Below are 57,671 nucleotides of genomic sequence, written 5' to 3'. Positions count from 1 at the left end.
CCGCCGGGTACGGCTTGAGCATCCCCTTCACCGCGTTGGCGAAGACCGCGCCGCCCTGCTCGGCCGTGTACTTGACGGTGACGACCACGTCGAACAGCTCGGCCGGCGGCGTCCCGTTGGTTTCGAGCCGCCAGGTGGAGACCGCCCCCGTGCCCTCGAACGGCAGGTATCTCTCGTCGTCGAAGCGCAGCTCGAACAGCCCGTTGTTGTCCCGGCCCTGCTCCACGTCGGACAGCGCGATCTGCTGGCTGGGCCGCCAGTCGGAGCGTACGGTGTCCGGCGCCGAACCCTTGGCCTCCGTCAGGAACCGCACGGCCCGCGGGTCGGCGGACAGCACGGTCTTGTGGCCGAGCTGGGTGAGCGTGGCGTTGACCCCGAGCTGCTCCGTGCCGTCGGTGAAGGTGACCGACAACGTCCTGATCCGGCGCCGGTAGTGGCCGGGGAAGTCGCGGTCGAACAGCGCCTCGGTCAGCGTGAACTCGCAGCGGCCCTCGGACCTGAGCTTGAGCACGGCCAGCGGGTCGAGCTGCAGCAGCGACACCCGCTTGACGATCTCCAGGCCGCGCGCGTCGCCGTCCAGGTAGGCCTTGCCCAGCCGGTCCAGGTCGACGGCCAGCGTCTCGCCGGCCAGCAGGCCCTTGCGCTGGCTCTCCCAGTAGACCGGCTGCAGGATTGTCTCGTTGACGCCGCGTTCGTACTGGTAGGCGCGCTCGGCGGCCTTCGCCGTCTCCAGGGCCAGGTGGTAGCTCTGGAAGTACAGGGCCGCCAGGCGCGAGGACATCCACTGGTAGAGCTGGGCGCTGGTGAACTTCCCTGTGAGGAACGTGACGACCGCCTCCGCGTTGGCGATCTCCTGATTGGTGATCTCCAGCTCGCGCTGGGCGATGGCCAGCTGGAACCCGGCTCCCGCCACCTGGTGGCCGATCTGCACGATGTCGGACTTGGCCGTCATCAGCTGGAAGCGCCAGTCCTCCAACTGGCGCTCCTGCTCGGCCCGTACACCGAGCAGTTCGCCGAACACGCTGAGCGCCTCGCCCATCGTCTCCGCCGTCTCGGCGCCCTTGCCGATCACCTCGCCCAGGTGCAGGCCGCCGTACTTGGTGCCGATGATGAACGGACCGAGGTAGGCATCCGGCACCGCGTACGCGATGGCCGCGGCGATCTTGAGGCCGCCGGAGTAGAAGTGGGCGATGACGGCGCCCGACATCGTGGCGAGCTGCGCTATCTGCAGCGGGCTGAGCCCGGCGGTGATCAGGTGGTTGTACCAGTCGCGGCGCTGGATCGCGGCGGCGAGTGAGGCCTCCGACTCCCGCAGGGTCTCGGTGGCCGACCTGACCTGCGCCTCCTTGATCGCTCGGGTCATGGACAGGATGGCGCTCTCCTGCCGGGACTGCAGCAGCGTGAGCTCCTCGCCGTCCCGCTTCTCCAGCGCGGCCAGCAGGTCGCCGCCGAACTGGCGTACCCGGTCCACCAGCTCCTGAGCCTTGCGGAAGGTGAAGGCGAACCTCTGGTGCGGGACCTGGGCGGCCAGCCCGGTGACCACCTGGTCCGGAGAGAGCCCGGCGGCCGCGCCCCTGACCAGCGCCATCACGTCGACCGGCGGCTCGAACAGCGGCAGCGGGCGGCTGATGCCCATGATGTCGAGCGAGGCCCTGATCTTGCGCAGCCGGTCCTCGACCCGGGTCCAGTAGTCGCCGAGCTGCGAGTTGCCCGGGATGAAGAAGTAGGCGTCGGCGACGCTCTTGTGGGCGACGCCCAGGCCGTCCAGCAGCGTGCCGCCCGCGGTGAGACGCTCGGCGTGCGGATCCCGCGCCGGCTCCAGCGCGCGCAGCTCGTCGTAGGAGTGGGTGGGATCGAGCGTACGGGCGCCGACACCTTCCGGACGGCGGCCCAGCAGGTCGTAGGCGAGGATGTAGAGCATCCGAGCCTCGTCGATGCTCTCCATCGTGTACTGCCCGAAGAGCAGGTCGCCCCAGTCGAGCAGGTTGTCGACGTAGGCCATGACGACCGCCCGGCGATAGGCCGAGGGCCGCAGGTCGGCGATCGCGTGCGGGTCGAAGGGATCGTCCCGGTACGCCTTGAGCAGCGCGCCGTGGTCGCCCATCAGGTCGTACTGGCGGCGCAGCCGGGCGAGCATGCCCACCTTCTCCTGGAGGGGGCGCTCGGCGTCGTCGGTGAGCAGGGCCAGGATGGGCGGCAGCTTGTCCGTGGCCAGCTCGGCCAGCCAGGTGAGCTCTTCCTGGGTGCACTCGCGCGCCTGCTCGAAGGCCGGGATCAGGGTCGTCACCTTGGCCAGGATCAGCCGGAGGTCGGCGTCCACGTCGGCCGGCTTGAGCGCGTCGAGGTCGGCCAGGCAGCCGTCCACCAGCGCCCGGACGTCGATCGCCAGGAACGGCAGGAATCGCCAGTATCGGTCCTCCGTGGGATCGAAGACGTATTCGTACCAGCGCCTGGCGTCCTCGAAGCGCTGGCCGGCGTTGAGCGCCTGCGCGATGAGCAGCGGCGCGTGAAAGAAGATCTCCCAGTAGTAGCGCCCGTTGGCGCTCTGGAAGTCCAGGTGCGAACTGGCCGGGGTGCCCGCGACGTCGGACGTGACCTTGATCGTGGTGGGCCCTGAGGCGATCGTGCTGAACGCCGGCAGCTCGTCGGTCTCCTGGGACTCCGGGGCCAGCAGCCCGGGCACCCCGCCGACCAGCAGCCGCCGGTTCAGCTCGAACGCCGTGCTCGACGTCAGCCGGATGATCTCGTGCGGCAGCGCCGCGAACTCGTACGGCCTGACCAGGAGTGTGCCCTTGCCCTTGGGATAGACGATGTAGTTCGTGCCGAGGAAGAACATCAGGCTGGAGGGCAGGTCCATGGCGCCGGTGAAGTCGTCGAGGAAACCGGGCGGCAGTGAACGCCAGTTGCCCTCGATGCCGCTGAACCCCTCGCGGCGCAGGTCGGCCAGCTCCTTCCCCTTTTCGAGCACGGCGTAGATGCGGTCGCCGAACACGTAGTGGCGCTCGCCGCGCTGGAAGACGGCCCGGACGCGGTAGGGCAGCTTCTTCGGGTAGTTCGCGTCGATGAAGTCGGGGATCACCCCGTTCTCGATCGTGTAGTGGACGTACTCCTCGCCGCTGGTCAGGTAGAGGTCATCGCCGTCCAGGTAGGCGGCGTCGACCTTGCCGGTGCGGGGGATCGCCGTGGGGACCCGCCCGAGGTCGTAGGTCGACGGGTTGTTCCCGATCCGGCCCTGGTTGCCGTAGACGGCGTAGGTGTGGGCGGTGTTGTCGAAGAAGTAGGACTTGTCCGCGTACTGGTAGGCCGCGTCCACCTTCCCCGAGCGAGGCAGGTTGTCGTTGCCGCTGTTGGACAGCTGCTTGGGGGCCTCGTCCGGCTGCTCGGCGCCGTCGGTGTAGCGGGCGTAACGTTCGCCGGCGATGACGAACAGGACGTCCCGGTTCCGGCCGTCCTTGCGCAGCAGCAGCGCGTCGAGTTGCGGAACCTTGGGTGACGTCTGCTTGTCCTTGTCCTTGTCCTTGTCGGGTGACAACCAGCTCAGACTGGCTTTGGGCGACCAGGAGGAGGACAGGCCCTTGAGCACGTTCGAGCTGGTGAAGCCGTGCTCGGTGGAGTAGAAGCACTCGACGCCGTCAGCGGTGTAGGCGGCGTCGATCCGCGACCACTTCGGCAGGGTGTCGTTGTTGCTCGCGATGGGCTTCGGGTAGCCGGGCGCCATCAGCCCGAAGGGCGCGCCCGCGTAGCAGTAGTACTCGGTGCCGGAGAAGACGTAGGTGAGGCCGCCGCGGACCAGCATCGCGTCCACGACGCCCGACTTGGTCAGCGGGCTGCGGGCGTAGCCCCACCGGTCCACGATCTTGTCGTAGGTGGCGCGCAGCGAGCCCGTCTTCTTGACGGGCAGATACTCGTCCTGCTTGAAGAAGTACCGGATGTCGCCCAGCTCGAACGCGGCGTCGATGGCCGTCCAGACGGGCAGCCGGTCGTTGTTGGGGTCCAGCACGCTCGGCTGCGGGTCGCCCTGGGGGTCGGGAACGATCGGCCGGCACAGGAAGCTGCCGCCCTTGTGGTCCGCGCTGAACCACGGGCCGTCCTGCGACCCCGCCGCGTTGCCGAAGCGGATCACGCTGGTCTGGTCGACCGGTGCGGGCTCGTCGAAGATCTTCGACAGCTCCACGATCCTGGCCGGCTCGGCCGGCGTCGTGACCGGCACCGCGTACAACTCGGGGGTGAGCGCGTACGCCATCGACCGCGTCTCCGTCTTGGGCGGTTTGCCGGGCTCGGCGGGCGGCATGGTCACCGTGTACCAGCACGACACGACGATCGAGTCGTGCGCGGCCGGGTCGTCGCCCGGGACGGTGGACGACGCCTGGACGAGCAGGTGGACGTCGCTGATCGGGAACTGCACCGGCAGGCTGAGCGGCAGTACCTGGGCGCTCACCCACTCCTTGTTGAGGTTGCAGAAGGAGTAGGAGATCCGCACCCGGTACTTGGTCGGCGGCGGGTCCACGTTCTGCTTGTTGCCGTCCTGGCGGGTGACGATCGTGGTGACGCCGGAGGTCTCCGGCGCCACGGTCTCCACGACCGGCCAGAACACGAAGACGCGGCCGAACGCGTGCACCGGGTCGACGCGGTCGCTGTCGATCTGGGCCTCGACCTTCAGCCACGGCTCCCAGGTGGCCGACAACCTCTCACCGTCGCGGAACTCGGCCTCGCGGTAGTAGTAGCGGCGCGGCTCGGTCCTGGTCCTGCCGAACAGCACCAGCCGCCGCACCCCCTGCTCCGCCCCGTCCTCCCGGTAGACGTAGGCCCCGGCGATGGACAGCCGGGAGACCTCGGTGTACTCGTCGAGGTAACGCTTGTAGGCGCGCTGCACGTTGTCGGCGCTGATCTCGCTCTGCAGCAGGTCGTTCTCCAGCTCGCGGAACGCCGGCGTCTTGGTGTCGCGCAGCTCGGGCCGGATGTAGTTCTCCGGGTAGAGGAAGACCTTGCGGTTGGCCTCCCAGATCCGGTAGTTCTTCAGCCACGACCACCAGACCCTGACCTTGCGCCGGAGCTCCTCGTCGTCCGGGAGGACCTTCTCCAGGTCGAGCAGGTAGCGGTGCACGTAGAGCTGGACCGCCGCGATCGCCTCGCGCACGCGTGAGGTGGTGCCGACGGCGCCCATCTCGACGTCGACGAGCAGCCGCTCGTAGAGCTCGCGCACGCCGTCGATGTCGGGGTTCACGTGCAGCGCGCCGGGCACGAGCGCGTCCCGCCTGAGCACGTTGAGCTCGTCGTGCACGGTCCGGGAGACGATCTCCCAGTCCTGGTCGCTGAGCTTGCGCCGCAGCATGAGGTCGAGGGCGGGGGCCGGGTCGGGCTTGGTCCAGGCGTCCAGATAGAGCCGCGAGGGCCCGGTGCCGGCCTTGGCGGCCAGCGCGAACACCTGGACCAGCTTGAGGACGAACTCGATCTCGAAGCGCTCCTCCTCGACCGGGAACTCGGTGATCAGCCCGGCGTTGCGCTTGACCCAGCGCAGCTCCTCGACGTCCCAGCCGAACAGGCCGGCCAGCCGCTCGTACGGCTCGGCCGCGCCCGTCCCGAGCAGGTCCGCCAGCCCGGGATGGGCGCGGGCCAGCTCGGTGAAGCGGGTGATGGTGTGCACGTCGGTGAGCCGGTAGTCGGCCGTGTCGGACCACCGGTGCCGGAACGGCTGCGCGAAGGTCCAGTCGGGCAGGTCGTAGCGGTCCGGGTAACGCATGTACTGGTCGTCGTTGATCAGGTACGTGACGTCCTCCAGGACGCACGCGCCGGTGATCCCGTCTTCGAACGTTTCGGGCAGGTCGCCCCAGTCGTCCCTGATCGTCCGGGGGAAGCCCTCGTCCACGACGTCGAGGGTGCCCGAGTAGCGCACGTACTGTTCCGCCCGGAACGCGTACAACTCCCCGGTGGGGGCGACGAGCGCGGCGTCGATGACGGGGCTGACGGCGAACTGGTTGAGGATCTTGCCCCACTGCTCGGTGACCGGCTTGACCACGCCGTCGACCAGGAACCGGGTGCCCTTGAACAGGTAGACGCGGCGGTCGTGGGCGCGGAGGGCGGCGTCCACGCCGTCCTCGAAGTCGGCCGGCAACGGCGGCAGGCCCAGCTCGCCCGCCAGCGAGCCGGCGATCGTGCGCGGGTAGCCCTCGTCGGCGTACTCGTAGTCGCCGCCGGTGTAGCGGACGTACTGGTCACCGGAGAACAGGAACGTCTGCTGGTCGCGGACCAGCGCCGCGTCCACCCGCTTCCGGTCGGCGATGGTGTTGCGGACCCGCCCGAGCAGCCCGATCTCGTACGTGGCGACCGGGGCGCGCGAGACGACGTGCAGGGCGCCATTCACGACGAGGTAGGCATTGCGGCCGTTGGCCACCGCCGCGTCGATCCGCTGCCCCGCGACCGCGTCCTCGAAGGTCTCGGGCAGTCCGGCGAAAGCCGGCTCGGCCCGCAGGTTGACCGCGATGGCCTTCGGGTATCCGGGGTCCACGTAGCGGTACTCGTCGCCGGTGTAGCGGACATATTGGCTGCCGGAGAACAGGAACGTCGTGTCGTCGCCGAACACGATCGCCGCGTCCACGGACCCGCCCGTCTCGGGCACGAACGGATTGGCCGTCTTGCCCCAGCGTTCGCGGATGGCGAGCAGCGGGGAGAAGGCGCGGTCGGCGTAGCGGGTGTACTGCTCGGTGAAGAAGAAGTAGGTCGAGCCGTCGGCGGCGGTGAACGCGGCGCGCAGCAGGTCGCCCGGCTCCACGCCACGCCCGAAACCACGCCAGATGCGCTCGATCGGCCGCGGATAGGACCACTGGCCGGTCTCCTCGTTGAGCTGCACATACCGCTCGCCGGCCAGCAACAGCATGGTGTCGTTCTCGAAGAGCACGGCCTGCGGGATGGGGAAGAGGTCGGGGACCTTCCAGAAGGAGTCGTCGGTCAGCGCCGGATAGCCGGGGTCGGGCTCCCCGTAGGCGCCGCGTTCGCCGGTGTGGACGACGTGGCGCATGGCGCCGGTCTCGTCGGGGTGCTCGAAGAGGTAGGTGACGCCGTGCCGTACGTAGGCCAGGGCGACGCTGGTCAGGCCCCAGTGGTCGGCGATCGGCCTGGGCTCGCCTTCGATCGTGTCGAGGGAGTCGCCGTACACGACGAACTGGTCGCCGCGGAACAGGTACGTCTTGCCGTCCCGGCCAACGAACGCCGCATCCACCCCGTTGTCCTGATAAATCGTGTTACGGGGGCGGCCCCACTCCTCGGCCAGCGGGTAGTCCTTGTTGACCGCCGTGTTGTAGCAGTTGGCGCCCTTGAACAGGTAGGTCGTCTCGTCGCGGCCGGTGAGCACCGCGTCGAGGCCCGTACGGTACTCGGCGGGGACCGAGCGCAGCGCGAGCGGCCTGACCGGGACGGCCGAGTCCGGCCCCTCCAGCGCCGAGTGCCGCCGCCATTCGCCCTCCCGCTCCACCAGGACGGCCCCGTTGTCCACGTACGCGCACGACAGCCCGGTCAGGTGCTGGTCGTCGTACTTCCGGTAGACGGCGTCGGACACCACGTGCCACTCGCCGTCGCGGAACAGGTAGACGTTGCGCCGGTCGGCGAACGCCGCGTCCACGCCGGTCAGCGGCACGTCGAGCGAGCCCAGCCGCGGCTCCTTCGACAGGGACGAGATCGCGCGCGGATACCCGTCCTGGATGGCCGCGTAGTCGTGATCGAGATAGCGGACGTACTGGCCGCCGGAGAACAGGTAGGTGTAGGTACGCGTGACGTCGACGCCGTCGACCTTCTCCACGGCGTCCATGACCAGCGTGGCGTCCACCCGCCCGGTACGCGTGACGTTGTTGACCACATTGCCCCAGAACGCGCTGACGGTCGCCGGGAACCGGTCGTCGATCTGGCTGTAGTCGGAGGTGGAGTAACGCACGTAGTGGCCGCGGTAGAAGACGTAGGTCTTGCCGTCCTTGCCGACGAACGCCGCGTCGACCCCGTCGAACGGCAGGCTGTCCCACCGATCGAGCAGCGTGTAGGGCTCCGACCACCACCGGTGCCGGGCGTCGAAGACGACGAACCGGCCGCGGGAGAACAGGAACGTCTGGTTGTCCCGCCCGGTGAACACGGCGTCGACGCGCGCGAAGCCGGGGTCGGTGGCCAGTGTCGCCGGCAGGTTCCACCAGTTGTCGGCCAGCGGCCGCGGATAGCCCGCGTCCGGGATCGTGTAGTCCCTGGTCGAGTAGCGGACGTAGAAGATCGTGTCGTCGCCGTACACCTTGATCCGGTCGCCGGCCCGGCGGATGGTCAGCTGGATCCCGCCCTCGGCGAGGACCCGCCACTCGGTCGCCGCCGACGAGGCCGTGACCTGCGCGTCGTCGGGCAGGGTGATGTGGTGCTCCTGCAGGCGGCGGCGCAACGCCGGCGAGAGCCGCCCCGAGGCCAGCTCGGCCTCGTAGCCGGCCGGCAGATCGAGGATCTGGCCCACCGAGCCGAACAGGTGGGTCGCGCCGTCCATGACGAACGCCGCGTCCACACGGTCGAGCCCGCCCCAGTCACCGGTGACGGCACGCGGATAGCCGAGGTCGACGACCGAGTAGTCGGCGGTGGAGTAGCGCACGTAGCGGTCGCCGATGAACAGGTACGTCTTGCCGTCCAGGCCGACGAACGCGGCATCCACCTTTCCGTCCGGGCCCTCGCCCGAGCCCGTGCCCTCGCCCAGCAAGGGCCGCATCCGCCCCCAGCTGTCCTTGGTCGGCGTGACCGGGCCGGGGCCCGCCTGGCTCATGGCGACGGTCTTGCCGTCCCTGAACAGGTGGATCGTTCCCGATCCGTCCTGGAAGGCTGCCTCGACCGCGCCCTCGAACTCGACCGGGACGCCCGGGTGCCACGCCTCGATGTGGCGCGGGTAGCCGTCGGCCACGCGTACGCCCTCGTTCTCCAGGCTGTCGGTGTAGCGCACCACCTGGTTGCCGGAGAACAGCAGGCAGCCCTCGCCGTCGGCGTAGGCGGCGTCGATCCGCTCGGCGTCCGCGAACGTGTTCCGCACCCGCCCCCAGCGCTCCCCGAGCGGCGCCTCGGTGACGCCGTCGAACCACCGGTCGCCGCTGAAGACGTGGGTCCGCCCGTCGCGCCCCTGGAAGGCCGCGTCCACGGCGAAGCCGAACGTTTCGGGCAGCGGCGTGTCACGCCCCTCGCCCTCCCACCATTCTCCGATCGAGCGGGGATAGCCCTCGTCGGCGTGGGTGTAGTCGTCCGTGGAGTAACGCACGTACTGGTCGCCGCTGAACACGTATGTCCGGCCGTCGCCGTCGGCGAACACGTTGTCGATGCGCTTGGGGTTGGCGAAGTTGTTCCTGACCTTGCCCCAGACCTGGTCCTTGGGGGCCCAGCGGGTGCCGCCCGGGTCCCGGGTGAAGGCGTGCGAGAGACCGTCGAGGCCGCGGCCGACGATCCATTCGACGCCGTCGGGCCGTACGAAGGCGGCGTCGATCCCGGCCAGCGTGGCGAAGTGCGGGGACAACTCGATCAGCGGCTTGGACCGCGGGTCGGCGAGGGCGTACGTGCTCGCCGAGTAGATCCAGTAGTTCCCGGCCTGGAACAGGTAGATCTTGCCGTCGCCGCCGGTGAGCAGCGCGTCGAAGCGGTCGATGCCGGGCGGCAGGGCCAGCGGCTCGGGGAACTTGCCGGCCAGGTCCTGGTCGTGGAAGGAGACTCCGACCTCGGTGGCGTCCAGGGCGAGCTTGGCGGCCAGCCGGGCGAACCGCCGGATCCTGCGGTAGGTGCGCCGGAAGTACGGGTCGGTGGCGTCGCCGGTCAGCGCGGGCGCGACGAGCACGTCGAACGCGCCAGGGGCGACCGCGTCGCAGATGGCCTCGGCCACCGGTGCGGGCACGCCGAACCCGTCCTGCAACACGGCCAGCAGGGCTTCGTGCTGCGCCATGGCCAGCCCGTCCAGCAGCGTGGCCACCTCGTCGGCGGCTGCCATGAGCTCCGTGGCGACCGCGTGCAGCAGGAAAAAGACGTCCGTGCTGTAGTCCTCGGCGCCGGGCAGCGTGAAGTCCAGCGCGTTGGTGACGGTGCCGAAGTAGGCCAGCCGCTCCCACGGCACGCCCAGCGCGGCGTCGAGGTCCTCGTTGTCGATGAGCAGCTCGACGAGCTGGGCCCGCTCCTCCTCGTCGAAGCCGAGCTCCGCCACGGCCTCCAGGTCGAGCCGGTAGGGCCGCTGCGCCGTCAGGATCGCCGCGATCCGCTGGTAGATCACGCCGCCGTCGGCCGCGGTGTACCCGGGCCCGAGGTCCATCATGCCCTCGGGGTCGTCGAAGAGCCCGCGTACGTCCTCGCGGACGCGTCCATTCACGGTGACCTCGCCGTCGAGCCGGTCGATGACCCGCTGCCCCGTCGCGGACTCGGCGATCGGCGCGAAGTCGTCGGGCGTGAAGGTGTACACCTCGGCCTGGGTGGCGGAGATCTGGTCCCGCATCGCCTCCAGGACGGCACGGCGGATCGGGTAGAACTCCAGCGCGAGGCCGAGGTCGTCGGGGAGCGCCTTGTCGGCATAGGCGTCGTACGCGTCGATGACGCCGTTGAACCGCAGGCTCTCGACCAGCGCGGTCAGCTGCGTCTCGGTCAGCCGGAGGACGGCGAAGACGCCGGGGTCGAGCGTGATCGTGGCCCGGCGGAACAGCTCGATCCGCTCGGCCAGCGCGGCGTAGACCCCGTCGGCCACGTCGCCGAGGTCCGCGGACGCGGTGAACAGCTCGGCGTTCGCCGGGTCGGCGAAGAAGTCCGGGTCGACGACCTGGCCCGCGTCGTCGAGGTAGCCGTTGTAGACGAGGTTGTCGTACAGCTCGGCCTGCTCGCCCTCGGCCAGATCGAACTGCCCGGCCAGGTCGGAGGGGTAGAAGGCGCTGTCCATGCCGGCGATGAGGGCGAACAGGGCCTGCGCCAGGTCGTCGTAGTCGCCGGCCAGGACGGCCTGCGCGGGCAGGTCCTCGGTGGTGAGCAGGCCGTCGGTCCGCAGCAGGCCGGAGAACGTGAGGTTGGCGAAGATCTTCAGGATCATCCGGTCGGCCAGGCCGAGACCCTGGAAGTCCTCCTTGGTCAGCACCGCCACGTCGGTCACCGCGTTGTACGCGGCGGGCAGCACCACGGCCGGGTCGAGACGCAGCAGTCGCGGATCGCGCGGCGAGACCACGCCGTCCACGTACGCGGTGAGCACGTCGTGCACGACCTGGGCGCCGCGCTCGTCGAACCGGTCGGAGACGAACAACCCGGGGCTGAGCGCGACGGTCTCGAACCGGTCGCTGATCGCGGTGAGGATCGCCTGCTGCTCCTCCTCGGACTCCGGCGTGGCCGGCTCGCCCAGCACCTCGGCCAGATCCCGCGCGCCGAACCCCCAGTCGCGCATCCAGGCCGTGACCGCCAGCAGCGTCTGCGTCAGCCAGAGGCTCGACGGCGCGTGCGTGCCCTCAAGGATGCGGTAGCAGTCGGTCGTGCCCGGCTCCAGCACGGGCAGGACGGGGAAGGTGGTGTAGCGGCGCAGCGCGGGATCGGCCTCCAGCGCCGACAGCAGCGTGAACAGCTCATCCACCGACAGGCCGAGCGCCGAGACCAGCCGGGCGACGCGGTGCAGGAGCGACAGCGCGGGCAGTCCGATTCCCCGGTCGAACGGGCCCGCCTCCAGCGGGGTGGCGTAGCGGTCCCTGAACCGCTGGACGACCGTCACGATGTCGGCCTCGGCCAGGTCGATGGAGCGTGCCAAGTGCAGGCGGTAGTCGCGGTTCTGCGGCGCGAGGATGTCGCCGGGAGGCACCGGCACGTCGTCCACGGTCTCCGGCAGCGTGCGGCTCGTCAGCCCCGCGATCACCTCGTACGCGAGGTCGTGCGTGCGGTGAAGGTGCACGGCCGCCGCCAGGGCGCTGAGCGCGGGCAGGTCGATCTTGCCCGCGCAGCACGAGGTCAGCACGACGTCGAGATCGGTGAACGACAGGCCGGTGCGCCGCGAGAGCCGGACGAATCGGGTCACCCGGTCGAGCCAGACGAGGGTGACGCCGCTGAGGCTCTTGTCGTCCGAGGCGACCGTGACGAGACCCCCGTTGCAGGCGGACTTGAGCAGTTCGGCCAGCTCAGCCCCGGTCATCGAGGCGGCGGCCAGGAACACCTCGACGTCGGACAGCCCGGCCGACGGCCTGCCGTACCGCTCGGCCACGCCGGCTTCGTCCGCGCGGACGGTGGTGACGACCTCGACGTCGTCGGTCGACAGGCCGAGGTACTCGCGGGCGACCCGGTCGCGGTCCACCCGCTCGGCGAACAGCCGGTAGAACTCGACCGGATCGATGCCGAGGTGACGCAGATAGACGCGCACCCGGGCGTCCGTGAACGAGAACGGCAGGGCGAAGGGGTGCTTGAGGGTGCGCAGCTTCTCCTGCGGCTTCGGGCCGACCAGCGTTTCCAGCACCTCGTTGACGACGTCGAGGTAGGGCGTGAGCGTGAAGGTGTTCTCCGCGTCGAGCGGGATGCCCCCGATATCCGGCCTGCGCCGCAGAACGGCCGTCTCGTCGAACGACCCCCGCAGCAAATTCAGCAGATCGACCAAATAGGCCGCCGGCGAGTACACCGACCGGGCCTCGTCGCCGTCCCGTAGATCGAGATCGCCGAAAAGCAACTCATAACTGGGTAATGAAGCATCGTTGCGCACGCCGAATTTCCCCTTCGCCTGAATCCCCCGAGTTACGCCCCGTAATCGGGGCGCCTTATGCTCGCCCATCCCGCCGGTCGCGACTACCTACTGGCGAGGTGACACTCTTGTTGTCGCCCCTTGATTATTCGAGGCCGATGAGGCGCGTCTCGCCGAGGAAATAGGCGGCCCGGAATCTGTCCGGTCCGACGATTTCCAGAATTTCGGCGGCCGGGCCGGACGGCCGCGGCTGGGCCGGCGGCTCACTCACGTCGCCGACGAGCGCCTGCCGGACGGCGGGGTCCTTGGCGGCCGCGCCGTACGCGCCGGCCAGGGCCTCGGCAGTGAGCAGTTCGGTGAAGCCCTCGGTGAGGACCAGCGGGCGCGTAACGGCCCTGGCCCGGTCGACGAACGCGGGGTGCGCGAGCTGGTGCAGCAGCTCGTGGATCAGCACGCGGACCAGCCGCCACCGCCACTCCTCGTGTGGCCCGGCGGCTCCCTCGGTCGGCAGGTAGACCTCGTTGAAGCGGTCGCCGCGGAGCATGCGGCGGTAGGCGCTGATCCTTTCCCAGGTGTCGGGCAGGTTGTGCGACGGCGTGCGCTTGATGAGACGGGCGACCTGGGCGGCCGTCTCAGGGTCGCTCTCCAGCCAGTCGCGCAGGCTCTGCCGCAGCTCGTCCGGCTCGCCCGGCCACTCCTGCGCGCGGGCCTCGCCGTAGAGGTAGGCCACCTGGGCGTCCAGGTCGCCGGCCCGCTCCAGCGAGCCGCGCACGTGGTCGGCGTAGCGGAATCCTTCGTTCAGGGGGCCGTCGAACCGCGCGCGGACGTACGGGGAGAAGGTGTCCGCCACGATGGCCTCGACCCGCTCGGCGACGGCGGTGAGCCGCTGGAGGTCGTCGGACTCCAGCAGGTCTCCCGCGGGCGTGGCCGCCCGCTCCGCCACGGTCCGTGCCAGTGAGTCCTTGAGCTGGGAGATCGTCCCGCCGGAAGCCCCGGGTGGGTCGTAGAGGGCACGCAACCGCGCCTGCTCCTCAGGAACAGGGGCGGCCAGCCGTGCTTCGAGCACGGCGCCGGCCCACCCGCAGACCGTCAGCACCTCCCGCTCGAACGAGCCGTCGACGGCGTCGGGATCGCTGTCGTGCCGCTGCGCCCAGTGCGCGAGCCGCGCGAGGGCGCCCATCCGCTGGAAGTCCTCAGGGGCCGTTTCGTCGTTGAGCGTCAGCAGGTGGACCGCACGCAGGAACCAGCGGCGGTCGGCGTCGGCGAGCGCGGCCACATCCGGCCACATCGAGGGGAAACCCTCGGGCTGCGCGCCCAGGCGGGCCTCGGCGTCCTCGAAGAAGTTCTGCTCCCCCTTGCTCAGCCCGGCCTCCAGCCCCTCGTAGTCGGCGACCACGAGATCGGAGACGGGCCCCAGCAGCAGGCCGGAACTGCCGGCATTGATGTCACTGAACCGCTTGGTCTTGGCGAGCCCGCCGTCTGCCGGCTGATTTCCGCCCATGGCGATCACTTCTTGAATCCGAGGAACTTCGTGGCGCCCAGGAAGAACCCCGCGTACGCCCGGTCCTGACCGATCTTCCCGGTGATCTGGTCCGCCCCCTTGCCTGCCTCGGCGTATCCGGTGGTGAGCTGCCTGGCACTCGGCTTGGCCGGCTCCTTGATGCGCAGGAAGCGCTCGGCCATTTCCGGCTTCTTGCCGATCTCGTCGGCGAGCTGCCGGAAGATGATGGCCGTGATCATGTCGACGAACCCTTCATCGATGATCTGTCCATGCCCGATCGTGTCGGCCTTGTCGTTGAAGTCCGGGTGTGAGAGGTGGTGCAGGAACTCGTGAATCAGCGTACGCAACTGGTTCCAGCGCAGCTCGGTCCTGCCGATCGAGGTCTCGGGAGGGATCACCGGGTTCATGCGGATCGTGCCATCGGAGGAATGCGATCCCGTGAGCTGGAGGCAGCGCCCCACCTTGTCGCGCATCCCGGGTTTCCGCAGGAGCTCCCCCATCAGGTCGTACAGCGCGTCCTCGTCGCGTAGGCCGTCGAAGTCGGCCGTGGCGAACGGCTTGCCGTAAGCGGACCCATAGCCCACCACCTGCGCCCGGTTCAGCAGATACCCCAGCAGCCGGCGGTCATTGAGCTGGACGGCTTCGGTGCTCTCCAGATGAGTGGACAACTCATACCCGGTGAGCAGCCCGCTGTCGGGGTTGGCCAGGGGATAGGGCCCGCACTCGAACTTGACGTAGTCCTGTACGTGGGTGGCCTGTTCCTTGAACCAGTCCATCGAGTCCCGCTGCAGTTTCACCCCCTTGCCCGGCTCGAAGTAGGCGATCTGCCCGTCGACGAGCTGCGTGAGACCGCGGAACAGGCCGTTCCGCAGCAGGCCGATCTTGAGCGGGGGAGTCTTCCGCACGGTGCCCGTGCCCGTGGAGACGTAGGCGGGGCTGTAAATGGACTCGAGCTCGGCCACGGTCTTGTCCGTCAGCGGCGCCAGGCCGTTGATGAGCAGCCTCTTCACCAGGCCGCTCGCCGACAGCGCCTCCCGCTCGAACCGCTGGCCGGAGTCGCCGGGCAGCGCCTTCGACAGACGCCCCCACTTGAGGAGCCACTCGATGGCCTGAGCATCGTCCGAACCCGGCACGCGGTTGCTCTCGTAGAGCGCCATCGCGTGGGCCATCCGGAGCTGGCCTTCGTCGTCGAGGGTCGACAGCCGGCGTGAGACGTCCTTGCCCGGGACCAGCTTGAGGCAGGTCTCCTTGACGTAAGTCGAGCTCTGCTCCTTGGACAGGCTGGCGACCGGCGTGAAGTCGACCTTCAGCGAGATGCCCGTCTGGCCGAAGCTGACGTTGGGCTGCGGGCCCACCGGCGTGGAGAGTCGTCGCGGGCGCGCCCTCGCCGTGCTCTGCCGCGACCCGGATCGAACCTCGGACTGAATCGTCGACGTCGAGGCGCGCCTTGTCTTGGTCAAGGGCTTCGTGGCGACGCTCTTGCTCTTCTTCTTTTTGGTCGCGGTGCTCTGGAACTGGATGGACAGGGTGCGCGGGTGCCGGGTGAGTGAACTCCCGGAATCCGTGGAAGTGGCCCAGGTCTTGACCACCTTCGATCCCTTGGTCGCGGAAAGACGTCCGCCGGTGCGTAATAACATCCATCAACCCCCGCTGTAAGCCCCGGCTCATAGTTCCTCATGCATCCCGCGCGCCGGGCTAACCAGAAGGTAACGCTCTGCTATCGCCGGGTTTCGGACGTGCCTTTGACAGCCCTGGTCATCGCATGCCCGTATACGACTGATAGTATACGGGCATGCCCTTGACCGCAGTGGACAACCCACTGACCCTGCGACTGCTCGGCCTCCTGGTGGAGCGGCCGATGCACCAGTACGCGCTGGCGGTCGCGCTCAACGAGCGCTACCCGTACCTGAACGCCAAGAGCGGCTCCGTCTACACGCTCGTCCGGTCGCTGGAGGCGGCCGGATGGGTGGCCCCGACCGGGGTCGAGCAGATGGGCAACCGCCCGTCGCGTACCGTCTACGCCCTGACCGACCAGGGCTGGGAGATCTTCAGGGAACGTGTGCGGCGGCAGATCCGCGAGGCCAAGGTGAGCACCTCGGCGTTCGTGGACGCCCTGGCCTATCTCGGCGCGCTCGACCGGGCCGAGGCCCCGCACGTGCTGCGCGAGCGGCAGGAGTCGCTGCGGGAGCGGATCGCGGAGCTGGAGCAGGTGAGCGACCCCGGCCTGCCGGAGATCACCATGATCGAGGTCGGCTTCGTCCTGCACCAGCTGCGCGCGGAAGCGGAATGGATCAGCGCGCTGATCGTGCGCATCGACGACGGAGAGCTGGCATGGCCGGCGAAGGGATGACCATGAGCGGATTGACGTACGGCATCTACGCGGCAAGTCAGGTGGCCGCCACGGCGGGCCCGCCGGACGACCCCGCGGCCATCGACGACCTGGTCGGCGGGCTGAGCGGCGGGCGGCCCTTCGTCGTCCGCGAATACGTGCATTTTCTGGGCACGCCCGCGGACCCCGAGAAGGCGCGGGTCCTGGCACCCGAGCGGCGGATGCGCGAGCTGACCATGCCCGACCAGTGGTACGGCACCGGAAACCGCCGGCTCGACCTGGTCCTGTGCTACCTGCCCGCCGAGCGCGACCTCGACGGCTGGCTGGCCTTCGTCGAGCAGGCCGTGCACCGGTACGGCGCTGTCGCGCGCCTCCTGCAGATCACCCTGGAGCCGAACTTCAAGCTGCCCTGGATCGACGGCAGTTCCCCCGGCGTCCTCGACGCCCTCACCGCCGGGACGCGCCACGCCCGCCTCCTGCTCGACGCGGCCGGGCACCGTGACGTCCGGCTCGGCTTCTCCGTCGCGGAACCACCCGACTTCCTCGGTGGCGACGAGGAGTTCTGGGCGCACCTGGAGGCGCTCGCACCCGAGGACTTCGCCGACCACGTCGACTACGTGGGCCTGGGGCTCTACCCGGACGCCTTCTCTCCCGTGCCGGAACCCGCTCTGGCCGGGCTCACCGAGCACGCGCTGCGCCAGCTGCGCGAGCAGAGCATGCCCCGCGCCCACCTCGGCCCCCACGTGCCCATTCACGTCGCCGAGAACGGCACCCCCACCGGACCCGACCGCTCTCCCGCCGACCAGGCCGCGCGGCTCGACATCATGATCCGCACGGTGGCCGCCGCCGCCACGCGCCACAACGTCACTCACTACGAGCTGTTCGGTCTGCGTGACGCCGACTCCGCCCGCGCCGAGCCGACCGCCCAGCTCGGGCTGACCACCAGCGGCTACCGGCCCAAGCCCGCCTATGACGTCTACCGCAAGCTGATCGCCGAAGGATCATGATTTATCGCATATAAGGCGTTCAGCGAGCCCTATGATCGTCTGAGCCGCTCTGCGAGGAGAGGGACACCCGTGGCTGAGACGTCGGACAAGTGGGAAAACGCGGTCGACACGACCAGGCCCAGCATCGCCAGGGCCTATGACGTCGTGTTGCGCGGCAAGGACAACTTCGAGGTCGATCGGGCCTTCGTCAGGGAGATCGTCAAGGTCATTCCGGAAATCTACGATGTCGCCACCTATAACCGGCAGATGCTGGGGCGTGGTGTGCGTTTCCTGATCGATCAAGGCATCAGGCAGTTCCTCGACCTCGGCTCCGGGTTGCCCACCGTGGAGAATACGCACCAGGTCGCGCAGCGCGCGAACCCCGAGTCGCGGGTGGTCTACGTCGACAACGACCCCATGGTGCTGGCCCACGGCCGGGCGCTGCTGGCGGCGGACGAGCGCACCGCCGTGGTCACCTCCGACCTGCGTGACCCGGCGGCGATTCTCGGCGACAAGGCCGTCGAGGGGTTCCTCGACCTCGACCAGCCGGTCGGCGTGATGCTGGTCGGCATCCTGCATCATCTGCACGACAGCGAGGACCCGCGGGGGATCGTCGAGGCGTACATGGACGCGGTGCCCTCCGGGAGCTACCTGTTCATCACCCATTTCTGCGCCTCCAGCCAGGAATCGCGCGAGGCGGAGGAGAAGTATCTCGCGCTGCTCGGCACCGGCAGGTTCCGTTCGGTCGCGGAGATCACCGCCTTCTTCGACGGGTTCGAGCTGGTGGATCCGGGTGTCGTGCCGCTGCCCCTCTGGCGTCCCGAGTCGGCGGTCCCCGGGGAGCTGACCGTGGGGCAGCGCCTCATGTTCGGGGGGATCGCCCGCAAAGCGTGACGTGGGTGTTACTGGCCTATGCGTCCGTCGATCCGCTCGCGCAACAGGTCGGCGTGACCCATGTGGCGGGCGTACTCCCAGATCATGCCGACCAGGCTCTCGCGCAGCGACGTCGCGCCTCCACCGGTGCCGTGCAGATTCAAGGGGTCGTCGGCGGTGATGTCGAGACTGGGCGCCTCGGCCACATACCGCGTGGCGAAGTCGACCTCCGCATGCCAGGCCTCCCAGGCCTCCGCGACCACCTGAGGGTCGGGCACGGCGCCGTCGAAGTCACCGTCACGGTCGGTGTCGGAGCAGAACAGCTTGGGCACGTCCTGCCCCGCCATCAGCACCCTGAACGTCGCGCGCTCCACCTCGGCCAGGTGCCGCACCAGCCCCAGGAGCGACATCGTCGACGGCTCGACGGAACGCCGCGCCATGGCCTCCGCGTCCAGCCCTGAGCACTTCATCTCCAAGGTGAGGCGCGCGCAGCGCAGGGATTCGGCCAGCGTCGCGCGCTCGTCGCCCAATGACGGCCCGTTCTCACGCGGGTCGTCGTCAGAGGGCTTGCCGTCCGCGGTGAACATGTCGGCTCGTCGTGTCGTGGCCATGACCGCCATCATCGGTGATCCGCATGGCGGCCGACAAACGATTTACGCCACCGCGATCGGCGTTCAGAACTCGGTGTCGAAGGCCGCGGTCAGGGCGTGGTGCATGAGGGTGGGCAGGTCCTGCCGGCCCTCGCCTTCGGCCCAGCGGATGAGGGCGACGTGGGTGGCGGCCAGGCAGGCGGCGGCCGTGCTGCGGACACGGAATTCGAGGTCGGGGTCGGTGGCGCCGGCGCAGAGGGTGCCGACGATGGCGAGTTCGGTGGCGTACTGGCTGTCCAGATGGCGGGCCTGCAGAGCGGGCGTGGAGATCATCAGATGGAGGCGGGCGAGCAGGAGATCCCGCTCGGCGTTGACTGCCGCGGCGGCGGTCCGCACCAGTGCCCGGCCGATCCGCTGACGCAGCGGCTCCTCCTGCGGCTGGGCCGCCAGCGCCGCCGCGGTCTCCCGGTCGTACTCGTCGTAGAGGACCAGGTCTTCCTTGGTGGTGAAGTGCCGGTACAGGGTCATCACGGACACTCCGGCCGCCTGCGCGACGTCGTTGATGGTCGTCGCGTCGTAGCCCCGCGCCATGAACAGGCGGATCGCGTGCGCCTGCAGCGTGCGCCGCGTCTCCGCCCGGCGCCGCTCGCGAAGGCTTGCCGATTCCCCAATCATCAGGTACAAACTACCACACTGATAGTTATTAACATGTTTGCGAGGTGCGCAATGGGACGGCTGACAGAGAAGACGGCACTGGTGACAGGGGCCTCACGCGGTATCGGGCGGGCGGTCGCCGAACGACTCGCCGCCGACGGGGCCCTGGTCGCCGTCCACTACGGGAAGGACGCGGCAGCGGCGCGGGAGACGGTCGCGCGGATCGAGCGGGCCGGCGGGCGCGCGTTCCCGATCGGCGCGGACCTGGAGAGCGCGGAGGCCGTCGACGCGTTGTTCGCCGAGCTGGCCGCCGGCCTGGCGGGGCGGCGCCTGAACATCCTGGTCAACAACGCCGCGGCCGCCCCGGCCGGACCGATCGAGACCGACACGGCCGAGCAGTTCGACCGGCTCTTCGCGGTGAACGTCAAGGCTCCCTACTTCATCATCCAGCGCGCGCTCCCGCTGCTGGCCGACGGCGGGCGCATCGTGAACCTCTCCTCGGCCGTCACCCGCATCGCCAACCCCGCGCAGACCTCCTTCGCCATGACCAAGGGCGCGGTGGAGACCATGAGCCGCACCCTCGCCCTGGCACTGGGTGAGCGCGGCATCACCGTGAACGTCGTCGCGCCGGGCGCGACCATGACCGAGGCGAACACGTCATTGTTCCCCCCGGAGGCGGCGGCGTTCCTCGCCGGGCAGGCCGCGCTGGGGCGGGTCGGCCGGGCCGAGGACGTCGCCGACGTGGTGGCCCTCCTCGCCTCCGACGACGCCCGCTGGGTGACCGGGCAGGTGCTGGACGCCAGCGGCGGACTCCACCTCGGGGCTCGCGTGGCGCTCGCCGCACGGTCATAGGGCCGGTCAACGCGAAGCGGGCGCGGGGCCGATCAACGCGAAGCGGGCGCGGGACCGGTCGGCCCCGCGCCCGCTGTCCTCGTTCAGATTTTCGGCGCAGGTTCCTCGGCCGGACGGTAGCCGAGGCGGCCACGGGTCGCGGCGATCACGATCAATGCCGCCGTGGCGCCCGCGAGCAGGGTGACCTGGGACGACTGCTGGGCGTTGGCGATCGACGGGAACATGTCCGAGTAGGCGAGCGACATGAAGTTGTTGACGCTGACGTGCAGCAGCATGACCAGCGGCAGGCTCTGGTTGGTGCGGTTGAACACCCAGGTGACGACCACGCTGAAGACGCAGGAGAAGGCGATGAACTCGCCGATCCTCAGCCAGGTGACGTCGGGCCAGCCGCCCCACTCGCTCAGGAACAGCGGCAGGTGCCAGCTGCCCCACAGCGGGCCGAGGATGACGGTGGCGCCCAGCGCGCCGAACCTGCGCTGCAGGCGGGGCAGCGCGAAGTCACGCCAGCCGGGCTCTTCCGCCAGCCCGGTGGTGACCATCTGGAGTATGAGGCCGGGAACGTAGGCCACCAGCACGGCGACGGACGGCATGTGGATCTCTCCGTCGGTCACCGCGATGGCGGCGGCGATGATGGCGGCGGGAACGCCGAGGGCGGTCACGACGTACCAGATCCAGTTGACCCGCCAGTTGGTCATCCGCCGGACCCACCGGCGGACGCCTTCCTTGCCGTCCGCGACCCTGGTCACGATGTAGGCGGCGAAGATGGGGCCGAGATAGGCGCCGGGGAGAACGCCGAAGAACTGCGTCGTGCCGAGCACCGAGGGGAAGGTGAAGTCCAGAACCCCCAGGCCGGTCGCCGACAGGATGTAGGGCAGCCAGGCGGCCCAGCTCATCAGGTTGGCCAGCACGAAGAAGCTGATCAGTGGACGGCGGCGGATGGAACCCCGAAGCCCGGTCTGACTCTGATGCCGCTCGGCATCCGGCCGGCTGTCGACTGCCATGTCGTTTCCCCTTGGAGGAGCGCTTGATTGACAGTGATCAGCACATCAGTCAGGGGTTGTCCCGGTCGTTCCCGCTTACAGCCCAATGGAGGTACAGCTAGGGGTACTCAGCCGCCGGACATGTTTCGTAGGGCTCTCGTTCCGGAAAGAAATATTTCAGCTGATCCGAAACGAAGGGCGGAGGGCTCGAGATCATGGCGACCTCGGAAGGCCCGGGGACCGCCCGCCCACCCCGTACGGACTGGGTGGTGTTCGGGGTGGCCGCCGTGCTGGCCCTCGCCTTCGTCATCTGGGGAGCGATCGGCACCGCCTCGCTGGAGGGCGTGTCGACCGCGCTGCTCAACGGGACGATGCACAATCTGGGCTGGGCCTTCGTGCTCGCCGCCTCGGGTTTCGTGGTGTTCGTGCTGTGGGTGGCGTTCAGCAGGTACGGCAAGATCACCCTGGGTGAGGAGGGCGAGAAGCCGGAGTTCCGTACGGTGTCCTGGGTCGCGATGATGTTCAGCGCGGGCATGGGCATCGGGCTGATGTTCTACGGCGTGAACGAGCCGCTCACGCACTTCGCCCAGCCGCCGCCCGGCACGCACGCGCCCACCGCGCCCGCGCCCGAGCGGATGGAGACCTCGCTGGCCACCACGCTCTTCCACTGGACGTTGCATCCCTGGTCGATCTACGCCGTGGTCGGCCTGGCCATCGCCTACGGCTGCTTCCGCCGCGGCCGGCGGCAGACGATCAGCGCGGCGTTCACCCCGCTGATCGGCGCCAGGCACGCGAACGGGGCACTCGGCAAGGTCATCGACATCCTGGCCATCTTCGCCACCCTGTTCGGCTCGGCCGCCTCGCTGGGTCTCGGCGCGCTGCAGATCGGCAGCGGGGTCAAGGAGGTCGGCTGGATGGCGGAGGTCGGCCAGAGCCTGCTCATCGCGATCATCGTCGTGCTGACGCTGGCGTTCGTGCTGTCGGCGGTGTCCGGGGTGGAGAAGGGCATCCAGTGGCTGTCCAACATCAACATGGTGCTGGCGCTGGCGCTGGTCGTGTTCGTCTTCGTGGTCGGCCCGACCGTGCTGATCCTCAACCTGCTGCCCACCTCCATCGGCTCGTTCATCGGTGACCTGACCCAGATGGCGGCCCGCACCGAGGCCACCGGCGGTGACGAGGTCGCCGACTGGCTGACGGCGTGGTCGGTGTTCTACTGGGCGTGGTGGATCTCCTGGACGCCGTTCGTCGGGATGTTCATCGCCCGGATCAGCAGGGGCCGCACGATCCGGCAGTTCGTCGGCGGCGTGATCCTGGTGCCCAGCGTGGTCAGCCTGATCTGGTTCGCGGTCTTCGGCGGCACCGCGATGCAACTGGAGGCCGGCGGCGCGGGGCTGACCCAGGAGGCCACCGCGGAGGGCCAGCTCTTCGCCCTGCTGAACGAGTACCCCCTCGTGGGCGTCACGACCGTGGTCGTGATGATCCTGGTGGGCATCTTCTTCGTCTCCGGGGCGGACGCCGCCTCGATCGTGATGGGCACGCTCTCGCAGCGCGGCTCCATGGAGCCCACCCGGGTCATGGTGGTCGTCTGGGGCGTGCTGACCGGCGCGGTAGCCGCGATCATGTTGCTGCTCGGCGGCGACTCGGCGCTCACCGGCCTGAAGAACCTCACGATCCTGGTCGCGGTGCCGTTCATGCTGGTGATGGTGGTTCTGTGCGTGGCGCTCACCCGCGACCTGCGGCACGACCCGCTGATCCTGCGCGGGCAGCGCGGCGAGCAGGCCATGGAGACGGCCGTCATCGCCGGTCACGAGCTCTACGGTGGCGACTTCGAGCTCGGGATCGTCCCCGCCGACGGCAACGAGGTCGAGGGGCCCTCACAGCGCACCTTCGAGTGACGCGCGGCAGGACAGCTCACCGCGCACCCGGTATCAGAACCGGTAGCGGAGGATGCGCGCTCCCTGCCGTGACAGGCCCGTGCTGCGGGCGGTGAGCCGGGTGAGCGCACGCAGCGGTTGCGGGAACAGCGCCACTTCGGGTGCGCGGGTCAGGAACTGCTCCTCCACCAGTTCGAGCCCGGCGCCCCAGCTCTCGGGCTCGCGCGGGTCGTCGAAGCCCTGAGCGGCCTTGATGCCGAGCGCCTTGATGGTCGGGTGGTACTTCATGGCCCAGGCGGCGAATCGGGTGTAGCCGTTGAGCGCGAGTTCGCCCGACGGGAAGTGGCCGGCCAGCTCGCGGGTCATGCGCCGGAACGAGTCGCCGGGCATGAACGGGAGCAGCCCCTCGGCGATGATCACCGCTGGGCGGTCGCCGGGGATGTCGTCGAGCAGGCCGGATTCGGTGAGGTCGGCTCCGATCAGATGGGAACGGCTGGGGAGGTGCTCGGATCGGAGTTTCACGACCTCCGGGAAGTCGATGTCGTACCAGCCGACGTTCGGCGGAGGGTCGCAGCGGAACATCCTGGGATCCAGGCCGCATCCCAGGTCGAGCACCACACATTCAGGGTGAACGGCGACAAACGCGCGGACGACGTCGTCGAGCTTCCTGGCACGCAGTGCGGTGGTGGCGACGAGGCTGGGCTTGACCTTGAGCCGGCCGAAGTCGTAGTCGATCGCGCCGGCCAGCTCGGCGGAGAGCGTGTCGCCGAGGATGGGGCTGGGCAGCTTGGCGTCCAGCGCCCTGGCGTGGAGGGTGAGCAGCAGCGTTTCCTGAACCAGCCCCAGCTTGGGTTGCCAGCGAGCCATGAGCGCTTCCTTAACGGCGTGGTGAATGAGGGGCTTCCTTAACGGCGTGGTGAATGAGGGGTTGCCTCAACGGCGTGGTGGATGACGGGCTGCGAGGTCCTGCAGCCAGGTCAGGGAGTCGTGGGCGGCCTGAATGCGCTCGGCGCGGTGTCCTTCGCCGCCCGCGAGGTCGAGCCCTTCGCCGGCGATCTCGCCGAACGCGCTCAGGCTTTCGAGCTTGCGCTGGATGACCTTCTGCCAGGCGTCGTCCTCGATGCGGTAGTAGGCGGTGCGATCGCCCGGCTTGCGCACCTTCTTGACCAGACCGATGGCCGTGAGAAAGCGCATGTTCGAGGTGAGGGACGCGCGGCTGGCCCCGATCGTCTCCGCGATCCCGCCGGCGGACTGCTCGGCCGGATCGCAGATCATCAGCCATCCGAGGATGCGTCCGGTGATGGGGGGCAACCCCCATTCCTCGACGCAGAAGGCGGCGACCCGCTCCACCCACCGAAGCAGTCGTTCCCGCTCATGTTCACCGGCCATGCCACATCCTCATGGTGCTAGTTGTTTCAATCATGACTGAAACAACTAGCACCGTCAAACAGTGACCCTCGCGTCCTGCGGCGCGTTCTCGTGGCGCGGGAGCAGCAACGGGGTGGCCAGGAGAAGGACTCCGGCGACCGCGATCGCGGTGCGGGGGCTGGTGACGGCGGCCAGCAGACCCCAGACGGCGGTCATGGCCGCGATGCTGGCACTGGCGCTGATCGACCACGCGGACAAGGTGCGGGCGACCCGATTCGGGTCGGTCTGGTCGAGCCGATAGGTGGCCAGCACCGGGTTGAACACGCCCAGGCAGGTCACCAGGCCGAACTGGACGGCGATGACGAGCACGATCCCTTGGACACCGGGCTGGACGAACGCCAGCCCGACAGGCCAGCACGCACGCAGCGCCCCGGCGGTGAGCATCACCTTCCGCTGCCCGAACCGCGCCACGAGCGGGCGCGCCAGCCGGGCCCCGATGAGGCCGCCGACACAGGGGAGCGCGAACGCCAGGCCGTACTGCCAGGGTTCGAACCCGAGGCTGCCCAGCAGCAGCACGGCGAGCAGCGGCTCGGGCGCCATGATCAGGCCGTTGACCAGCATCGTGTTGAAGAACAGCCGCCGCAGCGCCCGGTGGGCCAGGATGCCGCGCCACCCTTCGAGCAGGTCGCCGGCGCGCAGTCGCGGCGCGCCGGTTCGCGTGGGACGCGGCTCACTTCCGCCGATCGCGCGGAGACTCAGTGCCGACAGCAGGTAGCTGACGGCGTCGGCCATCACGGTCGCCATCGGGCCGAACATCCCGATCGCGGCCCCGCCGAGCGGCGGTCCGACCACGGTCGCGGACCACGTCGTGGACTCGAACCGGCCGTTCGCGGCGAGCAGGTGCTCGGGCGGCACCAGCCCCTTCAGGTACGCACCGCTGGCCGAGTTGAAGGCGATCTTGGCCGCGGCGACGACGATGGAGACGACGAGGAGCTGGGCGTAGCTGAGCCAGCCGAGCACGAACGCGGCGGGGATGCTCATCAACGCCGCGAACCGGGTCAAATCCATCGCCACCATCACCGGCCGCTTGCGGCGGAACTCCACCCACGGCCCGAGCGGCACCGCGACCACGGCCCCCACCGCCAGCGCCGCGGCGGACAACGCCGACACCTGCGCCGGCCCGGAGTGCAGCACGAGGACCGCGATCAAGGGAAACGCCCCGAAACCGAGACTTGTGCCGTACGAGCTGACCGCGTACGCCGTCCACAACCACCTGAACCGCCGCCCCATGCCCAACCACTCTCGCCAACCCCGGACAACCACATGTTGACCACAGGCATCAAAGCGAGGAGTGGACACCGAGATCAAACAACCAACCCACGGCCAACGCACAACCAGATGTTGTGCACCCTGCCAGTGCCCGTCCGCACATCAGTCGCCATCTAGTCGCTGGAGCTCCGACACCATAGGCACGAGATCCACTTTCGATACACGCCAAAAGGGGCAAGCCTGATAAGCGAGAATACGTTCCGTGATTGTGGATATGGCGATCTACTGCGACGGCGTCCGGGAAACGATCAGCGGCGACATCAGCGACGCCTTCGCCGCCGCCCGGCGTAGTGGTGACTGTTTCACCTGGATCGGCATGCACGAGCCGACCAAGGAGGAGTTCGACCTGGTCACGGACGAGCTGGAGTTACATCCACTGGCGGTGGAGGACGCCGTCCACGCCCACCAGCGACCCAAGCTCGAGCGCTACGACGACACCCTGTTCGTGGTTCTGAAGCCGCTGCTGTACGTGGAGGAGTCGTCGGACATCGAGGCGGGTGAGATCAACCTGTTCCTCGGCGGCGACTTCGTCATCACCGTCCGCCACGGCCAGGCCAACTCCCTCGCCGGAGTACGCCGGCGCGTCGAATCCGATCCCGACCTGCTGGCCGCCGGCCCCGCCGGCGTGCTGTACGCGATCTGCGACGAGGTCGTCGACACCTACGCCCACATCTCCCATGAGATCGAACTCGACATCATCGCCCTGGAACACAGGGTGTTCAGCCGGGAGCAGGCGGATGTCACCGCCGACATCTACGCCCTCAAGCGTGAGGTCCTGGAGTTTCGCAGCGCCCAAGATCCGCTGGTGCCGGTGCTGGAGGAGATCGTCAAGGGTCGGGTGCCGCTGTGCGCGGGCACCACCGATCAGTTTCGTGACGTGCTCGACCACCTGCTGCGGGTCGACTCACAGGTCGACTCCCACAACGAACTGCTCACCAACGCCCTCACCGCTCACCTGGCCCTGGTCGGCAGCGAACAGAACAAGGTCGCCATGCAGCAGAACGCCGACATGCGCAAGATCTCCTCGTGGGCGGCCCTCATCGCCGTGCCCACCATGATCGCCGGGATCTACGGCATGAACTTCGACCACATGCCCGAACTGCACTGGCTCCTGGGCTACCCCCTCAGCCTGATCGCCATGGTCATCGCCGTCGTCATCGTCCATCGGCTGCTGCGCAAGAGCGGGTGGTTGTGAAGATGCGCAAGCTCTCCACCAGCAGGCTCATCCTGGCGGCGGTCAGCCTCTGGATCGTCATCCTGACGATCATCATTCTGCTCGACCCCCAGGGCACCGGCCCCCAGCCCTGACCCCGGCACGGCGCCGTCCGTGATGGAGCCGACTCCACGCATTCAGCGCCCGCGCCGCAGGGCCCGGCCGGGAAGATGCCCGGTGGGTACGCCGTCCGCGAGCGCGGTCCGTCCGTTGACCACCACGTGCCTGACACCGGTGGCGTACTGGTGGGGTTCCTCGTACGTCGCCTGGTCGCCGACCGTGTCCGGGTCGAACACCACGATGTCGGCGTAGTTGCCGGGGGCGAGCAGACCGCGGTCCCGCAGCCCGAGGTTGCCCGCCGGCAGGCTCGTCATCCGGCGCACGGCCTCGCCGAGGGTGAGCAGGGACTGCTCGCGGACGTACCTGCCGAGGATGCGGGCGAACGTCCCATAGGCCCGCGGATGGGTGGGACCGTCGGCGTACGGCGCCTCGGTGGCGAAGGTCGGCGCGTCGGAGCCGACGGAGACCCACGGGTTGCGCAGCGCGGTGCGCAGGACCTCCTCGTCCATCATGAAGTACATGGAGTTCAGCGCCGGCTCCTGCTCGACCAGCTCCAGCAACATCTCCACCGGGTCGGTGCCGTTCCCGTCGGCCGCCTGCCGGAGGCTGAGGCCGCGGTATTTGGCCGCCGGCCCGTTCGGGTCGGGGAGCAGCATGACGCCGCTCGCGCCGCCCGCGGCGAGGTAGAGGTTCTCCCAGCGCTCCGAGGGGGTCGTCACGGCTTCGCGGATGCGGGCCCGTTCGGCCGGGTCGGCCAGCCGGGCAGCGAGAGCCTGGTGGCCGCCTTCGTGGAAGTCCGGCGGGATCGAGGCGCCGAGCTGGGTCTGTCCGGCGAGATAGGGGTAGACGTCGGCGGTCACCGGCTGGCCCGCGGACCGGGCGGCCTCAACGCGTTCGACAGCCTGGGCCATCTTCGGCCAGTTGTGCCGTCCCGCGGCCTTGAGGTGATAGATCTCCGCGTGCACCCCGGCCCGGCGGCCGATCTCGATCAGCTCGTCGACGGCGTCCAGGAAGTGGTCGCCCTCGCTGCGCATGTGCGAGATGTACGTGCCGTCGTGCCGGGCGACGACCTCGCAGAGCGCGACCAGCTCATCCGTGGAGGCGAAGCAGCCCGGCGGGTAGATGAGCGCCGACCCCAGCCCGAGGGCTCCGTCGGTCATTTCCTCGTCGAGTACGCCGCGGACGCGGGAGAGCTCGGGCGCGGTCATCGGCCGGTCGTCCGAGCCCGCCCCGATCATGCGCAGGTTGTGCGCGCCGACGAAGCTCGCGACGTTCTGCACGACTCCCTTGCCTTCGAGGTGGGCGAGGAACTCCGACAGCCGTTCCCACACCAGCGGCGGGCCGCCGGGTTCGAGCTCCGCCCGCACCTCCGGGGTGAAGGGGCCGATCGAGGTGCCCTCGCCGAAGACCTGCGTGGTGACGCCCTGGTACAGGTCGGACAGGCCGCGGCCGTCCTTCTCCAGGGTGAAGTACGCGTGGCTCAGCACGTTCACGAAGCCCGGCGCGACCACCAGCCCGGTCGCGTCGAGCACAGGCACGTCGTGCGCGTCCACACCGGGGCTCACGGCGGTGATCCGGTCACCGTCGACGAGGACGTCGGCCACGCGCCCGGGGCCGCCGCTGCCGTCATGAACCGTGCCACCGCGAATCACCAGAGTCGTCGTCATGTCGCCATCCTGCGTCGACGGCACCGCCCAGCAGTTCATTCGATCCGATGAACTCGCCACCGACCTTGGTGGCCACCGACGAAGTGCCCCCGGACGGAACGCTTGCCGGAGAGGGCGCCGGCCGGCACATGACGGAGAAACGCGCAGTAACGGCGGGCACGGTCGGGTCGCCAGAGTTCACTGTCCGCGCCGACAGCGGACTACTGCTGGCCGTGGAACGGGTGCCACCCCTACTTTCATCTGGGGGTCCGGGCACAAACGCGAGGGGAACTCATGATCACCGTACAGGGTAAGGACTTCAAGGACGTCCAGGAGCTCGTCACCGAGCTCGTGCTCTCACATCCGAACATCGTCTGGCGCAACACCTACGCCGCGGCGTTGCACAGACTGGACGCGGCCAACACCGTCCTCATCGACTACGACGAACTGATGACGCGCCTCAACGCCTTCTCCGACGCCGCACCGGCGAACGAGGTCTACGAAGTCACGTTCGAGGTGCTGGACCTCTTCACCAAGGCCGCCGCCCCGTTCGAGCGGAACGCGGCGAAAGGCTTCAAGGCGAAGGCGCAGGCGTTGAGCGCCCTGGAGCCGCGGCGGATCGCCCTCCGCAACCTCGCCGACGAACTCGAAGCCGCCAACAAGGTCGACGGGCAGGTCCTGCACTTCGGGGCGCTGCGCAGGGAGAACGTCCAGCACGTCGCCGTACTGAACAAGATCAACAACGTCACTGTTAGGATCATGCAGATCGCCGTCTTCAACTGGAACGACGACACCACAGGAGGCTCCAACCTCATGGGGGCGCTCTGCGAGGTCGGGTTCGTGCACGTGCTATACGAATGGGTGACCGGGCAGATCAACTGCAACATGCAGGCGGGGTCGAAACTCCGCAACGCCTGCGACAAGGTCTCGTGCACCATGAAGGGCTAGGGATCACACCAGGCCACCCAGCCACGCCGCGTCCGGGCTGAACAGGGCGAGCCGGCCGGGTTCGCCCGACCAGGCGGCCCGGACCACGCGACCCTCAGCCGGTTCGCCACACCCGGACCGAGCGTTCCAGGGTGGCGATGGCGGCGGGCAGGTCTCCCCCGATCGCATCGGCGTCGAACGCGCCTCGCCCATGATCCTTGAGGTTCACCAGCCGGATTTGATCGTGTCCGCTATATGCGCGCGATCGGCCTCGGAAAGCCACCAGCCGACGGGGATGTGGACGATGCGCTCGTGTACGGCGTCCAGGCCGGGCAGCGCAGAATCCGCGACCTGCCGCACGGCGCCGTGCGTGTCGTTGCGCCGGACCAGCATGCTCACCATGATCCCCGCGTCGTTCATCTTCCGCATGAACGAGGGCCGGTCCTCGGCCTTGACCGGGTACAGCCAGCAGGACGACTCCCGGTCCGGCTCCCGCGCGGTCAGTTCCAGTCCCGGTACGCCGGCCAGCTCCGCGTCGTAGAACGCGGCGTTCCTGCGGTGCTGTTCCACCCGCTCGTCGACTGTCTCCAGGTTCGCCAGCCCGATGGAGGCGCTGATCTGGTCCAGGTAGAAGTTGTAGCCCCACTCGGGCACGTCGTAGTTGCCGTTGACCCGGTCGGCCCGCCGGTCGATGCCGAAGAAGCGGAGCCTGCGGGCGCGCTCGTACGACTGCTCGTCGGGCAGGGTGAGCATGCCCCCGCAGCCGGTGCCGAGGTGCTTGGTCGCGTGGAAGCTGAACACGCAGATGTTCTCGCCGTCACCGCCCACCGGACGGCCGCGAAGGGTGCTCCCCCAGGCGTGCGCGCAGTCCTCGACGACCACCGGCCGGTAGCCGTGCGCGGCCTCGGCCGCGTCGAGGATCTCCCGCAGCCGGTCCAGGTCCACCGGATACCCGGCCCAGTGGACGATGACGATGGCGCGGGTGGCGGGTGAGATCTTCTTCGCGAGATCGTCGAGGTCGAGGTTGAGCGTGGCCGGATCCACGTCGACCCAGCGCAGGCGCAGCCCGTTGGCCAGCACGGCCCAGTTGGTGGCCTCGAAGGTCAGCGGCGTGCTCAGCACCTCGTCCCGTCCGTCGCCGGTGCCGGGCGTGCTCGCCAGCCGGAGCGCGAGATGCAGGCCCGAGGTGCCGTTGTTGACCGTGGCCACGTACGGGTTCCCGACGCGCGCGCCCAGCGCCGCCTCGAACTCCTCGACCACCGGCCCGTGCCCGATCATGCCGGTGCTCAGCACGTCGGCGATCCGGTCCAGGGTGTTCGGCCCGATCGCGGCCTTGAGCAGCGGGATCATCGGCAGCGCGCTCCGTCCGGTTCGTTCAGTGCCGGATACCGACGAAGAGCCCACGGCCATCCCCGATGTCCCCGCTCTCGATGTACTCGGCGTCGCAGCCCGCGCGCCGGAACGCGGCCGTGTAGTCGGCGGGCTCGAACAGGGTGAAGATCTGGGCCTGGTCGAAGTGGCGTACACCCGTCGCGTCCACCACGGACCAGTGCGCCTCCTGCAGGACGGTGGAGCCCGTGGCCCGCGCCACCCGCATCACCCGCGTCACCGTGCGGTCCGCGCCGCGTACGAGGTCGCCGGAGATGTGGCCGTCGATGAATTTGGCGGGGAAGTACCACGGCTCGACGATCAGCACCCCGCCGGTCGGCAGATGAGCGGCCATGCTTCCCACCGCCGCCTCCAGCTCCGCCGTGTCGGTCATGTAACCGAGCGTGCCGAAGAGGCTGCACACCGCGTCATAGGTCCGGCCGGTGTCGAACCGCCGGATGTCCCCGTCGTGGATCGTCACGCCGGGCACCTTCCCCCTGGCCGCCGCGCGCATCGTCGGGGACAGCTCGACGCCCTCGACCTCGTCGAACATGAGCCGGAACGTCCGCAGGTGCTCCCCGGTCCCGCAGGCCACGTCCAGCAGCGAGGCCGCCCCGGGGCGGCGGGCGCGTACCAGCTCGGTGATGACGGCGGACTCGTGCGCGTAGTTCTTGCCCCGCCCCTTGTAGACGAGGTCGTAGAACTCACTCACCTCGGCGCTGTAGACGTTGGCCTTCCGGGTGCCCTCGGCGTCCCGGGTGGCGGTGGCCGACATGTCCGTGGTCATCAGCGCCTCCGCAGTGGATTCGATCACCCAGCGAGTCTCACATCCGCCGCATTCGCCGGGCATCTTCCCCATTGCGCAGTTCCGCGCCGCGGAACTGCGCAATCGTCGAGATGTTCCCTGTAAGGGACCGCGGTTAGCCTCGGCTCATGTCGAACGGTAGCTGTAGGATTTGCGGCGGTACGGTGAAAGAAACCGTCAACCTGGGGCGGCAGCCATCGGGTAACGGATTTCCGTTGCCTCGTGATATCGAGCACGAGAAGTCTTTCCCGCTCAGCGCGGGGACCTGCGACTCCTGCACGATGTTCCAGCTGCTCGATGATGTTCCCCAAGAGGCGAAATACCGCGACGAATATCCTTATCACGCGTCGGGTTCCGCGGTGCACCGCGCGCATTTCGAGAGGAATGCCCGCCGTTTCCTGGAGACCGAGCTGACCGGACCGGACTCGTTCATCGTCGAGATCGGCAGCAATGACGGCGTCATGCTCGCCACGATCGCGCAGGCCGGCGTCCGGCACCTGGGCGTCGAGCCCTGCCGGGAGGTCGCCGACGTCGCGCGGGGGCGGGGGATCCGGGTGCTCGGCGAGTTCTTCGACGAGAACACCGCGGCCGCCATCCGCGCGGAGCACGGCCCCGCGGACATGGTGTTCGGGGCCAACTGCATCGCCCACATCGTCTTTCTCCGGCGGCTGCTCAAGGGCATCGACACGCTCCTGACGCCCGACGGGGTGTTCGTCTTCGAGGAGCCCTACCTCGGGTCGGTCATCGCGCAGAACGCCTTCGACATGATCTACGACGAGCACGTCTTCATCTTCTCGGTACGGTCGATCAAGGCCATGGCGGAGCTCGCCGGGTTCGAGCTCGTCAACGCCGAGCCCGTGTCGCTGCACGGCGGCACGATGCGCTACACGATCGCGCGCCCGTCCCGGCGCACCCCGGCTCCCGCGGTGGCGGAGTTCCTGGCCCGGGAGCGCGAGCAGCGGCTGGCGGAGCACGGCACGATCGAGAGGTTCGCCGGCGCGGTCAGGAAGATCCGGGAGGACCTCACCGGGCTGCTGGGCGACCTCCACGCGCAGGGCAAGCGGGTGGTCGGCTACGGCGCGCCCGCCAAGGTCACGACGGTGACGAACTACTGCGGCATCGGGACCGAACTGATCCCGTTCGTGGTCGACTCGACCCCGTCCAAGCAGGGACGGCTGGTCGCGGGCTCGCACATTCCGGTGCTGGAGCCCGGGGCGTTCGCCGCGGACCACCCCGACTACGCGGTGCTGTTCGCGTGGAACCACGCCGAGGAGATCATGGCGAAGGAGCAGGCGTTCCGCGAACGGGGCGGACGCTGGATCCTCTACGTGCCCGACGTGCACATCCTGTGAGACGTCCCGGCCCGCCGCGTGTGATTGCGCAATCATGAAGGTGCCCGGGCGGCATCCAGCGCGGACCATGTGCCCTAGCCACGTGACCAGCGAAGAGGAGAACCGACCTTGACAGCCACCACACCCTTCGTGGACCCCGGTGCCGCGACCGAACGCCGAAGCGATCTCCCGGCGCTGACCGGGATGCGGTTCTTCGCCGCGCTGCTCGTCTTCATGAGCCACGTGGCGTTCCCGCTCTACCCCGGAAACCAGAACCCCGCGCTGCCCTTCTCCGACCAGGGGCTCGCCACCGGCTTCATGACCTTCACCGGGCCGGGCGGGTACATCGGGGTGTCCTTCTTCTTCATCCTCAGCGGGTTCGTCATCACCTGGGCGGCCCGCCCCGGCATGCGGACGAGGGGCTATCTGCGCCGCCGCATCGTGAAGATCTTCCCCAACCACATCGTGACGTGGGCACTGGCCATGGTGCTGTTCGCCGCCGCGTCCACGCCGGCCAACGGGTTGCCGAGCCTCTTCCTGGTGAACACCTGGACGACCGACTCCGGGTACTGGGGCGGCGCCAACATGCCGGCCTGGTCGCTGACCTCGGAGATACTCTTCTACCTCCTGTTCCCGCTGCTGATCATCCCGATCCGGCGGATCGCGGACAACCGGCTGTGGGTGTCGGCGGCGGTCGCGATCGCGGGCATGTACGCGATCTGCCTCGCCACGCTCTACCTGGTGCCGGACACACCCGCGATCCCCGGGGGCGGGCTGTCGTTGACGCAGTTCTGGTTCATCTACGTGTTCCCGCCGGTACGGCTGCTCGAATTCGTCTTCGGCATGATCCTGGCGCGCATCGTGATGCGCGGCCTGTGGCCGAAGCGGATCGGCTACACCCCGGTCGTGATCCTGCTGGCGCTCGCGTACTGGGGGACGCTCGAACTGCCCTCGCCGTACAACATGACGCTGGTCACCGCGATCCCCTTCGGGCTGGCCATCGGCACCTTCGCCGCGGCCAACGTCCGGGGCGAGCGCACCGTGCTGGGCAGCAGGCCGATGGTGTGGCTCGGGAACATCTCGTTCGGCTTCTTCATGACGCAGGCCATCGTGCTCTTCTGGTTGCGCCCGGCGGTGCTGGGCAATGACTCGTACGGCCTCTGGGGCGGCGTCGCGCTCATCGTCGCCCTCACCGCCGCGAACATCCTCGCCGGCTGGCTGCTGTTCAAGTTCGTGGAGCAGCCCGCGATGCGTTACCTGAGCCGGCCCCGCGGGTCGGCGTCCGCGCCACCACGGGTGCGCGAGCCGGTGGGGGCGGCCTCTGCGGCGCCACCGGTCCGCGAGCCGGTGGGGGCGCCCGCCGGCCACACGGCCACCGATCCGAAGGACCCGGATCTGGTGTGACCCCTCATCAGGCGGGGGCCGGTGTCACCGGCCCCCGCCGCACGGTCAGGACTTCCAGTCGTCGGTGAGCCAGGCCAGGTTCGCCACGTGACGCTCACGGGCGAGGCGCTCTCGTTCGAAGAGGTCTTCCGTCTTGGTCAGCACCAGGGTGAACGGGCGGCCCTGCCGTCTGGTCTCGTGACGGACGGGCAGCTCCGCGTCATCGATTCGGGCGTGGACATGCCTGCGCCCGTCCTTCGCGAGCGGCCAGCCGAGAGCACGCCGTTCAGGATGCCGGAGGAACGTGCCGAGCACTTCGCACAGCTCGCACGCGCATCCGGTGGGCAGCTCGATCGACCAGTCGCCCGGCGCGCGTCGTGGCTGCGCCAGTGATGCCCGGATCCGTTCGGCACAGTGGACGGCCAGCTCGCCGAAGCCCGCCTGCCGCGCACCGGCGGCGCGCAGCGTGGCCATCGCCAGCACGTGCGCCCGATCACCGGCTGTCCGCGCGAGCTCGTGGGCGTCCTCCAATACGTCCGTCGATCCCAGCCGGCTCGCGGCCGCGATGATCCCGGAGCATGGCGCCCCCAAGGAGGTCAGCCATGCTTCCTGCCGGGAGACGAGGGGCCCGTCGAGCGCCGGACCGACCTGGCCCGCGAACATCGTCCACGACAGGCCGACGACGCTCCGGGCGGCGGTGATGGATGGGCCCCCCTCCGCCGAGAGCGCGCCACACAGCTGTGGAAGATTTTCGAGCCATTCCAGCGGCGCCTGGGCGAGGCCGTAGGAGCCGGGCCGCCAGCCCTCGGACCAATCGCGCAGCAGGCCGTCGATCCAGGTGCTGCCGTAGTGCGCCGCCAGGCCGGCGAAAGCCGGGCCGTGCTCAGGGACCAGCCGCTCCAACACGAACGGCCGCAGCAGCATGGCGGCGATCTGCGTGTCATCCAGCTCCGTGGCTGCTTCCAGCGCCTTGCCGAGAAGCTCGGTCTGGCCGGCGTAACGGCCTGCGGCGTGCCAGATGGACTCCAGCGATCGCGCCGCCTCACGGGCCCGCGCGATCTCCCCGGCGCGGGCCATCGCGGTGAGTTCGTCCAGCGCCCATCCTGGAGACGCCTCGGCCCGGCTGGCGAAGCCCTGGCCGCGGGGCCAGATGACCAGCGCCGCCCGCCGGTACCAGCGGTCCAGGGTGTTGCCGTAGTTGCCCATGTAGCCCTCGTACTCGGAGGAGTAGGGCGTCATATCGGTCGTTGGGGTCGTCGAGGCCACCTCGGCGTCGCTGAGGTCCAGTGAGATGTCCTCGAGCCGCCCTGTTTCCGGGCCGATCCAGTGGGCGAGCATGGTCGTGGTCTCGATCAGATCCTGAAGGGTGTACCGCCTGTCGTCCGCGCCGCCCGGGTCCTCGTCGTCGTCGGGGGCCTCGTCCTCATGGTCGCCGTACCACCCATCCTCCTCCTCGTCGGGATCGTAGGCGTCCCAGGTCTCCTAGATCTCCGCGAGTGCCAGGGTGATCTCGCAACCCGCCCGCTCCGCCGCGGCCCGCAGCAGGGCGCCCCGCGCGGTGTCGGAGCCCTTCAACCGGGACCAGCTCAGCCCGCGGGCGGTGTACTCGTGGTCGAGCAGGTATGCCAGCCGCGCCGGCGGATCGCCCCTGCGACGGCTGTACGGGAGGACGACCGGGGTGGTGAAGTGCGCGTGAAGGCAGGCCGCGAGATCACCGACCAGCGGATGCTCGGCGGCCGCATCCTGGCCGTCGCCCGTCAGGAGCAGGTTGTAGGTGAGGGTGACGCGGTTGCCCGTTTTCACGGGAACAACCTGGTGACGGCAGTCGGCGTAGAAGGCTACCAACGAGACCGCGGTCTTCAGCCCCCGGTATTTCTTGGTCTGGCCCTGGTGCTCGATGACGAGCTCGCCGCCGGTGTGCGCGGACGGCAGCGTCACCACCAAGGTCGCGACCATGGCGTCGTCCTTTTCTGAATCCTGGTGGGCGACGAAGAACTGTCCGGTCTCGTACAGCAGGATGGAGTGGAGCTCCGGCGTGAGCTCGCAATGAAGCGGGAGCCCCAGTTCCGCGCGCATCCCGTCGAGGACGGCCGCGAACGCCTCTGTCCACTCGACGCGCACCGACTCCTTGGGAATCTCCCAGGTGTCGCGAACCTCCGGGTCGGTCAGGGTCTGCTCACCGCGCCCGAACCGCGCACGGTGGCCGAGCCCGCGCAGCTGGACGGCCTGCTCATCGGAGACGGGGAACCGCAGCGGGCCGGCCCCGTCCACCACCACCGACAGATCGGTCGCGGAAAGCTTTCGATAGACGCTGGACGCGGCCGCCGCTGACACATCGAGTAACTCGGCCAGTCGTTCACGGGCCATGCCGGGCACGGAATCCCTCCTTTGTCGAGGAACCAAAATCACTGCGCGGAGAGCACTCCGGTGGCGCTTTCAGGAATGCCGTCCGCGGATGCCGAAGACCGCGATCGCGACCTCTGCGCGATTCTTACATCGGCCGGCGGGACGCCACCTGATACCCAACTGATCACGGGAGAAGGCCGCGTGCGAGTCGTTCGGCGTTGAGTGCGCGGATGGCGTCGTCAACGGCTTGCCGGTCGGTGAGGTCGACGCCGCTGTCGGCGAGAGCGGCGGCGATCTGCTTGGCGGGACCCCAGGAGACGTCGTCATCGAATGCCTGGCGGAACTCGTGAAGGTGGTCATCGACGGCATCGACGACCGGGGTGATCCATCGGGGATCGATGCCGCGCTGCTCCAGGGCGAAGGCCGACCACTGGCGAAGGACGTCGGGGAGGGCTGTGCGCTGGGCGGCATCGAGGATGGCCTTGCGGGGCAGCCAGTCGGTGAGCAGCAGCATGACCTCGGCAGGGCTCCAGGCCAGCGGGCCGGAGACGATGTAGCCCTCGCCGTAGTCCAGGAACAGCTCGGCCAGTGACCTGCTCACCTCGTCGTCCAGGTTGTTGGCGGCGGTGAACCGCTGGATCAGGCGGTGGCGCTCGGCCTCGGGCAGACTGGCTCGTTCGGGCCACTCGGGCAGGTGGTCGCGGCAGCGGGACCAGGCCAGCGCCCGGTTGTCGATGAAGTCCTCATCGTCGTTGCGCGGCCAGGTGATATCGGTGGTGCGCAGCGCATCGGCCAGGTCGGCGAGCACCTCGGGCGCCGGAGCCTGGCTGATCGGCATAGGAACCTCGTCGGATTCGTGTCGTTGGTCCCACTGCGCGGCAGCGCCGGGTTCCAGGACCGCGATCTTGCCGACCATCAGCCCCCCGGGCTTGAGGACCTGGGCCATCAGCGTGTGGGGATGGGGACCGTCGTAGTCGATGAGCAGCACCTGTTCGCTGTCCCACACGTCCACCGCTCGCCACGCCGATGTCGCGGTCCATGCCGTGTCCGCAGATGCGGCGCTGTACCAGGGCGGCAGCGGTTGGGTCTCTTCCAGGATCTCGATCGTCTCGGCCAGCATGGTGATGTCGGTGGCGGGCGCGACCCGCGCCAGCGCGGCGATCGCGGCCAGGCCGTGCGGTGAGGGCGTGGTGGATGCCCGGCCGGTCACCTCCATGCACAACCGATGCTCGGCCTCGCGTTCGCCCAGCTCCGCGGTCGACCATGCCCCGCCGAGCCAACCGCTGGCCCAGGTTTCGGCCATCAGCGGATCGGCCAGGCCGGTGAGCTGCCGGGCATCGCGCATCAGCAGGTCTGATCGGCGTGGCGGGAGAGGCGAACGACGGACCGATCTGCTGCTGGTGGCCTTGCGGCGGCCGCGGCTCTTGGGCATGTTTCAGTCGACCACATCGGCGACCGGGTCGCATCTTGATCAGCGCGCCGGGGCTTCCAAGCCGCCGGCCATGGGCTTGGAGTGCTTGATCGAGTCGCAGGGGTGGGAGCGCTCACGGTACGGCGTGATATCGGGCGGCGCCCCCGTCTCAGGCTCGTCAGCCCGAGCTGACGACGCGGTTGAGCAGGACCATGAGCTGCCGCAGTTCGTCGCGGTTCAGCACCGCCAGCGGGGTCTTCTCCATCGCCGTACGGACCAGTTCGTCGCGTACCTCGCGGCCCTTGGCGGTCAGGACCAGGACGCGAGAGCGGCGGTCGGCCGGGTCCACGGCGCGCTCCACCAGGCCCCGGTCGGTGAGCTGGTTGGTGATGAAGGTCAGGTTGGGGGCGTTGCAGTACAGGCGCTCGGTCATCACCTTCATCGAGGGTGGCGGCTCGGCCGGGTCGATGGCCCACAGCGCCTGGAACGTCGCCGGTGTCAGGGCGTGCCTGGCCAGCGCCTGCCCGATCAGGTCGTTGGTCCGCATCCAGATGTCGTGGGTCGCGGCGACCACCGCGGTGAGCTCGGGCGTGGTCATGCCGCCATTCTACCGGTGTTTCGAGTTTCGAAGGATCGTGCTAGCGTCAATACTTCGAGACTTGAAGCAATGGAGGTTGTTGTGACCGACGACTATCGCGGCGTCACCGCGCTCGTCACGGGCGCGTCCAAGGGGCTGGGGCGGGCGTACGCGCTGGAGCTGACGCGCCGGGGAGCACGGGTGATCCTGCTGGCCCGTTCGGAGGGGAGCCTGCGGGAGCTCGCCACACACATTCGGGAACAGCACGGCAGGCCGGACGCCGAGGTCATCACCGGCGACCTCGCCGCTCCGGACGGTCCGGACCGGGTCCTGCGGGAGCTGCGTGACCGCGGCCTGACCGTCGACCTGTTGCTCAACAACGCCGGCGCGGGCAGCGCGGGCCCGTTCCTCGGGCGCCCGCTGGAGCCGCAACTGCGCTCCGTCGGGCTCAACGTCGTCGGTCTGATCGCGCTGACCCACGCGATCGGGGCCGAGCTGGTCGCCCGCGGCTCCGGCGGCATCATCAACGTCTCGTCCACCGCCGCCTTCCAGCCCATGCCCTACCAGGCCAGCTATGCCGCGACCAAGGCGTTCGTGCTCTCCTTCACCGAGGCGCTGGCCGAGGAACTGCGCGGCACCGGCGTCCACGTCATGGCCGCGCACCCCGGCGCGATCGCAACCGGCTTCTTCGACGGCACCTCGGCCACGATCGACCCCCGAGTTGCCGACACGCCGGCCACCGTCGCGGCCCGTACGCTGGACGACTACGCCCGGCGGCGCGCGGTGTCCTACCCGGGCCGGGCCGTGAACCGGGCCCTGACCTGGCCCGCGCGCCTGCTGCCGCGCACCGTCGTCGCGCGGATCGCCGGCGCGTTCAACCGCCGGCAGCGCCTGCACGAAGTCGCCGACCTTGCCTAGCGCTCCGGCGACACATCGCGATCATGGTCGGGATCCGCGCTGGTAGTGGTCGTGCTGTTCCTCGGTGGCGACGCCGCCAGTGCCCGCAGTACAGGTCGTTGTCTGCCACGCCGAGACCCGTGTCGTGACCACGCTGAATGCGAACGAGCTCGCCCTGCAGGGCGAGATCTTCGTGGGGCAATCTTGTGTCCTAGACCATTGGACGCACATGGCGCACCACTGCCATTGGCCACATCCGCATGGTCTGACAGCTTTTCACCACGCGCCCGGCCGAGAGTTCGGCCGGGCCTGCTCAATCCAGGTCCACGCGGCCCCGACGCTTGCCCATGACGCCGAGGCCGCCTTCCTGCCGCAAGAAACGAAGGTATAGGAGCACGGCCATCATGGCCGCATCCACTGTGCGTAACCAACCAATTCCGCATGTTGCCTTGCCGGGCAGGCTTCCTTGCCCTACGTCCGGCGCCTCTGCGGAAGGACAGGCGTACTGAACAAGATCAACAACGTCACTGTCAGGATCATGCAGATCGTCGTCTTCAACTGGAACGACGACGCCGCAGGGGGCTCCAACCTCATGGGGGCGCTCGGAGAGGTCGGGTTCGTGCACGTGCTGTACCAATGGGTGACCGGGCAGATCAACTGCAACATGCAGGCGGGCCGCCCGCGGACGTCAAGATCGTGCTGCTGGCGGCGGCTTCCAGCCCGCTGATGGTGGCCGTCGCGCGGTGGGCGGGGTCATGATGGCGGCATGGCGATGGGAAAGAGCCCGTGGGTGTGGATCGTGCTGGTGCTCTCGGGGCTGGTGGCCGGCGTGCTGGGCGTGGTCTTCATTGTGCTGGATCTGGCGCAGGCCGATCAGCTGGCCAGCGTGATCGGAGTGTTCGTCGGCCTGGCCGGGCTCGGGGTGTCGGTGTACGGGGTGGTGCTGGCCCGCCGCGGCGCGGTCCCCTCTCCCACCCCGCCGCAGGCCGCCGCGCGGCCCGCCTCGATCACCGGGGCGGGCGAGACGCGTAACACGATCGAGGGCGGCACCTTCCATGGGACGGTGATCCAGGCCCGCGATATCACCGGCCGCGGTCTTGAGCCGATGAAAAGGCTGCTCGCCTGATGAACCGTGCAGTTGGGCTGCAGGCTTCCTATGACTGACAGGAGCGCAGCGCCAAGTCGGCCAAGATCCACGTATTTCCGTGCAAATACGGAATCTCGGTGCTCTCCTCTTTTGCAAGGCTTTTGCACTCATGTAGAAGATCAGCGATATACCCATGGGCAGTCCTCGTAGACCATGCCAATGCGATCGCCGCTGCCCATCGAATCAGACGGTCCTCGTGTTGGAGTCGATCGGTCAGGACGGAATTGACTTCTGGATCGCTTGACGGCAGCCCAATTAGCCCCGCGGCAATCTGCGCCGTACCGGCCAAGGCGCTCGGTGCGCTAGAAGTGAAAGTGTCCAACAAAAAGGACTTTGCGTATGACTTTTCGCCGGGAAAGTATCCGATTAGAGCGGCCGCCTGAATGCGTTCGGGCAAGGTCCCTGTCTGAAGGTAATCGCAGTAGAGGGGAACCCCTGCTGCAACTTTGTAATAGAGGTCGATACTCAGGCTCTTCTCGTCCCCGTCGTACATGGAAACTTCGAGTGCACTTGGGATTTCCATGTACGTCTCGTGCAGCAGGATTCCTTCGATAAGGTAGTCCGATTCTTCCCTGAAGGTGAGCTCCGCCAGCAATTCGAGAACACTTGCGCTGCGAAGAGTGAGGCCCTCCTGGAGCAGACGGATCAGGAAGGGGATGGCATAAGACGCGGCGTTGAAGCGCATGCCCTCTGACACCAGGAAATTCCGTATATTATCATATGCCTCCGTCTGCTCATTGGCATTGTCGGAAGCCAGTCGAACCAGGGTCTCGGGGATCTCTGATGCATTGCCGTATGCGATCTCTGTGGTCGCCCAGTCTATCGCCTGCAGTTCTGAGAGCCATGGTATATAGATCACTAGATTCTCCAGAACGGGTGAGATTGCATTGCATGGCCCGCGCCAACCTCTGAAAAGGCGCTGGAGGGGCGAACATGAACGGGCAATTCGGGCATGCGCTGCCTATCGGCAGCGACGAGGTCATCTCGCTCGCGATCAACGGCCAGGACCCCGCGGGTACGGCCGGAATAGTTTCCCTGATCGGCGACGGGATCCGTCTTCATCCCCTCGACCGGCCCGACTACGCGAAGAGCCTGTCCGACAACGGTTTACCCGATGCGGCATTCCGGGTGGCGGAGGCGACGCCGGGGTGGTCGTCGGCACGAGACGTGGATTGCCGCACGGCGGCGGAGGTCCTGCTGAAGATCGACCGGCGGCGTGCGGTCGAGATTCTGCGAGCGCAGCTCGAGGACACGATCACCAGTTCCTGGGGAGCGGGCGTGACCCAAGCACTGGATGACGACGGCATGCCGGGCCTCGATGAACTGAGCCTGCGCATCGCCGAGCGTGTGCTTGTCCTTCCCGATGCTGAGGGCTCCCACGTCCAGACCGCTCTCGGTTCGATCTTCAGGTACGGAGGGAGTGGCCGGATGGCCGAGGTCGTCGAGGGGATCTGCCGCCATCCCGCGCTGACATTCTTGCAGCAGTGCCACATGGCGCAGGTCCTCATAGCCAGCGGTGAGGACGACGCCGCCCTGGCTGTCTGGCGGCACCTGCTCAGCGTGCGCGGCCGTGAGTCGGACAGCACTGTGATCAGCCTGCTGGAGGACATCGCCCAGGCCTTGACGTACAAGGGGGCGATGGAACTCGTTCGCGAGGCGCTCGAATCCGGGCCCAAGCAGGCGGCCCAACAGCGCCGCCGACTGGAACGCATGGTGTCCTGGCTGGCTAGTTCGCCCGTACGCGGCTAGTGGGATGCGCCGGAAAATCGGGCTGTAAGTACATATGAGGATTATGTCGCATCGAGGTCCGCGGGCGCTGGAGGCGGCGCTCTCGCAGGACATGTCCCCTGTGTATCCCCATCCCCAAATATCACATTTCCTTCGCCTGACGTACTAAAGCTCGCACCCGGCTGAGCGGTCAGCCGGGCACAGTGGAGGTCTCACCGCTTGGCGGTCACGGGTCGGAGTTCGACTTCGATGTCCGCAGCGTCATCGAAAGTACGGCACGAAGCATTTCGGACGCTTGTTGAACACTCAGTCCGATGCTTCGACCTTATCGACGCCGGCTCGGTCCACCCGCAGGAGTCTGGCGGGCAGTTCGCCGGTTCTCTCGACGAGCCCGTCCAGGACGGCGTTGGCGCACGCCAGAGGCGAGCCCGCTTCATGCGGTTGGTTCCAGAGCCTACTGGGGCGCGGTTCCGGGGTTCTCATAGCCTTCCCGTCCCTGCCTGACTGAGAGCTGACATGCCGTAAGCGAAGCCGCATCCTTCGTCGGAGGGTGATCGCGCCGCTGCGCTCGCGACACATCGAGGGCGACATCATCCTGATCGAAGGCGTCCCTGAGAACTATGCCCCGACCGCCGCCGTTTAGGCGATACGGGAGGTCCTGCCCATCGAGTAGCCCTCGGTTTCCGGCCGGGCGCACCAGCACCAGGCCCTCCGCCAACTCGCGGAATCGCCCGCCCATGTGCGGGCGCGCGATGAACCGGCAGCCCAATAAAGGCACCACCTCTACGCTGAATCCCTCCGACGACCCGGTGGGGACCGATCTGAACAGGAACTGGGGTTACCAGTGGAACACGATCGGTTCGGATAAACGGAAGACATCGGAGACCTACCGGGGTCCAGCGGCGTTTTCCGCTCCGGAGACAAAGGCCGCGCGGGATTTCGTGTCAGGCCGCAACAAAAACCGGCGGCGGATCACGATGGCTGTGGATTGGCACTCCTTCGCCAGCGCCGTGCTGTCGCCGTATGAATACACCAGAAATAAGCGGGACGGCAAGATGACCCAGGATCAACGGCAGGTGTTCGACCAGCTCGGCCAGCAATTAGCCGACCGTTATCCCGCCGGAAGTAATGTCAGCTATCTGCGGGTGTCGGGTCTCGTCCGCGACGGCAACCCTCCACCGGCCGGCGGGATGATCGACTGGCTGTGGGCCAATCAGAAGATCTTCGCCTTCGCCTTGGAAATGGGAGCAGGCAAGCCTGGTGCGGGCAAGGAGTATAACCCCTTCTATCCTCCGGCGGGCATGATCGAGGACATCACGACGGAGAACAAGGCTGCCGTGCTGCATCTACTGGAGCAGGCCGACTGCCCGTACCGGGTGATCGGCAAGGAGAAGTCCTTCTGCAAGGGCCCGGCCCCGGAATAGGAGTGGACTACTCGACCAAACCAAGACCGCCTACCCGACCATATCGGAAGCCTGGGTCGACACCGGCTTCAAGAACGCCTTAATCGAACACGGCGCCACCTTAGGCATCGACGTCGAAGTCGTCTCCAGAAAAGCCACCGTCGAAGTTCAGGTGCGCCTGCTTTGCAAGGGTTCGCAGTTCCTGCCATTCGGGGGACGTGGCTACTGCTTCCTCGGTCCAGACGTCTGTACCCGTGTCGGTCATGCAGCGCAGGTGGGTGTCGACAGGGAGGAGAGTTTGCAAGGCATCCTGCCCCAGCACTCCCTCTTGGACCTTGGCCTGAGCCAGATGCAGTGCGTCGTCGAATTCCAGGGCCAGTTCGTCGACGCCGACCTTCAGGTTGCGGACATGTCCCAGCTGCTGATCGGCGTCCCAGCTCAGTTGACCGAGAACGTTATGGATCCAGCGACAGAACTCAGGCTCCTGTTCGCCGGTCATCTGATGATTCCCCCTATATCTCCGTGCGTGCCTATCAGGATCAGGTGAGTCCGGCGTCATACGTATTTCGTGACCGGGACTGTTTCCAGGCTGAGTTCATGCTGTCAGGTGCTCTCGCCGTGATGATGGACATCTTCGCCGCTGGATGACGGTGACCTATGTTAGTTCGAACCAGTCGGGTGCAACGCCGGCGAGTTCGGACTCCGGCAGTGTGGCGCCGGCCTTGCGGAGGCGTTCCATCAGCAGTTGTGCTCGCTGGTGGGCGGAGTCCTCGCCGCAGAACGAGTACAGCACCGTGCTGTCGAGCTCTGTTGGGATGGGCAGGAGATAGAGCCCTTTGATGATGTCGAGACTCATCGTGACGGCGGCGTCTGCGGCACCGGCCTTGGCCCGCCGTACGGCATCGGCCAGGAACGGCTCGACGACCTCGTCGAGGATCTCGTCGGCGACGTCGTAGGGCTCGACCCAGCCTTGTCCCGGCTGGTAGCCGGTTCGTCCGGACAGCGACTCCACGTTCAGTTCCATGATGGAGGTCCGGAGCTGTTCGGCGAGTCCTGCGGGTATGGTCTCGACCGCTTCTCGTGCGATCGTTTCGGCTTTGTCCCGCAGTTCGGGATGTGCGGCAAGGAGTTTGGTGAGGACGAGGATGGCCTCTGAGCCGGAGAGATGAGGCAGGGCGGTCACAGCGGGTCCAATCCGAGCGGGGGAACCGTGGCCTCGCCGTCGGTGAAGCGGCCGACGGGTGTGTCGAGCAGGACGCGGACGTTCTTGTGGGCGAAGCCCACCACCGTGCCCTTCATGCCGTGCATGTAGGAGGGGCGGATGCTGTGGTTGACCCGGACCCGGTCACCGACCTGGAAGGTGGCGAAGGCCTCGCGCTCTTGGGCGTTCTTGCGTTCGTGCTGGCGCTGGTTGACCGCACGGGCGATCTCCGGGAGATGCTCGTCGAGATCGCCGCTGACGATGAGCCCGATCAGCATGCGGACCTGCCACCGGGCATCCGCCGCGTGATCCACTTCGACGTCGGATCCGAGGGGATCGTGTCGTTCGTCATTCACAGAGTAAGCATGCCGCAGGGGGCCTGTTGCCGGCGTGGCTCAATTCCGGCTTGCTCGATCACGCTCATCCGTGCCGTGTCACTCCCGGCGTGACCTTGAACACGGCCGTCCACTAGGCACCGGCGTTGTCTGATTCATACATCGACGCGGGAGGCATCAAAGGCGTGGGGGATATAGGCGCTCCAGCCGATCGGTGTGGAGGGCGCGAGCTCGGCAAGTATTGCTCCGCGCTCGATGTCGGAGGCGGCCCGATCGAGACCTCCTCGTGGATCAACGAGAGAAAGAGCGAACGCGCCCGCCTGGAAGGGGAGTTGAAGGCCGTCCCGGCCGATCGGTGGGCGTTGCACAGGTCAAGGGGAGAAGGCCATCGTGAAGAAGGGCGACACCAAGCCACCACGCCGCTCGACGGCTCGGCTGTGCAAACGGCGTCTCTACCCGTGTAGAAGACCTGCGGTGACCAGCCAGCTTGGGTGCCAGGGCTTGGAAACCCAGATCTGGGGGTGAGCTGCCACCCGGTCGCCCGGTTCTCCAGGTCACTACAAGCGCCGACGCAGCACAGCGGGAGAAGTCGCAACTTCTCCCGCTTTAGTGTGAAGTGTCCGAGGGGGGACTTGAACCCCCATGCCCATCACTGGGCACTAGCACCTCAAGCTAGCGCGTCTGCCTATTCCGCCACCCGGACTTGGTGCCTGCACGTGGGACCGTCATCCCGCGTCGGCTCCGTAAGGTTAGCAAACTCTGGGGAGTGCGTCATACCAAGTATCCGCACCTCGTCAGAGACCCCTTGGATGGCGTCGTCTGGGGCTCCGGATGGGGGTTCCGTGGGGATCGCAGGAGCGCGTTGGGCTGGTTGCGGATGGTTTGGGCGCGGGGGAGTTGGTGAATTTCTGGGGCTCCGGTGAAAAGGGCTTGCGGCAACTTTGGGTGGTGCTACGGTTACGGATCGTTGAGGGGTGAGTCCACGGACCGGCCTCACGATGTGAGGCCGGTTCTGGAGCACGGGAGGGTAATGTGACGCGCGCGGCGGTGTGGCGGTCAAGGGCTCAGGCCCCTGCTGTCCTCCGCCCGCGTGTGGCTGACCTGGCCCAGGACGTGACCACAGATCGGGACGACCGGATGGCGCGGTTCGCGGCCGGTGCCCGTCGGGTCATCGTCCGGGCTGCCGCCATCGGCGCCCTGGTGGCCACAGGCTGGCTGCTCGCTGTTCTGTTCGGCGCGTTCAACGCCGCTCCGGCGGCCGCGGAGACCACCGCGGCGACAGGAGTGGCAGCGGACAGCGCCGTGGAGACGGGAGTGGCGGACACCAACGTGGCGACGAATGCCGAGTCAGGCCCCGATCGCTCGTCGGACAACACCGAAGCCATGGCCGGTCGCACGGTCAATGGCCTCAACAGCCAGGAAGATCCTGGCCTCCCACCACCTTCCTCCGCCGGAAAGATCCTGGACACCAATGGTTTGGTGCCCAATGGTGGTGGCAGCGGTCCGTTCGGGGCCGCAACCGGGGATGTCGCGAGGTCCGTTTTCGACCCGCGGCTCCAGGCTGGGCGCGCCCCCCTGGCGCGCCTGCTTCCCCCCGTCGTCCGCACAGCGGCGGACGACCCTTCTTTCTCACCTGACTGATCCCTCCCCAGGACCCTGATCTGAGCTGACCGGTACGAAGTCAGCCGGCGTCCAAGCGTGGAGCTGGCCGGTACGAAGTCAGCCGGCGGTCCTAAACGTGGAGCTGGCCGGTACGAAGTCAGTCGGCGGTCCAAAGCGTGGAGCTGGCCGGTAAGGCGTCAGCTTTCCATGGCACAAGCGGCGGAGCGAGGCATGAGTCCCTCCGCCCGCGGGTGAAACACGTCAGTCAAGCTGGTTCGCGATTCCGAGGTCTCCGCTGTGCGCGAAACCTGGGCCTCGGCCTGCCCGCGAACCGTTCAGGTATCCCCCCGAGAACCACTAGGAGCATTCATCATGCGTACGTGGGCAAAAGCATCTACTCCTGCGGCCCTGCTGGCCGTGGCCGTCATGTCGTTCGGCGGCGGTGGCACCGCGCTGGCCGACACCTCGGGCGACGGGTCCGTCGCCGGCGGTAACCAGGTCGACCTGCCGATCTCCGTGCCGATCGACATCAGCGGCAACGCCGTGGCCGGCGTCGGCAAGTCGGAGGCCACCTCGCAGGGCGGCGCCGAGGTCGTGAACACGCAACGGCCGGGCATCGCCAACAACACCTCGGGCAACGGGTCCGTCGGCGGCGGCAACCAGGTGAACGCGCCGATCAGCGTGCCGATCAACGCCTGTGGCAACGCCGTCTCGCTGATCGGCAAGTCCGACGCGGGCTGCAAGGGCGGGGCCACGGTCCACAACCACGGCAGGGGCGGCGCCGGAGGCAACCGTACCTCGGGCAACGGCAGTGTGCTGGGCGGCAACCAGATCACCGCGCCCATCAGCGCGCCGATCAACGCCTGCGGCAACGCGGTGGCGATCTTCGGCGACTCGACGGCGGGCTGCAAGGGCGGCTCCAGCGTCTACAACACCGGCGTGGGAGCGGGCGGCAACCGTACCTCCGGCAACGGTGGCGTGCTGGGCGGCAACCAGGTCATCGCGCCGATCAGCGCGCCGATCAACATCTGCGGCAACTCGGTGGCCGTGGTCGGCCGGGCGTTCTCCGGCTGCCAGGGCGGCTCCACCGTCACGAACAACGGCGGTGGCCCCCGCTACCACGCCCGGCACATGGCCGCGGGCTCCACGGGCAACGACACCGACGGGCGTTTCGGGGTCGGCAGCGGCAACCAGGTCGTCGCGCCGATCAGCCTGCCGGTCGACGTCTGCGGCAACGCCGTGGGCAACGCGACCGCCGGGTGCAAGGGCGGCGCGACGGTGGAGAACTCCGGCGGCGGCTCCGGCGCGGGTGGTAACACCACGGCCGGTACGGCGGGCGTACTGAGTGGAAACCAGGCGGTCGCGCCGGTCAGCGCCCCGATCGACGTCTGCGGCAACGCCGCGGCGGTGCTCGGTCACGCGTTCGCCGGGTGCAAGGGCGGCGCCATCGTCAAGAAGGGCGGCAGGGGCGCCGGCGGCAACCGTACGTCCGGTGCGGGCGGGGTGCTGGCCGGAAACCAGGCGGTCGCGCCGATCAGCGCGCCGATCAACGTCTGCGGCAACGCGGCCGCCGTCCTCGGCAAGTCCGCGGCCCACTGCAAGGGTGGCGCCGGGGTGTGGCCGCACGACGGTGTGGGCGGGGGCTGGAACCGTACCTCGGGTGCGGGCGGTGTGCTGTCGGGCAACCAGGCGATCGCGCCGATCGCCGCGCCGATCAACGTCTGCGGCAACGCCGCCGCCGTGCTGGGTGACGCGGCCGCCGGATGCCTCGGTGGCGCGCACGTGGGCAGGCCGGGGTACGAGCGCCCCGACGGGTTCGAGCGCTTCGCCCGTGCCAACACCAAGGTCGCGGGCGCCAAGGGCGGGTTCCTGCCCATCACGCCCTCCCTGCCGGTCCTCGGCCAGGCCCCTGACATCAGCGGGCTCGCCAAGCAGCTGCCCGTCGGTGACCTGAGCAAGCAGCTGCCGGTCGGTGACCTGAGCAAGCAGCTCCCGGTGGGCGACCTGAGCAAGCCCCTCGAGACCGTCGGCGGTGTCTCCCACCAGCTCCCCGTCCTCGGCGACCTCGGCCAGACGTTCGGCCTGCCGCAGCTCCCCGAGCTGCCCGGCCTGCCGGTGGCCCCGGAGCAGCCCAAGAAGACCGCGCTGTCCGCGCAGGCCGACCCCAAGGGCCGTGGCACCGCGTCGAGGTCCGTCTCCCCGCTCGACCCGGCCACCGACCTGGTCTCCTCCACCCCCGTCGGCGGCGCGGTGAACTCCGCCACCCGCGGCCTGCCGGTCGGCAACCTCGGCCTGATGAGCGCCGAGCAGCCCGCCGGCCTCACCGGGATGAACACGGGCTCGCTGCTCGCGCTGGTGCTCGGCTCGATGCTGGCGGCCTCGGCGACGCTGTTCGCCTCGGCCCGTCGGGTCCGGTTCGGCCGCAAGTAGGCGGTTCCGGTTCGGCCGTAAGCAACGAACCAGACAACCGTAAGCAAAGAGATCAGTAAGCGGTAAGTAGCGCATCGGGAAGTACAAGACAAACGATGGTTCCTGCTCACAGCCCGTGAGCAGCCCACGATAGACGCTTTGCCCGTTCCGGGGGCGCGGCCCGGGGCGGGCAAAGCCATGTCCGCGTTCAGAGCGTGCGGCGTACTCGCATGATCTTGCGCCGCAGGCGAACGTGGCGGCTCCCGTCGGGATGCACACGGACGCGCGCCAGCTCCCACTGACCGTACTCTGCGTGTTCGGTCAGCAGTTGACGTGCTGCTTCGCGAGTGAGGTCGCGCGGAATGAAGATATCCATGTAGGAGTAGTCGAGCACAACGATTAGTCTCCAGGGTGAGTCAGGGCGCCATGCCGCTCGATGGGCCTTATTCTGCGTGCTTGCGGGTGGACCCGGAAGCTAGTGGGTAGCCCGGGGGAAGGAAATTTCCGCGAGTCGGGTTACCTTTCAGTCTGTGCCGACTCCCGGCAGGGGGATTTGCAAAGCGAACAGCGAGGTAGGAAGCAGCGTGCCAGCCAAGAACGGCAGCGCCGGCGGAACACGCCTGGTCATCGTCGAGTCGCCAGCCAAGGCGAAGACGATCGCCGGGTACCTCGGGCGCGGCTACATCGTCGAATCGAGCATCGGTCACATCCGCGACCTGCCGGAGAAGGCCGACGACATCCCCGAGAAGTACAAGGGGGCGCCTTGGGCACGTCTCGGCGTCAACGTCGAGCACGAGTTCGAGCCGCTGTACGTCGTCAACCCCGACAAACGCTCGCAGGTCGCCAAACTGCGGCAGTTGCTGAAGGACGCTGACGAGCTCTATCTGGCCACTGACGAGGACCGCGAGGGCGAGGCCATTGCCTGGCACCTGCGTGAGGTGCTCAAGCCCAAGGTCCCCGTGCACCGCATGGTGTTCCACGAGATCACCCCGCAGGCGATCAGGGACGCCGTGGCCAACCCGCGCGACCTCAACCTGCGCCTGGTGGACGCGCAGGAGACCCGGCGCATCCTCGACCGCCTCTACGGCTACGAGGTCAGCCCCGTCCTGTGGAAGAAGGTCAAGCCGCGGCTGTCGGCGGGTCGGGTGCAGTCGGTGGCGACGCGACTGGTGGTGGAGCGCGAGCGCGACCGTATGGCGTTCACGCCTGCCCACTATTGGGACCTGCAGGCGTTGTTCGACACGGGCAAGACGGAGGAGCGGCCGCACGACTTCACCGGCACGCTGACCGGGGTAAACGGCAAGCGGGTCGCGCAGGGACGCGACTTCGCCAGCACGGGGCAGCTCAAGAACGCCGACGTGCTGCACCTGTCCGAGGCCGCCGCCGGGGAGCTGGCCGGGCGGCTGCAGGGGGTGTCGTTCGCGGTCAAGTCCGTGGAGCGCAAGCCGTACACACGTAAGCCTTATGCCCCGTTCCGGACGACCACATTGCAGCAGGAGGCCAGCCGGAAGCTGGGGTTCTCCGCGAAGTACACGATGCAGGTCGCGCAGCGGCTCTATGAGAACGGGTTCATCACCTACATGCGTACCGACAGCATCACGCTGTCGGAGACGGCGGTGTCGGCCGCGCGGTCACAGGCGATCAAGCTGTACGGCGCCGCGTACGTGCCGGACAAGCCGCGCGTCTACTCCAGCAAGGTGAAGAGCGCGCAGGAGGCGCACGAGGCGATCCGGCCGTCGGGTGAGGAGTTCCGCACACCGGGCGAGACCGGCCTTTCTGCCGACATGTTCCGGCTTTACGAGCTGATCTGGCAGCGTACGGTCTCCTCGCAGATGAAGGACGCGGTCGGCGAGTCGGTCACGGTGAAGGTGGGCGGCAGGTCGTCCTCCGGCGAGGACGTCGAGTTCAGCTCGTCCGGTCGGACGATCACGTTCTACGGGTTCCTGAAGGCGTACGTGGAGGGGTCCGACGACCCCTCGACCGATCGCGACGACTCCGAGAAGCGGCTGCCGAACCTGGCGGAGGGCGACGCGCTCAGCGTGACGCGGCTCGACGTGGCCGGTCACTCGACCAAGCCGCCCGCGCGTTACACCGAGGCGTCGCTGGTCAAGGAGCTGGAGGATCGGGAGATCGGGCGGCCTTCGACGTACGCCTCGATCATCGGGACCATTCTCGACCGCGGTTACGTCTTCAAGAAGGGCACGGCCCTGGTGCCGTCGTTCCTGGCGTTCGCCGTGGTCAACCTGCTGGAGCAACATTTCGGGAACCTGGTCGACTACGACTTCACGGCCGAGATGGAGAAGGTGCTCGACGACATCGCCAACGACCGGGCGGAGCGGCTGCCCGAGCTGCAGCGCTTCTACTACGGGGCCGACGGCGACGAGGGTCTGAAGGAGATGGTCACCGATCTCGATGACATCGACGCCAAGGAGATCAGTTCGTTCCCGGTGAGGGGCACGGACATCATGCTGCGGGTCGGGCGATACGGGCCCTACCTCGACAGGGACGGCGCGCGGGTCAACGTGCCCGAGGACATGACGCCCGACGAGCTGACGGGGGAGAAGGCCGAGGAGATGTTCTCGCGGCCGACGGGCGACCGCGAGCTCGGCAACGACCCCGCGAGCGGGCACATGATCGTCGCCAAGGATGGGCGGTACGGGCCTTATGTGACGGAGATCCTGCCCGAGCCGGCCGCCGACGCAGAGGCCCCCAAGCGCCGTACGAAGAAGGCCGACGCCCCGAAGCCCCGCACCAGCTCGTTGTTCAAGACGATGTCGCTGGACACGATCACCCTGGACGACGCGCTCAAGCTGCTGTCGATCCCGCGGCTGGTGGGCGAGCTGGATGGCGAGGAGGTCGCGGCACACAACGGGAAGTTCGGCCCGTACCTGAAGAAGGGGACCGACTCCCGTTCGCTGGCCTCCGAGGACGACCTGCTGACCGTCACCATCGAGCAGGCGAAGGAGTTGTTCGCGCAGCCGAAGCAGCGCGGGCGGGGGCGGGCCGCCGCCGCGGCGCCGCTGCGTGAGCTGGGCGATGACCCTGTCTCCAAGAAGCCCGTCGTGGTCAAGGAGGGGCGGTTCGGGCCCTATGCGACCGATGGTGAGACGAACGCGTCGCTGCGCAAGGGCGACACGGTCGAGGACATCACGATCGAACGGGCCGCCGAGCTGCTGGCCGAGCGGCGTGAGCGGGCGCCGGCGCCCAAGAAGACCACCACGCGCAAGGCCCCGGCCAAGAAGGCGCCCGCGAAGAAGCCGGCCGCCAAGTCGTAGGTCACATTCCGGCGGCCACCAGGACGTGGCCGCCGGAAGTAGCATCATTTGTGTGATCGTCCTGCTCTTCGTGGCCTTGGTGCTGCTCGCGCACTGGTACCTGTGGTATCGGCTGGTGCGCCGCACGACCGGCCGCGGGTGGTTGCGCAAGGCGCTGACCTGGGCTCTGGTCGTCCTGCTCGCGGTTCTCGTGACGACGTTCGTGGGCACGCGGATGGGGCTGGAGAGCTGGGTGGCCTGGCCGGGCTACATCTGGCTGGCGGTGATGTTCTACCTGACCGTCATCCTGCTTGTGCTGGAGATTCCGCGGGCCGTGGTCTCGGTGTTCCTGCGCAGGCGCGAGCGGGTGCCCGAGCCGGAGCCCGTCGCGGTGATGGCGGGCGCGGGCGCGCCCGCCGTCCCTGAGGCCGCCATCGTGACGCCCGCTCCCATGAGCAGGCGGATCTTTCTCGAGCGGACCACCGCCGCGGTCGCCGGGGTGAGCGCGCTGGGCACGGTCGGGTACGGCATGACGAGTGCCCTCGGCGACCCCGTGATCGAGCGGGTCGGCATCACGCTGCCGAAGCTGGACCCACGGCTCGGCGGCCTGCGGTTCGCCGTGGTGAGCGACATCCACCTGGGGCCGCTCACGGGCATCGGGCACACCGAGCGCATCGTACGGATGATCAACGGGCTCGAGGCCGACGTGGTGGCGATCGTGGGCGACCTGGTGGACGGGTCGGTGGCCCAGTTGGGGGCGCTGGCGCGGCCCTTGAAGAACCTTGAGTCTCGCTATGGGGCATATTTCGTGACCGGTAACCACGAATACTTCACGGCCGAAGGGCCGGGCGAGTGGATCGAGGAACTGGGCGAGCTCGGCGTACGCTCTCTGCGAAACGAGCGCGTGGAGATCAAGCATCAGGGCGCCGTGCTCGACCTGGCCGGCGTGAACGACGTCGGCGGCGCTGCCAGCGGCGACGCCCCCGACTTCGCCAAGGCACTCGGCGGGCGCGACACCAGCCGCTCCACGGTGCTGCTCGCGCACCAGCCGATCCAGGTCGAGCAGGCCGCGCGGCACGGCGTCGACCTGCAGCTCTCCGGCCACACGCACGGCGGCCAGATCGCGCCGTTCAACCTGGTGGTGGGGCTGCAGCAGCCGGTCGTGTCGGGGCTCGCCACGGTGGACGGCGTTCAGGTGTACGTCACCAGGGGCGCGGGCTTCTGGGGGCCACCGGTGCGCGTCGGGTCGCCGCCCGAGATCACGATGCTGGAATTGCGGAGCTGACTTTTCGTAATGCGGTAGTCACGCCCTGCTCTGCTGGCGTAGAGTATCCGACCAGATACTTTCGGAGGTGGGGCATGGTCTCTTCGCCGATGGAGCAGGCGCTGGGGCAGGAGGTCGCCTTCTGGGCCAGGCGCGGCGGGCTGCTGTTCAGGCAGGCCCGGCATGCCGCGAGCCTCAACCAGAGGGCCCTGGCCAGCGTGAGCGGCACGTCGCGGACGACGTTGTCGGCCTATGAGCACGGCAGGAAGTCGCCGACGCTCGAGACCGCGGGGCGCATCCTCGACGCGGCCGGGTTCCGGCTGGTGCTGGAGGCCAAGGTGGATTGCGCGGCGCACGTGACGGGCGACGGGCGGACGTTCCACGTGCCCTCCCGATTGCCACGGCTGCCGGTCGCCGCGGCGCTGGGCCGCGCGCGGATCGGCGGCAGGGACTACGATCTGGCCGACCGGGATGAGCGGCGGGTGGCCTACACCGCGCTGCTGTGCGAGGGCGGGCCGCAGGAGTTGCTCGCTCACCTGGACGGCGTGCTGCTGGTCGACCTGTGGGACGACCTCGTTCTGCCCGGCGAGATCCGGGCGGCGTGGTCTCTTTTGGTGGAAGAGACGCGCGATGAGGCCGGAGTTATGAATTGATGATGTTTTTGGGGGCCTATTCGAGGTGTGTAACCTGCGCCCGAGCCCGTTCACGTAATACCCTCAGCGACGAGCAACCGGGAATATCCGGCTCGTCTCTTGTCCACCCACTTCTGGTCAACACCTGGATACGCTGAAATCATGACTGCCCCTGGCCGAGGTCGCTCGGCCCACGTGCTGGCCAACGCGCCGTTTCGACGGCTCTGGATGGCCATGTCGGTGTGCAGCCTGGGTGATTGGCTCAACCTGCTGGCGCTGACAGCTCTCGCAGGAAACCTCACCCAGGGTGACTATCGGGTGCAGTCGCTGGCCGTGGGCGGCGTGTTCGTCGCCAAGATGTTGCCGGCCGTGCTGCTCGGGCCCCTGGCCGGAGTCTTCGCCGACCGGTTCGACCGGCGGCTGACAATGGTCACGGCCGACCTGGCGAGATTCGCCGTGGTGTTGTCGATCCCCTTCGTCAACAGCTACGAATGGGTCATCATCGCGACGGTCCTGGTCGAGTGCGTCAACCTGTTCTGGGTGCCGGCCAAGGACGCGACGGTGCCCAACCTGGTGCCCAAGTCGCAACTCGAGTCGGCCAACCAGCTCAACCTGCTGGTCACCTACGGCACCGCGCCGGTCGCGGCCATGTTGTTCGCCGCGTTGTCCGTGGCGGGCGACCTGGTCACCGGCATGATCCCGTTCCTGTCGGGCCGCGACGCGACCGGGCTCGCGCTGGTCGTCAACGCCTGCGCTTATCTCGTGTCGGCCTTCCTGATCTTCACCCTGCGTGACATCCCCAAGCGCAACGGCGCGATCTCCACGCCCTCCGTGCTCAAGCAGATCGTCGAGGGCTGGCGGTTCGTGGGCGGCAACCGGCTGGTGCGCGGCCTGATCATCGGCATGCTGGGGGCGTTCGCGGCCGGTGGGGCCGTGGTGGGCGTGGCGAAGGTCTACGTGGTGGCCCTCGGCGGCGGTGACGCGGCCTACGGCGTGGTGTTCGGGGCGGTCTTCGTCGGCATGGCGCTGGGCATGTTCTTCGGGCTCAGGCTGCTGCGCGAGCTGTCGCGGCGGCGGCTGTTCGGCCTGGCCATCACCGTGGCCGGGCTGGTGCTGGTGGCGATCGCGCTGGTGCACAACCTGGTGATCGTGGTCATGCTGACCGTGGTGCTGGGGGCGTGCGCGGGCATCGCCTGGATCATCGGCTACACGCTGATCGGGCTCGAGGTCGAAGACGCGTTGCGGGGCCGTACGTTCTCCTTCCTGCAGTCCACGGCCCGGGTGACGCTGCTGCTCGTGGTCGCCGTGGCCAACCCGCTGGCCGCGCTGTTCGGGGTGCACGTGCTGGGGCTGGGCGAGTTCAGCTACCGCTTCGACGGCACCAACCTGGTGCTGGTGATCGGCGGGGCGCTCGCGATGGTCGTCGGCATCCTGGCTCTGCGGCACATGGACGACAGGAAGGGCTTCTCGCTGGCGGCCGAGGTGATCGCGGCGGTGCGCGGCGAGAGCTTCCCCTCCGAGGCGGCCGAGCACGTGCCAGGGCTTTTCGTGGCCTTCGAGGGCGGCGAGGGCTCGGGCAAGACCACCCAGTCGCGGCTGGCCGCCATCTGGCTGCGCGACCAGGGCTTCGACGTCGTGCAGACGCGCGAGCCGGGCTCGACCAAGGTCGGCATGCGGTTGCGTGCCATCCTGCTCGACGCGGCCGAGCGGGGGTTGTCGGCGCGGTCCGAGGCATTGTTGTACGCCGCCGACCGGGCCGAGCACGTGGAGAAGGTGATCAGGCCGGCCCTCTACCGGGGCTCGCTCGTGATCACCGACCGTTACGTCGACTCGTCGCTGGCCTATCAGGGCGCGGGCCGGGCGCTCGACCCCAAGGATGTCTCCAAGATCAACGCCTGGGCGACCGGCGGGCTGGTGCCGCACCTGACCGTGCTCATCGACACGCCGCCCGAGGTGGGGCTGACCCGGCTGGGCGGGGCGGCGGACCGGATCGAGTCCGAGCCGCTGGAGTTCCATCAGCGGGTGCGCAAGGAGTTCCGGGCACTAGCGGCGGCGGCTCCTGAGCGCTACCTCGTCGTGGACGGCACGCTGCCGCAGGAGGCGATCACCCGGCAGATCCAGGACCGGATCAGGGAGATCCTGCCCGACCCGGTGCCGCGCGAGTCAGAGGACATCACCGGGACGATGCCCGCCATCCGCGACTAGCCGTCACTGGAGCGGTTGCGGCTAGTCGTCCGCTCGTAAGGTGAAGTGCAACTAGCCTTACGTCGTGACGGTTTTCGATGACCTCGTTGGGCAGGACCAGGCGGCGGCCGTGCTGTCGCGGGCCGCGGCGGCGGCCGGCGAGGTCGTCGCGGGCGGGCGGGGCGCCGGAATGACGCACGCGTGGCTGTTCACCGGCCCGCCGGGCTCGGGCAGGGAGCACGCCGCCCGGGCCTTCGCCGCCGCCCTGATGTGCCCCGACAGGGGCTGCGGGCACTGCGACCAGTGCCACCAGGTGCTCATCGGCTCCCATCCCGACCTGGAGTCCGTACGCCCCGACGGCCTGTCCTACAGCGTCAAGCAGACCCGTGAGCTCATCCTGCGCGCGGCCGGGGCGCCGACGCAGGGGCGGTGGCGGGTCATGTTGTTCGAGGACGCCGACCGGGCCACAGAATCGGCCGCGAACGCCCTCCTCAAGGCCATCGAGGAGCCCGCACCGCGTACGGTGTGGCTGCTCTGCGCTCCCG

41 protein-coding genes, 1 tRNA gene and 2 pseudogenes (1 of these 44 cut by a window edge) are annotated in these 57,671 nt (G+C 68.5%); 22 read left to right on the top strand and 22 right to left on the bottom strand.

Annotation, left to right across the window (positions count from 1 at the left end):
- The 3 genes from ACFPZ3_RS04280 to ACFPZ3_RS04270 form a co-directional block, all read right to left on the bottom strand.
- Positions 1 to 12,655: the 5' portion of a Tc toxin subunit A-related protein gene (locus tag ACFPZ3_RS04280; RefSeq protein ID WP_379512605.1), read on the bottom strand. Its footprint begins 332 nt before the window's first position; 12,655 of the gene's 12,987 nt are visible here — the first part of the coding sequence; its start codon is at positions 12,653 to 12,655; its stop codon lies off the left edge, out of view.
- Between the two features lie 157 nt (positions 12,656 to 12,812).
- On the bottom strand, positions 12,813 to 14,168 hold the full coding sequence (locus tag ACFPZ3_RS04275; protein ID WP_379512604.1) for a hypothetical protein: 1,356 nt from the start codon (positions 14,166 to 14,168) through the stop codon (positions 12,813 to 12,815).
- A gap of 5 nt (positions 14,169 to 14,173) precedes the next feature.
- Positions 14,174 to 15,523 carry a hypothetical protein gene (locus tag ACFPZ3_RS04270; protein WP_379512603.1) on the bottom strand — a complete coding sequence of 450 codons (1,350 nt, stop codon included), beginning with the start codon at positions 15,521 to 15,523 and terminating at the stop codon, positions 14,174 to 14,176.
- Between the two features lie 437 nt (positions 15,524 to 15,960).
- On the opposite strand from ACFPZ3_RS04270, the gene ACFPZ3_RS04265 reads away from it, so the two are divergent.
- The 3 genes from ACFPZ3_RS04265 to ACFPZ3_RS04255 all read left to right on the top strand — a co-directional run bounded on the left by ACFPZ3_RS04265 (position 15,961) and on the right by ACFPZ3_RS04255 (position 18,377).
- On the top strand, positions 15,961 to 16,518 hold the full coding sequence (locus tag ACFPZ3_RS04265) for a PadR family transcriptional regulator (RefSeq protein ID WP_379512602.1): 558 nt from the start codon (positions 15,961 to 15,963) through the stop codon (positions 16,516 to 16,518).
- Between the two features lie 2 nt (positions 16,519 to 16,520).
- Positions 16,521 to 17,504 carry a glycoside hydrolase family protein gene (locus tag ACFPZ3_RS04260; RefSeq protein WP_379512601.1) on the top strand — a complete coding sequence of 328 codons (984 nt, stop codon included), beginning with the start codon at positions 16,521 to 16,523 and terminating at the stop codon, positions 17,502 to 17,504.
- 69 nt (positions 17,505 to 17,573) lie between these two features.
- Positions 17,574 to 18,377: an SAM-dependent methyltransferase gene (locus ACFPZ3_RS04255; RefSeq protein ID WP_379512600.1), complete on the top strand. Its 804-nt coding sequence runs from the start codon at positions 17,574 to 17,576 to the stop codon at positions 18,375 to 18,377.
- Positions 18,378 to 18,385: 8 nt separating this feature from the next.
- Here ACFPZ3_RS04255 and ACFPZ3_RS04250 read toward each other — a convergent pair whose 3' ends face one another.
- Both ACFPZ3_RS04250 and ACFPZ3_RS04245 read right to left on the bottom strand, forming a co-directional pair.
- The gene (locus ACFPZ3_RS04250) at positions 18,386 to 18,967 is read right to left on the bottom strand and encodes a DinB family protein (protein ID WP_379512599.1); all 582 of its coding nucleotides are present in this window, start codon (positions 18,965 to 18,967) and stop codon (positions 18,386 to 18,388) included.
- Positions 18,968 to 19,030: 63 nt separating this feature from the next.
- Positions 19,031 to 19,621, bottom strand: coding sequence for a TetR/AcrR family transcriptional regulator (locus ACFPZ3_RS04245; protein ID WP_379512598.1), 591 nt, complete (start codon positions 19,619 to 19,621; stop codon positions 19,031 to 19,033).
- Between the two features lie 51 nt (positions 19,622 to 19,672).
- Here ACFPZ3_RS04245 and ACFPZ3_RS04240 point away from each other — a divergent pair, with 51 nt between their 5' ends.
- The gene (locus ACFPZ3_RS04240; protein ID WP_379512597.1) at positions 19,673 to 20,452 is read left to right on the top strand and encodes an SDR family oxidoreductase; all 780 of its coding nucleotides are present in this window, start codon (positions 19,673 to 19,675) and stop codon (positions 20,450 to 20,452) included.
- A gap of 83 nt (positions 20,453 to 20,535) precedes the next feature.
- Here ACFPZ3_RS04240 and ACFPZ3_RS04235 read toward each other — a convergent pair whose 3' ends face one another.
- Positions 20,536 to 21,453: a CPBP family intramembrane glutamic endopeptidase gene (locus ACFPZ3_RS04235; protein ID WP_379512596.1), complete on the bottom strand. Its 918-nt coding sequence runs from the start codon at positions 21,451 to 21,453 to the stop codon at positions 20,536 to 20,538.
- A gap of 194 nt (positions 21,454 to 21,647) precedes the next feature.
- On the opposite strand from ACFPZ3_RS04235, the gene ACFPZ3_RS04230 reads away from it, so the two are divergent.
- On the top strand, positions 21,648 to 23,327 hold the full coding sequence (locus tag ACFPZ3_RS04230; RefSeq protein WP_379512595.1) for a BCCT family transporter: 1,680 nt from the start codon (positions 21,648 to 21,650) through the stop codon (positions 23,325 to 23,327).
- Positions 23,328 to 23,360: 33 nt separating this feature from the next.
- Here the strand turns inward: ACFPZ3_RS04230 and ACFPZ3_RS04225 are convergent, their stop codons facing one another.
- The 3 genes from ACFPZ3_RS04225 to ACFPZ3_RS04215 all read right to left on the bottom strand — a co-directional run bounded on the left by ACFPZ3_RS04225 (position 23,361) and on the right by ACFPZ3_RS04215 (position 25,964).
- Positions 23,361 to 24,173: a class I SAM-dependent methyltransferase gene (locus ACFPZ3_RS04225; RefSeq protein WP_379512594.1), complete on the bottom strand. Its 813-nt coding sequence runs from the start codon at positions 24,171 to 24,173 to the stop codon at positions 23,361 to 23,363.
- A 66-nt stretch (positions 24,174 to 24,239) separates the two neighbouring features.
- Positions 24,240 to 24,695 carry a GbsR/MarR family transcriptional regulator gene (locus ACFPZ3_RS04220; protein WP_379512593.1) on the bottom strand — a complete coding sequence of 152 codons (456 nt, stop codon included), beginning with the start codon at positions 24,693 to 24,695 and terminating at the stop codon, positions 24,240 to 24,242.
- Positions 24,696 to 24,749: 54 nt separating this feature from the next.
- The gene (locus ACFPZ3_RS04215) at positions 24,750 to 25,964 is read right to left on the bottom strand and encodes an MFS transporter (protein ID WP_379512592.1); all 1,215 of its coding nucleotides are present in this window, start codon (positions 25,962 to 25,964) and stop codon (positions 24,750 to 24,752) included.
- A 241-nt stretch (positions 25,965 to 26,205) separates the two neighbouring features.
- Here ACFPZ3_RS04215 and ACFPZ3_RS04210 point away from each other — a divergent pair, with 241 nt between their 5' ends.
- Complete coding sequence (locus tag ACFPZ3_RS04210) at positions 26,206 to 27,198, top strand: magnesium and cobalt transport protein CorA (RefSeq protein WP_379512591.1); 993 nt, start codon at positions 26,206 to 26,208, stop codon at positions 27,196 to 27,198.
- A 155-nt stretch (positions 27,199 to 27,353) separates the two neighbouring features.
- On the opposite strand, the gene ACFPZ3_RS04205 is transcribed toward ACFPZ3_RS04210, so the two are convergent.
- On the bottom strand, positions 27,354 to 28,943 hold the full coding sequence (locus tag ACFPZ3_RS04205) for an N-acyl-D-amino-acid deacylase family protein (RefSeq protein ID WP_379512590.1): 1,590 nt from the start codon (positions 28,941 to 28,943) through the stop codon (positions 27,354 to 27,356).
- Between the two features lie 273 nt (positions 28,944 to 29,216).
- Between ACFPZ3_RS04205 and ACFPZ3_RS04200 the strand changes: the two genes are divergently transcribed.
- Positions 29,217 to 29,870 (top strand): hypothetical protein, encoded by a 654-nt coding sequence (locus ACFPZ3_RS04200; RefSeq protein ID WP_379512589.1) that lies wholly within the window; start codon positions 29,217 to 29,219, stop codon positions 29,868 to 29,870.
- Positions 29,871 to 30,074: 204 nt separating this feature from the next.
- Here ACFPZ3_RS04200 and ACFPZ3_RS04195 read toward each other — a convergent pair whose 3' ends face one another.
- A complete protein-coding gene (locus ACFPZ3_RS04195; protein ID WP_379512588.1) occupies positions 30,075 to 31,199 on the bottom strand; it encodes a DegT/DnrJ/EryC1/StrS family aminotransferase in 1,125 nt (374 codons plus the stop codon).
- A 25-nt stretch (positions 31,200 to 31,224) separates the two neighbouring features.
- Entirely contained in the window at positions 31,225 to 32,031 is an 807-nt protein-coding gene (locus ACFPZ3_RS04190) for a class I SAM-dependent methyltransferase (protein ID WP_379512587.1), read from the bottom strand.
- Positions 32,032 to 32,150: 119 nt separating this feature from the next.
- On the opposite strand from ACFPZ3_RS04190, the gene ACFPZ3_RS04185 reads away from it, so the two are divergent.
- Both ACFPZ3_RS04185 and ACFPZ3_RS04180 read left to right on the top strand, forming a co-directional pair.
- Positions 32,151 to 33,374 carry a methyltransferase domain-containing protein gene (locus ACFPZ3_RS04185; protein WP_379512586.1) on the top strand — a complete coding sequence of 408 codons (1,224 nt, stop codon included), beginning with the start codon at positions 32,151 to 32,153 and terminating at the stop codon, positions 33,372 to 33,374.
- 108 nt (positions 33,375 to 33,482) lie between these two features.
- The gene (locus tag ACFPZ3_RS04180) at positions 33,483 to 34,757 is read left to right on the top strand and encodes an acyltransferase family protein (RefSeq protein WP_379512585.1); all 1,275 of its coding nucleotides are present in this window, start codon (positions 33,483 to 33,485) and stop codon (positions 34,755 to 34,757) included.
- Positions 34,758 to 34,802: 45 nt separating this feature from the next.
- On the opposite strand, the gene ACFPZ3_RS04175 is transcribed toward ACFPZ3_RS04180, so the two are convergent.
- The 4 genes from ACFPZ3_RS04175 to ACFPZ3_RS04160 all read right to left on the bottom strand — a co-directional run bounded on the left by ACFPZ3_RS04175 (position 34,803) and on the right by ACFPZ3_RS04160 (position 39,091).
- A complete protein-coding gene (locus ACFPZ3_RS04175; protein WP_379512584.1) occupies positions 34,803 to 36,074 on the bottom strand; it encodes a hypothetical protein in 1,272 nt (423 codons plus the stop codon).
- A gap of 144 nt (positions 36,075 to 36,218) precedes the next feature.
- Positions 36,219 to 37,103 (bottom strand): 2OG-Fe(II) oxygenase, encoded by an 885-nt coding sequence (locus ACFPZ3_RS04170; RefSeq protein ID WP_379512770.1) that lies wholly within the window; start codon positions 37,101 to 37,103, stop codon positions 36,219 to 36,221.
- A gap of 163 nt (positions 37,104 to 37,266) precedes the next feature.
- Entirely contained in the window at positions 37,267 to 38,427 is a 1,161-nt protein-coding gene (locus ACFPZ3_RS04165; RefSeq protein WP_379512583.1) for a hypothetical protein, read from the bottom strand.
- A gap of 244 nt (positions 38,428 to 38,671) precedes the next feature.
- Positions 38,672 to 39,091, bottom strand: a complete 420-nt coding sequence (locus tag ACFPZ3_RS04160; RefSeq protein ID WP_379512582.1) for a MarR family winged helix-turn-helix transcriptional regulator — start codon at positions 39,089 to 39,091, stop codon at positions 38,672 to 38,674.
- Positions 39,092 to 39,172: 81 nt separating this feature from the next.
- Between ACFPZ3_RS04160 and ACFPZ3_RS04155 the strand changes: the two genes are divergently transcribed.
- The 3 genes from ACFPZ3_RS04155 (at position 39,173) to ACFPZ3_RS04145 (ending at position 41,093) form a co-directional block, all read left to right on the top strand.
- On the top strand, positions 39,173 to 39,988 hold the full coding sequence (locus ACFPZ3_RS04155) for an SDR family NAD(P)-dependent oxidoreductase (protein ID WP_379512581.1): 816 nt from the start codon (positions 39,173 to 39,175) through the stop codon (positions 39,986 to 39,988).
- Between the two features lie 517 nt (positions 39,989 to 40,505).
- Positions 40,506 to 40,694 carry a hypothetical protein gene (locus ACFPZ3_RS04150; protein WP_379512580.1) on the top strand — a complete coding sequence of 63 codons (189 nt, stop codon included), beginning with the start codon at positions 40,506 to 40,508 and terminating at the stop codon, positions 40,692 to 40,694.
- A gap of 39 nt (positions 40,695 to 40,733) precedes the next feature.
- The gene (locus ACFPZ3_RS04145; RefSeq protein ID WP_379512579.1) at positions 40,734 to 41,093 is read left to right on the top strand and encodes a hypothetical protein; all 360 of its coding nucleotides are present in this window, start codon (positions 40,734 to 40,736) and stop codon (positions 41,091 to 41,093) included.
- Positions 41,094 to 41,121: 28 nt separating this feature from the next.
- On the opposite strand, the gene ACFPZ3_RS04140 is transcribed toward ACFPZ3_RS04145, so the two are convergent.
- Complete coding sequence (locus ACFPZ3_RS04140) at positions 41,122 to 41,973, bottom strand: HEAT repeat domain-containing protein (protein ID WP_379512578.1); 852 nt, start codon at positions 41,971 to 41,973, stop codon at positions 41,122 to 41,124.
- Between the two features lie 74 nt (positions 41,974 to 42,047).
- Between ACFPZ3_RS04140 and ACFPZ3_RS04135 the strand changes: the two genes are divergently transcribed.
- The 3 genes and pseudogenes from ACFPZ3_RS04135 to ACFPZ3_RS04125 all read left to right on the top strand — a co-directional run.
- Positions 42,048 to 42,863 carry a hypothetical protein gene (locus tag ACFPZ3_RS04135; protein WP_379512577.1) on the top strand — a complete coding sequence of 272 codons (816 nt, stop codon included), beginning with the start codon at positions 42,048 to 42,050 and terminating at the stop codon, positions 42,861 to 42,863.
- A 731-nt stretch (positions 42,864 to 43,594) separates the two neighbouring features.
- A complete protein-coding gene (locus ACFPZ3_RS04130; protein ID WP_379512576.1) occupies positions 43,595 to 44,266 on the top strand; it encodes a M14 family zinc carboxypeptidase in 672 nt (223 codons plus the stop codon).
- Positions 44,267 to 44,273: 7 nt separating this feature from the next.
- Positions 44,274 to 44,396, top strand: a pseudogene (locus ACFPZ3_RS04125) (IS5/IS1182 family transposase); the annotation flags it as partial.
- Here the strand turns inward: ACFPZ3_RS04125 and ACFPZ3_RS04120 are convergent.
- The 4 genes from ACFPZ3_RS04120 to ACFPZ3_RS04105 all read right to left on the bottom strand — a co-directional run bounded on the left by ACFPZ3_RS04120 (position 44,367) and on the right by ACFPZ3_RS04105 (position 46,484).
- Positions 44,367 to 44,744, bottom strand: a complete 378-nt coding sequence (locus ACFPZ3_RS04120; RefSeq protein WP_379512575.1) for a hypothetical protein — start codon at positions 44,742 to 44,744, stop codon at positions 44,367 to 44,369. The pseudogene ACFPZ3_RS04125 and the gene ACFPZ3_RS04120 sit on opposite strands and share 30 nt — an antisense overlap.
- A gap of 156 nt (positions 44,745 to 44,900) precedes the next feature.
- On the bottom strand, positions 44,901 to 45,428 hold the full coding sequence (locus ACFPZ3_RS04115; protein WP_379512574.1) for a hypothetical protein: 528 nt from the start codon (positions 45,426 to 45,428) through the stop codon (positions 44,901 to 44,903).
- Positions 45,425 to 45,802 carry a hypothetical protein gene (locus ACFPZ3_RS04110; protein WP_379512573.1) on the bottom strand — a complete coding sequence of 126 codons (378 nt, stop codon included), beginning with the start codon at positions 45,800 to 45,802 and terminating at the stop codon, positions 45,425 to 45,427. The genes ACFPZ3_RS04115 and ACFPZ3_RS04110 overlap by 4 nt, the downstream gene beginning before the upstream one ends.
- A 596-nt stretch (positions 45,803 to 46,398) precedes the next feature.
- Positions 46,399 to 46,484: transfer RNA gene (locus tag ACFPZ3_RS04105), tRNA-Leu, on the bottom strand.
- A 389-nt stretch (positions 46,485 to 46,873) separates the two neighbouring features.
- On the opposite strand from ACFPZ3_RS04105, the gene ACFPZ3_RS04100 reads away from it, so the two are divergent.
- The gene (locus ACFPZ3_RS04100) at positions 46,874 to 47,422 is read left to right on the top strand and encodes a hypothetical protein (RefSeq protein ID WP_379512572.1); all 549 of its coding nucleotides are present in this window, start codon (positions 46,874 to 46,876) and stop codon (positions 47,420 to 47,422) included.
- A 333-nt stretch (positions 47,423 to 47,755) separates the two neighbouring features.
- On the top strand, positions 47,756 to 49,813 hold the full coding sequence (locus tag ACFPZ3_RS04095) for a chaplin family protein (RefSeq protein ID WP_379512571.1): 2,058 nt from the start codon (positions 47,756 to 47,758) through the stop codon (positions 49,811 to 49,813).
- Positions 49,814 to 50,000: 187 nt separating this feature from the next.
- Here ACFPZ3_RS04095 and ACFPZ3_RS04090 read toward each other — a convergent pair whose 3' ends face one another.
- Complete coding sequence (locus ACFPZ3_RS04090) at positions 50,001 to 50,186, bottom strand: DUF5703 family protein (protein ID WP_103957247.1); 186 nt, start codon at positions 50,184 to 50,186, stop codon at positions 50,001 to 50,003.
- Positions 50,187 to 50,376: 190 nt separating this feature from the next.
- On the opposite strand from ACFPZ3_RS04090, the gene topA reads away from it, so the two are divergent.
- The 5 genes and pseudogenes from topA to ACFPZ3_RS04065 form a co-directional block, all read left to right on the top strand.
- Complete coding sequence (gene topA, locus ACFPZ3_RS04085; protein ID WP_379512570.1) at positions 50,377 to 53,067, top strand: type I DNA topoisomerase; 2,691 nt, start codon at positions 50,377 to 50,379, stop codon at positions 53,065 to 53,067.
- Positions 53,068 to 53,119: 52 nt separating this feature from the next.
- Positions 53,120 to 54,331, top strand: a complete 1,212-nt coding sequence (locus ACFPZ3_RS04080; protein WP_379512569.1) for a metallophosphoesterase — start codon at positions 53,120 to 53,122, stop codon at positions 54,329 to 54,331.
- A 74-nt stretch (positions 54,332 to 54,405) separates the two neighbouring features.
- The gene (locus tag ACFPZ3_RS04075; protein WP_379512568.1) at positions 54,406 to 54,963 is read left to right on the top strand and encodes a helix-turn-helix transcriptional regulator; all 558 of its coding nucleotides are present in this window, start codon (positions 54,406 to 54,408) and stop codon (positions 54,961 to 54,963) included.
- A 141-nt stretch (positions 54,964 to 55,104) separates the two neighbouring features.
- Positions 55,105 to 57,147 carry a dTMP kinase gene (gene tmk, locus ACFPZ3_RS04070; protein ID WP_379512567.1) on the top strand — a complete coding sequence of 681 codons (2,043 nt, stop codon included), beginning with the start codon at positions 55,105 to 55,107 and terminating at the stop codon, positions 57,145 to 57,147.
- Between the two features lie 64 nt (positions 57,148 to 57,211).
- A pseudogene (locus tag ACFPZ3_RS04065) lies at positions 57,212 to 57,671 on the top strand (DNA polymerase III subunit delta'); the annotation flags it as partial.

The organism is Nonomuraea insulae (assembly GCF_042656245.1).
Note: the sequence above shows the minus strand (reverse complement) of the source record. Positions and strands in the feature narration are given on the sequence as shown.

Excerpts from the sequence above, each read along its gene's own strand:
- ACFPZ3_RS04240 (WP_379512597.1), top strand. The coding sequence starts at position 19,673 with ATGGGACGGCTGACAGAGAAGACGGCACTGGTGACAGGGGCCTCACGC.
- ACFPZ3_RS04170 (WP_379512770.1), bottom strand. The coding sequence starts at position 37,103 with ATGGCCCGTGAACGACTGGCCGAGTTACTCGATGTGTCAGCGGCGGCC.
- ACFPZ3_RS04220 (WP_379512593.1), bottom strand. The coding sequence starts at position 24,695 with ATGGCCGGTGAACATGAGCGGGAACGACTGCTTCGGTGGGTGGAGCGG.
- ACFPZ3_RS04075 (WP_379512568.1), top strand. The coding sequence starts at position 54,406 with ATGGTCTCTTCGCCGATGGAGCAGGCGCTGGGGCAGGAGGTCGCCTTC.
- ACFPZ3_RS04205 (WP_379512590.1), bottom strand. The coding sequence starts at position 28,943 with ATGACGACGACTCTGGTGATTCGCGGTGGCACGGTTCATGACGGCAGC.
- ACFPZ3_RS04235 (WP_379512596.1), bottom strand. The coding sequence starts at position 21,453 with ATGGCAGTCGACAGCCGGCCGGATGCCGAGCGGCATCAGAGTCAGACC.
- ACFPZ3_RS04130 (WP_379512576.1), top strand. The coding sequence starts at position 43,595 with ATGAACCGGCAGCCCAATAAAGGCACCACCTCTACGCTGAATCCCTCC.
- tmk (WP_379512567.1), top strand. The coding sequence starts at position 55,105 with ATGACTGCCCCTGGCCGAGGTCGCTCGGCCCACGTGCTGGCCAACGCG.
- ACFPZ3_RS04095 (WP_379512571.1), top strand. The coding sequence starts at position 47,756 with ATGCGTACGTGGGCAAAAGCATCTACTCCTGCGGCCCTGCTGGCCGTG.
- ACFPZ3_RS04160 (WP_379512582.1), bottom strand. The coding sequence starts at position 39,091 with ATGACCACGCCCGAGCTCACCGCGGTGGTCGCCGCGACCCACGACATC.
- ACFPZ3_RS04260 (WP_379512601.1), top strand. The coding sequence starts at position 16,521 with ATGAGCGGATTGACGTACGGCATCTACGCGGCAAGTCAGGTGGCCGCC.
- ACFPZ3_RS04145 (WP_379512579.1), top strand. The coding sequence starts at position 40,734 with ATGGCGATGGGAAAGAGCCCGTGGGTGTGGATCGTGCTGGTGCTCTCG.
- ACFPZ3_RS04120 (WP_379512575.1), bottom strand. The coding sequence starts at position 44,744 with ATGACCGGCGAACAGGAGCCTGAGTTCTGTCGCTGGATCCATAACGTT.
- ACFPZ3_RS04185 (WP_379512586.1), top strand. The coding sequence starts at position 32,151 with ATGTCGAACGGTAGCTGTAGGATTTGCGGCGGTACGGTGAAAGAAACC.
- ACFPZ3_RS04265 (WP_379512602.1), top strand. The coding sequence starts at position 15,961 with ATGCCCTTGACCGCAGTGGACAACCCACTGACCCTGCGACTGCTCGGC.
- ACFPZ3_RS04225 (WP_379512594.1), bottom strand. The coding sequence starts at position 24,173 with ATGGCTCGCTGGCAACCCAAGCTGGGGCTGGTTCAGGAAACGCTGCTG.
- ACFPZ3_RS04200 (WP_379512589.1), top strand. The coding sequence starts at position 29,217 with ATGATCACCGTACAGGGTAAGGACTTCAAGGACGTCCAGGAGCTCGTC.
- ACFPZ3_RS04215 (WP_379512592.1), bottom strand. The coding sequence starts at position 25,964 with ATGGGGCGGCGGTTCAGGTGGTTGTGGACGGCGTACGCGGTCAGCTCG.
- ACFPZ3_RS04135 (WP_379512577.1), top strand. The coding sequence starts at position 42,048 with ATGAACGGGCAATTCGGGCATGCGCTGCCTATCGGCAGCGACGAGGTC.
- ACFPZ3_RS04275 (WP_379512604.1), bottom strand. The coding sequence starts at position 14,168 with ATGGGCGGAAATCAGCCGGCAGACGGCGGGCTCGCCAAGACCAAGCGG.
- ACFPZ3_RS04245 (WP_379512598.1), bottom strand. The coding sequence starts at position 19,621 with ATGATTGGGGAATCGGCAAGCCTTCGCGAGCGGCGCCGGGCGGAGACG.
- ACFPZ3_RS04230 (WP_379512595.1), top strand. The coding sequence starts at position 21,648 with ATGGCGACCTCGGAAGGCCCGGGGACCGCCCGCCCACCCCGTACGGAC.
- ACFPZ3_RS04250 (WP_379512599.1), bottom strand. The coding sequence starts at position 18,967 with ATGGCCACGACACGACGAGCCGACATGTTCACCGCGGACGGCAAGCCC.
- ACFPZ3_RS04195 (WP_379512588.1), bottom strand. The coding sequence starts at position 31,199 with ATGATCCCGCTGCTCAAGGCCGCGATCGGGCCGAACACCCTGGACCGG.
- ACFPZ3_RS04175 (WP_379512584.1), bottom strand. The coding sequence starts at position 36,074 with ATGCTCGCCCACTGGATCGGCCCGGAAACAGGGCGGCTCGAGGACATC.
- ACFPZ3_RS04150 (WP_379512580.1), top strand. The coding sequence starts at position 40,506 with ATGCAGATCGTCGTCTTCAACTGGAACGACGACGCCGCAGGGGGCTCC.
- ACFPZ3_RS04165 (WP_379512583.1), bottom strand. The coding sequence starts at position 38,427 with ATGCGCGATGCCCGGCAGCTCACCGGCCTGGCCGATCCGCTGATGGCC.